This window comes from Streptomyces sp. CBMA29 (assembly GCF_014596445.1).
Classification (GTDB): Bacteria; Actinomycetota; Actinomycetes; order Streptomycetales; family Streptomycetaceae; genus Actinacidiphila.
The window spans coordinates 1-57,671 of sequence record NZ_MECL01000111.1; the positions used below are offsets into that span (position 1 = coordinate 1).

At 71.5% G+C, this 57,671-nt stretch carries 41 protein-coding genes and 2 tRNA genes (1 of these 43 running past the window's edge); 18 read left to right on the plus strand and 25 right to left on the minus strand.

From position 1 onward, the window contains the following. From BGM09_RS16105 to BGM09_RS16155, 11 genes are all read right to left on the minus strand, one after another. The coding region (locus BGM09_RS16105) for a serine/threonine protein kinase (protein ID WP_223187098.1) at positions 1-1,566 on the minus strand (1,566 nt) is incomplete at its 3' end. 157 nt (positions 1,567-1,723) lie between these two features. Next, a complete protein-coding gene (locus BGM09_RS16110; protein ID WP_188282286.1) occupies positions 1,724-3,019 on the minus strand; it encodes a hypothetical protein in 1,296 nt (431 codons plus the stop codon). A 56-nt stretch (positions 3,020-3,075) separates the two neighbouring features. After that, on the minus strand, positions 3,076-4,053 hold the full coding sequence (locus BGM09_RS16115; protein WP_188282335.1) for a glutamate ABC transporter substrate-binding protein: 978 nt from the start codon (positions 4,051-4,053) through the stop codon (positions 3,076-3,078). 107 nt (positions 4,054-4,160) lie between these two features. After that, positions 4,161-5,567, minus strand: coding sequence for a hypothetical protein (locus BGM09_RS16120; protein WP_411158316.1), 1,407 nt, complete (start codon positions 5,565-5,567; stop codon positions 4,161-4,163). A 199-nt stretch (positions 5,568-5,766) separates the two neighbouring features. Next, positions 5,767-6,789 carry an N-acetylglucosamine kinase gene (locus BGM09_RS16125; protein WP_188282287.1) on the minus strand — a complete coding sequence of 341 codons (1,023 nt, stop codon included), beginning with the start codon at positions 6,787-6,789 and terminating at the stop codon, positions 5,767-5,769. Beyond that, positions 6,786-8,048, minus strand: a complete 1,263-nt coding sequence (locus BGM09_RS16130; RefSeq protein WP_188282288.1) for a 6-phospho-beta-glucosidase — start codon at positions 8,046-8,048, stop codon at positions 6,786-6,788. The genes BGM09_RS16125 and BGM09_RS16130 overlap by 4 nt, the downstream gene beginning before the upstream one ends. Next, entirely contained in the window at positions 8,045-8,956 is a 912-nt protein-coding gene (locus BGM09_RS16135; protein ID WP_188282289.1) for a carbohydrate ABC transporter permease, read from the minus strand. The genes BGM09_RS16130 and BGM09_RS16135 overlap by 4 nt, the downstream gene beginning before the upstream one ends. Positions 8,957-8,959: 3 nt before the next feature. Continuing rightward, positions 8,960-9,910, minus strand: a complete 951-nt coding sequence (locus BGM09_RS16140; RefSeq protein WP_188282290.1) for a carbohydrate ABC transporter permease — start codon at positions 9,908-9,910, stop codon at positions 8,960-8,962. After that, a complete protein-coding gene (locus tag BGM09_RS16145; RefSeq protein ID WP_188282291.1) occupies positions 9,910-11,241 on the minus strand; it encodes an extracellular solute-binding protein in 1,332 nt (443 codons plus the stop codon). Before BGM09_RS16145 ends, BGM09_RS16140 begins: the two co-directional genes overlap by 1 nt. Positions 11,242-11,397: 156 nt before the next feature. Next, the gene (locus BGM09_RS16150; protein ID WP_188282292.1) at positions 11,398-12,633 is read right to left on the minus strand and encodes an ROK family transcriptional regulator; all 1,236 of its coding nucleotides are present in this window, start codon (positions 12,631-12,633) and stop codon (positions 11,398-11,400) included. Positions 12,634-12,805: 172 nt separating this feature from the next. After that, complete coding sequence (locus BGM09_RS16155; RefSeq protein ID WP_223187102.1) at positions 12,806-13,831, minus strand: mechanosensitive ion channel family protein; 1,026 nt, start codon at positions 13,829-13,831, stop codon at positions 12,806-12,808. Between the two features lie 271 nt (positions 13,832-14,102). Between BGM09_RS16155 and BGM09_RS16160 the strand changes: the two genes are divergently transcribed. After that, positions 14,103-14,639, plus strand: a complete 537-nt coding sequence (locus tag BGM09_RS16160; RefSeq protein WP_075016193.1) for an HNH endonuclease — start codon at positions 14,103-14,105, stop codon at positions 14,637-14,639. A gap of 120 nt (positions 14,640-14,759) precedes the next feature. Here BGM09_RS16160 and BGM09_RS16165 read toward each other — a convergent pair whose 3' ends face one another. Then, entirely contained in the window at positions 14,760-18,305 is a 3,546-nt protein-coding gene (locus tag BGM09_RS16165) for a beta-N-acetylglucosaminidase domain-containing protein (protein WP_188282294.1), read from the minus strand. A gap of 430 nt (positions 18,306-18,735) precedes the next feature. On the opposite strand from BGM09_RS16165, the gene malQ reads away from it, so the two are divergent. Together malQ and BGM09_RS16175 are read left to right on the plus strand one after the other, a co-directional pair. Then, on the plus strand, positions 18,736-20,841 hold the full coding sequence (gene malQ, locus BGM09_RS16170) for a 4-alpha-glucanotransferase (protein WP_188282295.1): 2,106 nt from the start codon (positions 18,736-18,738) through the stop codon (positions 20,839-20,841). Between the two features lie 48 nt (positions 20,842-20,889). Beyond that, positions 20,890-21,141: a hypothetical protein gene (locus BGM09_RS16175; RefSeq protein ID WP_188282296.1), complete on the plus strand. Its 252-nt coding sequence runs from the start codon at positions 20,890-20,892 to the stop codon at positions 21,139-21,141. Between the two features lie 17 nt (positions 21,142-21,158). On the opposite strand, the gene BGM09_RS16180 is transcribed toward BGM09_RS16175, so the two are convergent. The 6 genes from BGM09_RS16180 to BGM09_RS16205 all read right to left on the minus strand — a co-directional run bounded on the left by BGM09_RS16180 (position 21,159) and on the right by BGM09_RS16205 (position 28,775). Beyond that, a complete protein-coding gene (locus tag BGM09_RS16180; RefSeq protein ID WP_188282297.1) occupies positions 21,159-21,692 on the minus strand; it encodes a MarR family winged helix-turn-helix transcriptional regulator in 534 nt (177 codons plus the stop codon). A 246-nt stretch (positions 21,693-21,938) separates the two neighbouring features. Then, positions 21,939-23,204 carry an MFS transporter gene (locus tag BGM09_RS16185; protein ID WP_317452727.1) on the minus strand — a complete coding sequence of 422 codons (1,266 nt, stop codon included), beginning with the start codon at positions 23,202-23,204 and terminating at the stop codon, positions 21,939-21,941. Positions 23,205-23,311: 107 nt separating this feature from the next. After that, complete coding sequence (locus BGM09_RS16190) at positions 23,312-24,736, minus strand: alkaline phosphatase family protein (protein WP_188282298.1); 1,425 nt, start codon at positions 24,734-24,736, stop codon at positions 23,312-23,314. 181 nt (positions 24,737-24,917) lie between these two features. Beyond that, positions 24,918-25,469, minus strand: a complete 552-nt coding sequence (locus tag BGM09_RS16195; RefSeq protein WP_188282299.1) for a GNAT family N-acetyltransferase — start codon at positions 25,467-25,469, stop codon at positions 24,918-24,920. A 141-nt stretch (positions 25,470-25,610) separates the two neighbouring features. Beyond that, on the minus strand, positions 25,611-28,190 hold the full coding sequence (pepN, locus tag BGM09_RS16200; RefSeq protein WP_188282300.1) for an aminopeptidase N: 2,580 nt from the start codon (positions 28,188-28,190) through the stop codon (positions 25,611-25,613). Between the two features lie 306 nt (positions 28,191-28,496). Then, on the minus strand, positions 28,497-28,775 hold the full coding sequence (locus tag BGM09_RS16205) for a hypothetical protein (protein WP_188282301.1): 279 nt from the start codon (positions 28,773-28,775) through the stop codon (positions 28,497-28,499). A gap of 607 nt (positions 28,776-29,382) precedes the next feature. On the opposite strand from BGM09_RS16205, the gene BGM09_RS16210 reads away from it, so the two are divergent. Together BGM09_RS16210 and BGM09_RS16215 are read left to right on the plus strand one after the other, a co-directional pair. Next, positions 29,383-30,219: an ABC transporter ATP-binding protein gene (locus BGM09_RS16210; protein ID WP_188282302.1), complete on the plus strand. Its 837-nt coding sequence runs from the start codon at positions 29,383-29,385 to the stop codon at positions 30,217-30,219. Beyond that, on the plus strand, positions 30,216-32,822 hold the full coding sequence (locus tag BGM09_RS16215; protein WP_188282303.1) for an ABC transporter permease: 2,607 nt from the start codon (positions 30,216-30,218) through the stop codon (positions 32,820-32,822). The genes BGM09_RS16210 and BGM09_RS16215 overlap by 4 nt, the downstream gene beginning before the upstream one ends. Before the next feature lie 146 nt (positions 32,823-32,968). Here BGM09_RS16215 and BGM09_RS16220 read toward each other — a convergent pair whose 3' ends face one another. The 3 genes from BGM09_RS16220 to pepN (BGM09_RS16230) all read right to left on the minus strand — a co-directional run bounded on the left by BGM09_RS16220 (position 32,969) and on the right by pepN (BGM09_RS16230) (position 41,310). After that, positions 32,969-36,313, minus strand: a complete 3,345-nt coding sequence (locus BGM09_RS16220; protein WP_223187094.1) for a S8 family serine peptidase — start codon at positions 36,311-36,313, stop codon at positions 32,969-32,971. A gap of 202 nt (positions 36,314-36,515) precedes the next feature. Continuing rightward, positions 36,516-37,676: a hypothetical protein gene (locus tag BGM09_RS37740; RefSeq protein ID WP_223187095.1), complete on the minus strand. Its 1,161-nt coding sequence runs from the start codon at positions 37,674-37,676 to the stop codon at positions 36,516-36,518. A gap of 1,048 nt (positions 37,677-38,724) precedes the next feature. After that, positions 38,725-41,310 carry an aminopeptidase N gene (gene pepN, locus BGM09_RS16230; protein WP_188282305.1) on the minus strand — a complete coding sequence of 862 codons (2,586 nt, stop codon included), beginning with the start codon at positions 41,308-41,310 and terminating at the stop codon, positions 38,725-38,727. Between the two features lie 244 nt (positions 41,311-41,554). Here pepN (BGM09_RS16230) and BGM09_RS16235 point away from each other — a divergent pair, with 244 nt between their 5' ends. The 4 genes from BGM09_RS16235 to BGM09_RS16250 all read left to right on the plus strand — a co-directional run bounded on the left by BGM09_RS16235 (position 41,555) and on the right by BGM09_RS16250 (position 44,578). Continuing rightward, complete coding sequence (locus BGM09_RS16235; RefSeq protein WP_317452728.1) at positions 41,555-42,220, plus strand: DsbA family protein; 666 nt, start codon at positions 41,555-41,557, stop codon at positions 42,218-42,220. A gap of 409 nt (positions 42,221-42,629) precedes the next feature. Continuing rightward, positions 42,630-43,214: a biotin transporter BioY gene (locus tag BGM09_RS16240; protein ID WP_188282307.1), complete on the plus strand. Its 585-nt coding sequence runs from the start codon at positions 42,630-42,632 to the stop codon at positions 43,212-43,214. A gap of 42 nt (positions 43,215-43,256) precedes the next feature. Then, complete coding sequence (locus tag BGM09_RS16245; protein ID WP_188282308.1) at positions 43,257-43,745, plus strand: ribose-5-phosphate isomerase; 489 nt, start codon at positions 43,257-43,259, stop codon at positions 43,743-43,745. A gap of 8 nt (positions 43,746-43,753) precedes the next feature. After that, entirely contained in the window at positions 43,754-44,578 is an 825-nt protein-coding gene (locus BGM09_RS16250; RefSeq protein WP_188282309.1) for an Fpg/Nei family DNA glycosylase, read from the plus strand. Between the two features lie 15 nt (positions 44,579-44,593). Here BGM09_RS16250 and BGM09_RS16255 read toward each other — a convergent pair whose 3' ends face one another. Beyond that, positions 44,594-45,823, minus strand: coding sequence for a GNAT family N-acetyltransferase (locus tag BGM09_RS16255; RefSeq protein WP_188282310.1), 1,230 nt, complete (start codon positions 45,821-45,823; stop codon positions 44,594-44,596). 117 nt (positions 45,824-45,940) lie between these two features. Here BGM09_RS16255 and BGM09_RS16260 point away from each other — a divergent pair, with 117 nt between their 5' ends. Then, entirely contained in the window at positions 45,941-47,086 is a 1,146-nt protein-coding gene (locus BGM09_RS16260) for a PP2C family protein-serine/threonine phosphatase (RefSeq protein ID WP_188282311.1), read from the plus strand. A 135-nt stretch (positions 47,087-47,221) separates the two neighbouring features. Then, a complete protein-coding gene (locus BGM09_RS16265) occupies positions 47,222-47,416 on the plus strand; it encodes a hypothetical protein (protein ID WP_188282312.1) in 195 nt (64 codons plus the stop codon). Here the strand turns inward: BGM09_RS16265 and BGM09_RS16270 are convergent. Further along, positions 47,381-48,463: an asparaginase gene (locus tag BGM09_RS16270; protein ID WP_188282313.1), complete on the minus strand. Its 1,083-nt coding sequence runs from the start codon at positions 48,461-48,463 to the stop codon at positions 47,381-47,383. The two genes, BGM09_RS16265 and BGM09_RS16270, sit on opposite strands and share 36 nt — an antisense overlap. A gap of 193 nt (positions 48,464-48,656) precedes the next feature. On the opposite strand from BGM09_RS16270, the gene BGM09_RS16275 reads away from it, so the two are divergent. Further along, complete coding sequence (locus BGM09_RS16275; RefSeq protein ID WP_188282314.1) at positions 48,657-49,109, plus strand: Lrp/AsnC family transcriptional regulator; 453 nt, start codon at positions 48,657-48,659, stop codon at positions 49,107-49,109. Between the two features lie 76 nt (positions 49,110-49,185). Here BGM09_RS16275 and BGM09_RS16280 read toward each other — a convergent pair. Beyond that, a tRNA-Gly gene (locus tag BGM09_RS16280) sits at positions 49,186-49,259 on the minus strand. A gap of 120 nt (positions 49,260-49,379) precedes the next feature. Here BGM09_RS16280 and BGM09_RS16285 point away from each other — a divergent pair. The 5 genes from BGM09_RS16285 (at position 49,380) to clpX (ending at position 54,254) form a co-directional block, all read left to right on the plus strand. Beyond that, positions 49,380-49,456, plus strand: a tRNA-Pro gene (locus BGM09_RS16285). Between the two features lie 219 nt (positions 49,457-49,675). Continuing rightward, positions 49,676-51,061 (plus strand): trigger factor, encoded by a 1,386-nt coding sequence (gene tig, locus BGM09_RS16290; RefSeq protein WP_188282315.1) that lies wholly within the window; start codon positions 49,676-49,678, stop codon positions 51,059-51,061. 398 nt (positions 51,062-51,459) lie between these two features. Beyond that, the gene (locus tag BGM09_RS16295) at positions 51,460-52,062 is read left to right on the plus strand and encodes an ATP-dependent Clp protease proteolytic subunit (protein ID WP_188282338.1); all 603 of its coding nucleotides are present in this window, start codon (positions 51,460-51,462) and stop codon (positions 52,060-52,062) included. A 68-nt stretch (positions 52,063-52,130) separates the two neighbouring features. Next, positions 52,131-52,805, plus strand: coding sequence for an ATP-dependent Clp protease proteolytic subunit (locus BGM09_RS16300; protein ID WP_223187111.1), 675 nt, complete (start codon positions 52,131-52,133; stop codon positions 52,803-52,805). Between the two features lie 165 nt (positions 52,806-52,970). After that, entirely contained in the window at positions 52,971-54,254 is a 1,284-nt protein-coding gene (gene clpX, locus BGM09_RS16305) for an ATP-dependent Clp protease ATP-binding subunit ClpX (RefSeq protein WP_188282316.1), read from the plus strand. Between the two features lie 65 nt (positions 54,255-54,319). Here clpX and BGM09_RS16310 read toward each other — a convergent pair whose 3' ends face one another. Beyond that, entirely contained in the window at positions 54,320-55,309 is a 990-nt protein-coding gene (locus BGM09_RS16310) for a hypothetical protein (RefSeq protein ID WP_188282317.1), read from the minus strand. A 118-nt stretch (positions 55,310-55,427) separates the two neighbouring features. On the opposite strand from BGM09_RS16310, the gene BGM09_RS16315 reads away from it, so the two are divergent. Next, on the plus strand, positions 55,428-57,671 hold the 5' portion of the coding sequence (locus tag BGM09_RS16315) for a valine--tRNA ligase (protein ID WP_188282318.1). Its footprint extends 390 nt past the window's final position; the window shows 2,244 of its 2,634 coding nt (coding positions 1-2,244); the start codon lies at positions 55,428-55,430; the stop codon falls past the right edge of the window.

The following is a 57,671-nucleotide window of genomic DNA, read 5'->3' on the forward strand; positions in this document are numbered from 1 at the left end:
TCCGGCCGGCAGCGCGGGCGCCGACCCGTTGCCGCCGACGCGGTCGCGGCGCCGCGCGGCCTTCTCCAGCGCGCGGTCGGCGCCGAGCGTCGAGGTGTCCCCGGTCACCGGCCGTACCAACTCGGTGTCCACCACGCGCAGTTCGGGGCCGAAGAGAGTGGACAGCGCGGGCCGCGGGCGGCCGGTCTCCAGGGCGACGACCTCGCGCAGCACGCCCAGGAGCTGGTCGGACATCTCCTCGGCGGAGGAGAACCGCTTGTCGGGGTCGGGGTCGGTCGCGCGGACCAGCAGCCGGTAGAAGGATTCGTAGCGGGAGAAGACCTCGATGTTGCCGGGGTCGGGCAGGCTGTCCACGAAGACGTTCGTGTAGCCCTGGAAGTCGAAGGTCAGCACCGCGAGCGTGCGCGCCACCGTGTACAGGTCGGAGGCGACGGACGGCCCGACCTCGGCGACCTCGGGCGCCTGGTAGCCGATCGTGCCGTATATCGCCGACTCGGTGTCGTCCATCCGCCGGACGGCGCCCATGTCGATGAGTTCGAGCCGGTCCTCGGTCTGGATGGCGTTGTCGACCTTGAAGTCGCAGTAGAGCAGATTGCGGCTGTGCAGGTGCCCCAGCGCGTCCAGCGCCTCGATGGCGTACGCGATGGCCTGCGCGACCGGCAGCGGCTCGCGCCTGCCGTCCGGCGTACGCCGCTCGTTGGCGATCTCCTTCATCGACTTGCCGCCGACGTAGGCCATCACGATGTACCCGTCGAGGGTGCCGGTGCGCTGGTCGAGGTGCTCGACGAAGTTGTAGATCCGGACGATGTTGGGGTGCTCGATCTCGGCGAGGAAGCGCCGCTCGGAGACGGCCGCGGCCAGCGCGTCCTCGTCCCCGGTGTCGAGCAGGCCCTTGAGCACCACCCAGCGGTCGGACACCGCCCGGTCCACGGCCAGGTAGATCCAGCCGAGACCGCCGTGCGCCAGGCAGCCCGCCACGTCGTACTGGCCGTGCACGATGTCGCCGGGCCGCAGCTTGGGCGAGAACGAGTACGGGTGGCCGCACTTGCTGCAATAGCCCTCGGTACGGCCGGGGCGGTCGCCGCGGCTGCGGCCGACGGGCGCGCCGCAGTCGCCCTTGCTGCAGAAGCGCTTGCGCTCGGGCACCTCGGGGTTCTCCAGCACCGCGGCGGCCGGGTCGGGCCGCGGCACCGTCGGCACCGACACCAGGCCCGCGCCGAGCTTGCCGCGGGTGGAGCCGCTGCTGGAACCGCGGCTGCTGCGCACCGACACGGAACGGCCGGTGGCCGTGCCGCTCAGCGACCGCGACAACCGCCCGGAGACCGAACGGCGCGAGGCGCGGGAGGACGACTTGGAGGACCGCGAAGAGGAGTGCGACGAGGTCGGCGAGGACATCGAACGGCCGGAGCGGCCGGAGTCGGCGCCGCGCGCGCCGGGCACCGAGCCCGCCGCGCCCACGGAACCCGCGCCCACGGAACCCGCGCCCGCCGAACCCGCGCCGCCCTGCGCGGCCACCGGGAGCGGTGCGAGGCCGCAGGTGTCGCAGTACAGCTCGCCGCCGCCCATGTCCTCCAAGGTCCCGCCGCAACCGGGCCGTTGGCACTTGCTCACGGTGTTCCCCCTCAGCCTTTCCCCTGTCGCGCGTATGCCACGCGCGCCCTGTACGCAACGGTCCCGGTCCATGACGTCATTCCGGCGGTCCCGGCCTGAGCGGCGGTCCCGGTCATACCGGCCCCCTGCTGTCCTGCGGTCCCGACGTCCGCGGCGCGGTGCCCTCCGCGACCGCCTGCTGATAACGCTGCACGGTGCGCTCGGCCGCGGCCAGGTCGCACGGCGCGCTCCACAGCAGACGGCGCGCCTGGTCGTACCGCTCGATCAGCAGCGGGTCCTCGGCCATCCCCAGCCGCGCCACCTTCGCGCGGTACGCGTCCAGCCTGCCGCGCAGCTCCGCCCTGACCGCCAGTGGCGCGGTCACCGCGGTCAGCGAGTCGCGGGCCCGCAGCAACTCCTCGTCCGCGCGTTCCTCCAGGCCGTCCAGCAACGGGGACAGCCGGTGCCACTGCGAGCCGCGCCAGAACCCCTCGGCGGACGCGAGCTGTTCGTGCAGCGCCGCCGCCGGGCCGCTGACCGCGGGCACGTCGGACGCCAGGATCTTCGACAGCACCTCGACCCGGGCGCTGCGCGCCTCGGTCAGCGTGCGGTCGGCGCGCGAGAGCACGTCGCGCAGCCGCAGCAGCCGGTGCTCGGCGTCGTCCCGTACGTGCAGCACCGCCTCCACCTCGCGGCGGATCTGCTCCAGTTGGCGGCCCGCCTGCTCGTACCGCTCGGTGTCGGGGCGGCCGGGCGAGGGCGCGGCCCGCCAGAAGGCGAGCGGGTCGGAGACGGTACGGGCGCGCAGCACGCCCAGGTCGTCGATCAGACCGGCCAGTTCGTCGCCCGCCGGGTGCGTGCCCGGCCGTACGCCCACCGAGTCCGCCAGCGACTGGACCCGCCGGGTCTCGGCGGCCAGCAGGTCGATCCTGGCGGGCAGCGCCGACCACACGGAGTCGGCGGCGGCCACCGTCTCCATGGCCTGGTCGTACCAGCCGTTCATCCGCGCGAGCAACTGCTCCAGGCTGAACTGCTCGGTCAGCTTCGCCGGGCCGGTCAGCGACCTGGCGGCGTCCGGGGTGGCGGCCCCGGTGACGGTCACGCCCTCACCGCGCAGCAGCTCGGTCAGCCGGGCCAGTTCGGTCTGGGTCGGCCAGCGGCGCTTGGCCCGCAGGTCACGCGCGCTGTCCAACGCCTCGGTGTACGCCTCGAAATGCGCCCACAGCAGGGTGATCGCCGCGTCGGTCTCCGCCCAGCGCTCCTTGGTGACACCGGTCAGCTCGGCGCCCTCCAGCAGACGGCGGCCCGAGTGGTCCTGGAGCGCGAGCAGCGAGGACTCGATCGCCTCGTGCTCGGTGGCGAGCCGCTCCAGGGCACGGTCGACCTCCTCCCGTCCCATGACCGGCCCGGTGGGTCCAGCGACCGCCATCACACCCTCTTTCCGCTGTCCGTGTGCGCTGTTGGTGCCCCGACTGCGTCGCGCCTTTACTTGTAGTGGGCCTCCGGCGGGCCGGTGATCCCGGACAGGTGCTGGCCGAGCCAGCGCTGGTACTGCCGCATCCACTCGCTGTCGGCGCCGCCGCCGCTGTACGCCGCCAGCACCTGGTTGACCTGCCGGATCAGGTCGGTGTCCGCCAGGTTCATCGCCACACCGTACGGCTCGGTGGTGACCGGTTTGCCGACCAGCCGCATCGACGGGTCCTGCGCGGCCTGGCCGGCCGCGAGCGCGTTGTCGGTGAACACCGCGTCCGCGAGGCCGAGTTGCACCCGTACCAGACAGTCGAGCTGGTTCGGCACCAGCATGATCTTCGCGCCGTGCGGGTCCGCCTGGAGCTTGGTCTCACCGGTCGAACCGGACGCGGTGCAGACGTTCTTGCCGCTCAGCGAGTCGTCGAAGCCGGTGACGGGGGAGCCCTCGGGCGCCAGGAGCTGCTGGCCCGCCATGAAGTAGGCGCTGGAGAAGGCGATCTGCTTGTCCTTCTCGGTCAGCCGGGAACAGGTGATGCTCATCGTGCGCACCACCATGTCGACCTTGTGGGTCAGGATCATCGGGACGCGCTGGTCGGTCGGTATCGTCAGGTACTGCACCTGCGCGTCCGGGCCGAGGATGCTCTCCGCGATGGCCTTGACGATGGCGATGTCGAAGCCGGTGATCTGACCCGAGACCGGGTCGCGGTAGCCCCACAGGTAGCTGTTCTGGTCGACACCGACGATCAGCCGCTTGTTCCGCCTGATCCGCTCCACCGCCGCGCCGTCCCGCGTCCCGCCGCTGGGGTCGAGGCTGGTGACGGCGCCGGTGGCCGGGTCCAGGGTCGTCGCGGAATTCTCGCACGCGTCGTCCGCCGCGTACTGCGCGTGAGTCACCGGCGCCGGCGGGGCGGTCCTGCCCGCGTCGGCGGCGGGACCGGTGTCCGACGGCAGCAGCAGCGCGGCGCTCAGCGCCAGCGCGCACGCCGAGGCCATCCCCGCCACGCCGCCCCAGCCGCGCAGCCTGGCCCTGGCCCGCCCGCCGCGTCCTGACCGTATCGCTTCCACAGTCCGCCTCACCCCGGGTTCGTTCCGCACGCTCATCACCGGTACTCCGACAGGCGGCGCCCGATGCCGAACACCGCGCCCGCCGCCGCCAGCACCGCGAGCACCGCCGCGCCGTACGGCAGCAGCGACAGCGCGCCGTGGCCGTTCTTCGCGGCCTGCTGGAACTCGCGCTGCTCCTGCGCGACGGCCTTCTCCAGACTGGTGTCGACCACGTCGAAGCACTGCCCGGTGGTCTCCGTGACCGTCTTGCCCTTGCTGTCCTTGCCGCCGATCACCTCGGCGACCGCCGTGGCGTAGTCACCGTTGTTGTCGCTGGCCCTGGCCACATCGTGCCTGCCGCGCCACGCCTGCACACCCTTGACGGCGGAATCGACCGGGGTGCGGCCCGCCGTGTTGTCGGCCAGCTTCAGCGCCTTCGCCAGCTCACCGCCCACACCCTTGGGGTCCTTGCCCGCCAGGGTCTCCATGCCGCTCTGGAACGTCGCGTCGTAGGCGCTGCCGGAACCGCGGGCCACCAGCGTCAGATTCTCGTCGCCGCGGGCCTGGAGCACCGCGATCCGCGCGCTGTTGAGCACCTTCATCGACTCCGCGCCGTGCGCGTCGGAGTTGTCGAGCTGCGTACGCGCCACCGTGTGTCCCACCACCAGCCACAGCAGGACCACCGCGGACGCGGCGGACGCGGCGAGCATCCCGCGGTTGAACACCCGGTTGGTGCGCCGGTAGTGGCGGCGCTGCGCCCACACCAGGCCGCCGAGCGCCACGATGCCCAGCGCCCACGAGGCGTAGGGCAGCGCCTTGGCGCCGGAGTAGTCGTTGTCCAGCCGCGCCGACTCCGCCTCGTACAGCTTCTTGGAGGCGTCGAGCAGCCCGCCGGGCTTGCGCATCTGCTCGTTGGCGAACCGCAGGTAGGCGCCGCCCAGCGGCAGGCCCTGCCGGTTGTTGGCCTGTGCGGTGGCCACCAGCTTGGTGTACCGCGGGAGTTGCTGGTTGAGCGACGATATCTGCGCGCTCGCCTCAGCGGACCCCTGCGTGTTCGCGGCGGCGTGCGTGATCAGCTCGGCCGCGGTGTCGATGTCCTTGTCGTAGCGGTCGGTGACCGAGCGCGGCTCCTGGCCGCCGACGAGGAAACCGCCCGCCACCGTCGCGTCGGCGTCGGCGAGGCTGCGGTAGATCTCCGCCGCGTCCGCGCTCAGCGGCCCGCTGTGGTTGAGCACGCTGCCCGCGGCCGTCGTACGGTCGCTGACCTGCCAGGCCGTGACGGCGCCGAACGCCACGACCAGCAGGGCCAGTACGGCGCCGATGATCCGCAGCCGGCCCGGCTCCGTGGTGGCGGCGGCCTTGACCTGATCCGTACGTTCCGCCCAGGCCCGGCGGCGCTGCGCCGGCACCTCCGTCCGGTTCAGCCCGTTCGAACCCCCGCCCACCGTCGGCGTCTGCGTCACTCACCCTCCCCCGGGACCGACCACCGCGTCCGCGGAAGTCACGCTCTCAGCCAGCAGTATGGCCGCAGCCACCTGCATCCACCTAGCCAACCGGTGGATCTTGCCGCACGACCGCCCACTCGCTCCCCTAACCCCCCACACGAATAAACGCCCTGTTCGGTTCCCGGACGACCGGGAACCGAACAGGGCGTGGGGCCGGTCACGCGTAGTGGGCACGCAGTGCGCTGTGGGACGCGGGCGGCGCCGCGAGGTGGTCCAGGCCCAGCAGGGCCGCGCCGAGTACCGGCGGCGCCGTCACGACGTGCGGCCGGGCCTTGGGGGCGCGGGCGGTGAGCCGTTCGGTCAGGGCGTCCATGAGATACGGATTCCTGGCCGCCATGACCCCGCCGCCCAGCACCACGTCCGCCTCCTCGTCCAGCAGGCCGAGCCTGGCCAGCGCCACCGCGGCCAGGGCCACGATCTCGTCGGCCTGCTGGTCGAGTATCGAGCGGGCGACCGCGTCCCCCGCGTCGGAGGTGGCGAACAGCACGGGCGTCAGCTCGTACCTGCGGGCCGCCGGAATCGTTTCCAGGTGCAGCGCCTCGATCAGCGCGTACATCGTGGGCAGTCCGAAGTGCGCGGGCAGTGTGGCCGCCAGCGCCGTCGGTCCGCCCCGGCCGTCCTCGGCGCGGGCGGCGTGGAACAGGGCCTCCTCGGCGAGACCCGAACCGCCGCCCCAGTCCCCGGAGATCTTGCCGATCGCCGGGAAACGGGCCGTCCTGCCGTCCGGCAGCATGCCCACGCAGTTGATGCCCGCGCCGCACACCACCGCCACCCCGCGGGGCGCGTCCACGCCCGCCCGCAGGATCGCGAAGGTGTCGTTGGCGACGCGCGTCGACCTCGCCCAGCCGCGCCCGTGCACGGCCGCTTCGAGCTGCTGCTCCTCGACCGGCAGGTCCGCGTTGGCCAGACAGGCCGAGGTGTGCTCCACCAGGGGCGTCCCCGTATCGGCACGGTCGGAACCGTCCGCGTCGCGCCGCAGGCCCGCGTCGGCCGCCGCGCGCTCCACGATGCGCGCGAGGGCGTCGACGGCTGCCCCGACCCCGACGACCGGCGGCTGGAAGCCGCCGCCGCGGGCGGCGCCGAGCACCGTTCCGTCGGCGGCGACCAGCGCCACGTCGGTCTTGCTGTTGCCCGCGTCGATGGCGAGGACGCCACCGGGGACGAGCGGTTCCCGGCTCACGCCCACGCCAAGTGCTCCCGGTTGTGCGCGACGAGACGGTCGGTGAGCGCCTCGGCGTACTCGTACTGGCCGATCAGCGGGTGCGACAGCAGCGCCTTGAACACCCGGTCCCGCCCCCCGCGCAGCGCGGCCTCCAGCGCCAGGTCCTCGTACGCCGTGACATTGGCGATCAGGCCCGCGTACAGCGGGTCGAGCGGCTCGACCGGCAGCGGCTTCGTCCCGTTCCCGTCGACCACCGCGGGCACCTCGATGACGGCGTCGTCGGCGAGGAACGGCAGCGTGCCGTTGTTGTACGTGTTCACCACCTGGATGTCGCCGGTGTTCCGCAGCAGCGAGGACGCCAGCGCCACCGCGGCCTCCGAGTAGAAGGCGCCGCCGCGCTTGGCCAGCAGCTCCGGCTTCTCGTCCAGCGCCGGGTCGCCGTACATCTCCAGCAACTGCTTCTCCATCGCGGCCACTTGGGAGGCCCGCGACGGCGTGGTCCGCAGCTCGCGCACCACCTCGTCGTGCGCGTAGTAGTAGCGCAGGTAGTACGAGGGGACGACGCCGAGCCGGTCCACGATCTCGCGCGGCAGGTGCAGGTCGGCGGCGATCGTGTCGCCGTGCTCCGCGAGCAGCTTGGGCAGCATGTCCTCGCCCCGCGGCCCGCCCAGGCGCACCCCGCGCTCCCACGTCAGGTGGTTGAGCCCGACGTGGTCCAGGTGCACCTGTTCCGGCGAGACGTCCAGCAGCTTGGCGAATTTGCGCTGGAAGCCGATCGCCACATTGCACAGTCCGACGGCCTTGTGCCCGGCCTGGAGCAGCGCCCGGGTCACGATGCCGACCGGGTTGGTGAAGTCGATGATCCACGCCTGCGGCGCGACCCTGCGCACCCGCTCGGCGATGTCGAGGACCACCGGGACCGTACGCAGCGCCTTGGCGAGACCGCCCGCGCCGGTGGTCTCCTGGCCGACGCAGCCGCATTCGAGCGGCCACGTCTCGTCCTGGTTGCGCGCGGCCTGCCCGCCGATCCTGAGCTGGAGCAGCACGGCGTCCGCGCCGGCCACCCCCGACTCCAGGTCGGCGGTGGTGGTGATGGTGCCCGGATGGCCCTGCTTGGCGAAGATCCGCCGGGCGAGCCCGCCGACCAACTCCAGGCGGTCCGCGGCCGGGTCGACCAGCACCAGTTCCTCGATCGGCAGAGTGTCGCGCAACCGCGCGAATCCGTCGATGAGTTCGGGGGTGTACGTGGACCCGCCGCCCACGACTGCCAGTTTCATCCCTTGACTCCCGTCAGGGTCACGCCTTCGATGAAGGCCTTTTGCGCGAAGAAGAAGACCACGATCACCGGGGCCATCACGAGAACGGTGGCCGCCATGGTCAGATTCCAGTTGGTGTGGTGTGCGCCCTTGAAGGACTCCAGTCCGTAGCTGAGCGTCCAGGCCCCGGGGTTGGAGCTGGCGTAGATCTGCGGCCCGAAGTAGTCGTTCCAGCAGTAGAAGAACTGGAAGAGCGCCACCGCGGCCAGGGCCGGCCTGATCATCGGGACGATGACGGTGAGCAGCGTGCGCAGCTCACCGCAGCCGTCGACCTTGGCGGCCTCGGTGTACTCCTTGGGGATCGTCAGCAGGAACTGCCGCAGCAGGAAGATGGTGAACGCGTCACCGAACGCCATCGGGATGATCAGCGGCCACAGGCTGCCGTCCATCCCCAACTGCTTGGTCCAGAACAGGTACATCGGGATGATGACCACCTGCGGCGGCAGCATCATCGTCGAGATCACCAGGACCATGACCAGATTACGGCCGCGGAAGCGGAACTTGGCGAGCGCGTACGCCACCGGCAGGGACGACACCACGGTCAGCACGGTGCCGCCGACCGCGTACACCAGGGTGTTGCGCCACCAGGTCAGAAAGCCCGGGGTGTCCCACACCGTGCGGAAGTTGGACCACTGCCAGTGGTCGGGCCACAGGTCGCGGGTGAGCGCCTGGTTGTCGCTCATCACCGCGGTGAGGAAGACGAAGACGAAGGGCAGCACGAAGAAGGCCGCCGCCGCGATGCCGAGCGAGTGCACGGCGATCCAGTGCAGGGTCTCCTTGCGGCGTGCCGTGCGCCGGGCCCGCAGGTCGGGCCCGCGGTCGGCGGTGGAAGCCACCGCGCCGCCGGGGGTGAGTGTCGCTTGGGTCATGATTCAGTCCTCCGCCGACAGGAAGCCGTTGCGGCGGCGCAGCAGCAGCGCTGTGAACGCCATCGAGAGCACGAACAGCACGAGGGCGATGACGCACGCCGAGCCGTAGTCGAAGCGCTGGAAGCCGCGTTCGTAGACCAGTTGCGGCAGGGTGAGGGTCGACTTGTCGGGGTAGCCGGGCTCCACCTGCTGGCCGGAGTTGCCGATCACACCGCTCGCGACCTTCCCCGCGACCAGCGGCTGTGTGTAGTACTGCATGGTCTGGATGACGCCGGTGACCACCGCGAACATCACGATCGGCGAGATGTTCGGCAGCGTCACGAACCGGAAGCGGTGCCAGGGGCCCGCGCCGTCCAGTTCGGCGGCCTCGTACTGCTCCTTCGGCACGTCGAGCAGCGCGGCCATGAAGATCACCATCAGGTCGCCGATGCCCCACACGGCCAGCATGGTCAGCGCGGGCTTGGACCAGTGCGGGTCGGTGAACCAGCCGGGGGTGGGCAGACCGACGTCGCCCAGCAGGTGGTTGACCGGTCCCGTACCGGGGTTGAGCAGGAAGACGAACGCCATCGTCGCGGCAACCGGCGGGGCCAGGTACGGCAGGTAGAACGCCGTACGGAAGAAGCCCGCGCCCGTCTTGATCTTCGTGATGAGCAGGCCGATGCCGAGTCCGAACAGCACCCGCAGCGTGACCATCACCAGGACCAGCCACAGCGTGTTGCGCAGCGCGGGCCAGAAGAACGGGTAGTCCGAGAAGACGTACGACCAGTTCTTGCCGCCCACCCAGGTCGGCGCGTTGATGCCGTTGTACTTCATGAACGAGAAGTAGACGGTGGAGACCAGCGGGTACACGAAGAAGACGCTGAACCCGATGATCCAGGGGGACAGGAAGGCCGCGGTGCGCAGCGCCGACTTGCGGCGCTTGGCCTTCAGCAGGGGATGGACGGCGGCGGTCATCACTTGGCCTGCGCGATGTCCTTGTCGACCTGCGCGTCGACACCCTGGAGACCGGAGTTGAGGTCCTTGGACTTGCCGGACTCGTAGGCGTAGCCGAAGTCCTGGAGCGTGAGCTGGTACGCGCCGCCGTTGATGCTCGGCGGGGTGGTGGTGCTGTCCGGGTTCTGCGCGATGTCGAGGAAGGTCGTGAAGCCGGGGTCGGCGTCGAGCTTCGGCGACTTCAGCGCGGCCAGCGTGGAGGGCACGTTGTGGATCGCGTTGGCGAAGGAGACGACCGCGTCGGTGTCGGTGGTCATGAATTTCACCAGCTCCCAGGCCGCGTTCTTCTTCGTGCTGGTGTTGGCGATGCCGATGATCGTGCCGGACAGGTAGCCCTTGCCGTACGTGCTCGCCTGGTCGTCGGGGACCGGGAAGGGCGCCACACCGAGGTCGTTCATCCCGGCGTCCTTGGCCATGCCCAGCCGCCACTCGCCGTCCATGCCCATCGCGACCTGGCCGGTCAGCAGCGGGTTCTTCGCGCCGAATTCGTCACCGAAGGTGTTGCGGTACTTCTCCAGCTTGCCGAAGCCGCCCAGCGACTTCACCATGTCCTGCTGCCAGCCGAACATCGCCGCGAAGCCGGGGTCCTTGGCCACCTGGGACTTGCCGCTCGCGTCGAAGTACTTCACACCCCACTGCGCGGCCAGGTGCGTGGTGGTGGACTCGTAGCCGTGGAAGTTCGGCATGAAGCCGAGCTGGCTGTACGAGTCGCCCTTGGACTTCGTCAGCTTGACCGCGTCGGCCTTGAACTCGCTCATGGTCTTGGGCGGCGCGCTGATCCCGGCGGCGGCGAACGCCTTCTTGTTGTAGTAGAGGCCGTACGCGTCACCGAGCAGCGGCAGCGTGCAGCGGGTCCCGTTGAACTGGGTGTACTCCAGCATCGGCTTGGGGAAGGTGGCGGCCGGGTCGATCTTCGACTTCGTCAGGAACGGGCCGAGGTCGGCCATCGAGCCGGAGGAGCAGAACTGGCCGACGTTGTCGGTGGTGAAGGAGGAGACGACGTCGGGGGCCTTCGAACCGCCCGCGCGCAGCGCCTGGTTGATCTTGTCGTCGGTGATGTTGCCCTGCACCTTGACGTGGATGTTGGGGTGCGCCTTCTCGAACCGGGCGACGTTGTCGTTGATGGCCTTCAGCTCGTTGGGCGCGGTCCAGCCGTGCCAGAACGTGATGGAGACGTCCTTGCTGGCGTCGTCGTCGGCCGAGCCGGAACTCTGGCCGGTACATGCGCTCGCGAGCAGCGATATCGCGGCGGTGGCCGCTACGGCGGCGGCTGCCTTCGTCAGACGGGACACTGCGCTTCCTCCGGGGGTCTTCGGGCCTTGCGGGCCTTTCAAGTACTGCTTTCTAGGACTGGCTGAGGGTGTGCGGGACCACCGGAGCGGCGGGGTGTGCCGGTCCGCTGGATCTGCGGGGCTTGCGGGTTCTGTGCGGGTCAGGGGGCTTCGGGGTCAGCGCGAGGTGTCGAACACCTCGTCGCGGGTGGTGGCGAGCGCGCTCTCCAGCGCCCCGCTCAGTACGGGGTGGTCCTGGACCGTGCCGAGCACCAGATGCGGCCGGGGTACGGCCAGTTCGGCGAGTTCGGCCTGGACCAGGGCGCGCAGCGGTTCGCCGCCCGCGACGGTCACATCGCCCGACAGCACGATCATCGCCGGGTCGAGCACGGCGACCAGCGAGGCCAGACCGATGGCGGTGCCGGTGGCGAACCGGGCGAGCAGTTCGCCGTACGGGCCGCTGTCGGCGCCGGTCTCCTCACTCGCGGTGTGCCGCAGCGCGGCCTCGGCGAGCAGTGCGGCGGCGGCGTCCTGCTGGGTGCCGGTGGGGACGTCGACGCCGAGTTCCCTGGCCAGCCGCAGCACGGCGTTGCAGCCGGCGAGTTCCTGGAAGCCGCCGTTGTTGGCCTTGGTGACGTTGCGGACCAGCGGGGTGCCGGGCACCGGCAGGAAGCCGACCTCGCCCGCGCCGCCGGTCCAGCCGCGGTGCAGCCGGCCGCCGATGACGATGGCGGCGCCGATGCCCTCCTCGTTCCACAGCAGCACGAAGTCGTCGTGCTCGCGGGCGGCGCCGATCCGCTGTTCGGCGACGGCGGCGAGATTGACGTCGTTGTCGTACTCCAGCGGCATCGGCAGCGCGGCGGCCAGCTCCTCCAGCAGCGCGGGCGCGTGCCAGCCGGGCAGGTGGCTGGCGTAGCGCAGCCGTCCGGTGCTCGGGTCGAAGGCGCCCGGCGTGCCTATGACGATCCGGTGCAGGTCGGAGCGGTTCAGCCCGGCGGCCTTGGCCGCGCCGTCCACGGCCTGCACGACCTGCTCCACCGCGTTGCCCGCCGTGCGGCGGCGCGGGGTGAGCAGCTTGAAGGCGCCGACGGTACGGCCGGTGATGTCGGCGACCGCGGCCCTGATCCGGTCGGAGTTGACATCGAGTCCCGCCACGTACGCGGCGGCCGGATTGACCGAGTAGAGCTGCGCGTTGGGGCCGGGGCGGCCCGCCGTGGTGCCGGTGGCCTGGACCAGCCCCGCCGCCTCCAGGCGCGCCAGCAGCTGCGACGCGGTGGGCTTGGACAGCCCGGTCAGCTTGCCGATCCGGGTACGGGAGAGCGTGCCGTGCTCCAGCAGGAGGTCGAGCGCGGCGCGGTCGTTCATGGCGCGCAGTACGCGCGGCGTTCCAGGGGTGCCAGCCATGCGCGCCATCCTCCCTCAGTTCACTGTTAGGAAAGTTTCCTATTGGCAAAACGAAAGGTAGGCCCGCCATTGGCGGAGCGTCAAGGGGGGTCGACGGCAGGACGGCCAAGTCGTTATGAACGAAGCCCCCGGCACCAGCAGGGTGCCAGGGGCTTCGGAAAAGCGACAGGCGCCGCGGAGGTCAGTGCTCCCCGGAAGCGGGCGAGGGCACGGGCGACGCGGTGCGCGCGTCCTCGACGGCGGTCTGCCGCCGCATCTCGGCCACCTCGGCCGCGCCCTCGGGCACCGTCGCCTCGGTGACCTCCACCGTCGGCGTACCGCCGGAGATCACGATGCCCGCCTCGTCGAACGCCCGCTTGATCCGCCAGCGCAGCTCACGGGCGACATCGGTGGCCCGCCCCGGCATCGTCCTGGCGTGCGTCTGGATCACCACGAAGTCCGTGCCGACCGACTCCAGGCCGAGGACCCGTACGGGCTCCCAGAGCATCTCGTCCCAGGGGTCCTCCTTGCCCATGTCCTCGCCGGTGGCCGCGATCACCTGGCGCGCCCGCTCCAGGTCCTCGCCCGCGCCGACCTGCACGTCCACCACGGCCGTCGCCCAGCCCTGGCTCAGGTTGCCGATCCGCTTGACCTCGCCGTTGCGCACGTACCAGATCTCGCCGTTGTCACCGCGCAGCTTGGTCACCCGCAGGCCCACCTCGATGACGGTGCCGCTGGCCACCCCCGCGTCGATCACGTCGCCGACGCCGTACTGGTCCTCCAGGATCATGAAGACGCCGGACAGGAAGTCCGTCACCAGATTGCGCGCGCCGAAGCCGATCGCGACCCCGGCGACCCCGGCACTGGCCAGCAGCGGCGCCAGATTGATCTTGAGCACCGACAGCACGGTCAGCGCGGCCGTGCCCAGGATCAGGAAGGACGCCACACTGCGCAGCACCGAGCCGATCGCCTCGCTGCGCTGCTTGCGCCGCTCCGCGTTGACCAGCAGGCCGCCCAGCGCGGTGGAGGCCGCGGCCTCCGCGCCCCGGTTCATCCGGTCGATGAGCCTGCTGATGGTCCGCCGCACCACCGAGCGCAGCACGATCGCGATGGCCACGATCAGCAGAATGCGCAGCCCCGCGCTCAGCCAGTCCGCCCAGTTCTCCTGTATCCAGCCGCTGGCCCGGTAGACCGACGCATCACGGTCTCCGGCGGCGAGCGGGAACAGGCGGGACGGTACGGCGGCGGCGGACGTCGCGGTGGGCACTGCGGAACCTCCGGTGGGAAACGAGCCTCCACACTAACGGGACGACCGATGCCGTCTCGTTGCCGTGCGCGAGGAGCGGCAGGCCACGATCGTGGGGAGGAACACAGGTGTGCTGCAAAACACCCTCGGTCCGTTACCCGGGCATGGTGGCGCCATGGGCCGCCTTCCGGAGAGACTTAGGCCAGATCGTCCCGGCGCGAGCCACGTGCCGCCGGCGTTAAAGGAGGCATCCGTGCCGCATGTCCTGGTCCTGAACGCGTCGTACGAGCCGCTCGGCGTCGTACCGCTCCGCCGTGCGCTTGTCCTCGTGCTCAACAACAAGGCCGTCTGCCTCGAGGAATCCGGCGCCTATCTGCACAGCGAGACACAGGCGCTGCCCGCGCCCAGTGTCGTGAAGCTCACCAAATTCGTGCGAGTCCCCTTTCGGGGCACCGTGCCGCTGACCCGTAGGGCGCTGTTCGCCCGCGACGGCGGCAAGTGCGCGTACTGCGGAGCCGCCGCCACCAGCGTCGACCACGTCATTCCGCGCAGCCGGGGCGGCCAGCACGCCTGGGAGAACGTGGTGGCCGCGTGCAGACGCTGCAATCACGTGAAAGCCGACCGCCATGTGGCGGAACTGGGCTGGCGGCTGCGCCATCAACCCGCCCCGCCGTCCGGGCTCGCCTGGCGGATCATCGGGACCGGACATAGGGACCCGCGCTGGTTGCCATACCTGCAACCGTTCGGCGCGGACGACGCCCTGGCCCGGATCGACGGCATATCAGCCTGAGATCCGGGCTTTCGTGCGTCTCGGGCGCGGTACGGCGGCCGGGAGCACGTCGAGCACGGCGCGGCGGTCGGTGACCGGCCGGGGCGGGGTGACACGGGGTGACCACAGCGGTCGCCGCGGTCACCCCGCCACCGCGTACGCCTCGACGCCGAACAGCGAGTAGCCGAATCTGGTCGCACGGCGCTCGCCCTGCACCCGCACGTACCGGGTGCCGTCCCGCGCGTCCAGCCACACCGTCTCGGTCCCGCCGCCGCCGTCGGTCACCGTCGCCGCCGTGTGCCAGGTCACTCCATCGGCGGAGGTCCGCACCTGATATCCGGCCGCGTACGCGTCCTGCCAGTGCAGGACGACCTTGCCGACCCGGGCCGGGGCCGCAAGCTCCACCTGCACCCAGGCGTGGTCGTCCACCGGCGAGGACCAGCGGGTCTCCGGGTCGCCGTCGGCCACCGCGGAGGCCGGGAAGTCCGGGGTCTCGTCACCCGAGGACGTCGCCGCGCCGCCGCGCAGCAGATCGGGCCCCGCGGTCCGCACCCGCGCCCGTACGGTGATCCGCCGCTCCACGGTGCGGCCCGCCACGGTGATCCGCACCGGCAGGCTGTACGTGCCGGGCGCCGTACCCGCGGGCACCGACACGTTCAGCGGCACCGAGGCCGCCGCGCCGCGCCGCAGCGGGACCGACGCGGGCGCGGTCGCCGTCGCCCCGCCCTTCGGCGCGGCCACCGAGACCGCCGCCTTCTCGTCGCGCGGCAACCCCGAGGCCACCGACGCGGTGACCTTCACGGCGGAGCCGCCGATCTCGGCGTCCACCTCCGGCTGGTCGAACGTGACGCGCGGCGCCCCGGCGAACCACGGCACCACCTCGTGCACCCCGGCGCCGTCCGACAGCCGTACCGCGTCGGCGACGATCCCGGCGGGCAGCTCCGTCCAGTCCCCGGTCAGGCTTCCGATCCGCTGCCAGCCGCCGCCCGGGGTGTGCGCCTCCACCGCCGCGGGCGCCTTGGTCACCCGGCCGGTGGCCGTGCGCGTGGGCGGGCCCGTGTCCCGCACGGCGATCGGATGCGGGCCGAAGGGAGAACTTGCCATCGGCCCCGGCGCCGGATCGGCCGCGACGGCGGGGGCGCCCGATCCCGTACGCGTACCGGACGCGGCGATCGTCACGCTGTCCAGCAGCCGCGCGCCGCCGAAGTCCACCGTCAGCGGACCGGCGTCGGAATCCGCGGCGGTCGAGGTGGAGAGGTCGCCGTCCACCGCGGCCGACGCGTCGTCGGGACCGCTGGCTGTCGGGGCCACCTCGCCGCTCACCGACACGGTGAACTCCCGCACCGTCACCGCCCCCGACTGCCCGTCGGTCGCGCGCAGCCGCACCTGGCGGGCGCGGGTGCCCGCGGGGAGCGTCGCCGAGATCACCGCCTGGTCGTGGTACTCGCCGACCCGGTGCCAGCCGGTGCCGTCGTCCGCGGACAGTTCGAGGACCGCGTCGTGCAGGAAGTCGTCGGAGCCGCTGCCGTCGCCCATCGCGATCCGCACCGAGCCGACCTGCTTGGCCGTACCGAGATCGACCCCGAAGGAGTCGTCGGGCTGCGGGGGAGCGTTGCTCGACCAGGCCGTGGAATTCTTGCCGTCCACCATCGCCGACGGGTCGGAGCCCCGCCCCGAGGCGAGCGTGGCCGTCGCGGTCCTGCCGTCCGCGCGCAGCCCCGACCAGGCGTCGCCGTCGTCGACCGCCCGCGACAGGAAGCCGTCGAGCACGTCCTCGCCGACCTTCGCCGTGCCCTGCGTCAGCGCCGCCCGGCCGCGGTCCAGCGACTGCCGGGCCTTCCAGGCCGCCGCGCCGTCGCCCGACGCCTGCGCCACCAGCATGTCGACCGCGTGCCCGCCCGCCGTCCCGTACGCCGACAGCCGGTCCAGCCACGGCCGCACCTCGGCGCCGAAGGTGCCGTCGGCGAGCCCGTGCAGGGCGTGCGGGGCGCCGCTCATCACGGTGAAGGCCGACCGCAGCCGGGCCGCCGCCGCCGTCAGCCGGGCGCGGTCGGCGCCGGCGGAATCCTGCGCGGACAGCGCGGCCCAGAACTCCCTGGTCAGCGGGCGCAGATACGCCGACTCGTCGCCGCCGAGCGCCGACGACGCCTCGTTCCCCGCCAGCGCGCGCAGCGCCGCGCGGGCCGCCTGATCCGGCCCCGCCAGGTCGTCGATCGCCGCCTGCCAGGAGGCCGCCGGGTCGTAACCGCGCGGATTCCAGGCGAAGTCCGCCGCCGTGAACAGCGGGATACGGGACGCGGCGGGCTGCTGCATCGCGCTCGCCAGCACCCCCGCCGAGACCGTCGCCACCGCGGGCTGACGGCCGGTGTACGGGCCGAGGAAGAGCCTGCCCGGCGCGAAGTCGTTCACCGGGTAGTTGTCCACCGTCACCAACGGATGCTTCAACGCGGCTGCCGCGTCCGCCACTTGAGTGCCGGTGATCCGCGCGGGCAGCACCCCGACACCGGTCCAGGCGACCGTCACGTCCGGACTCAGCGCCTTCGCCAGCGCCGTGCGGTACGGGGTCGTGCCGTCCTGGTAGTACTCCGTGGGCAGCAGCGACAGATCGGCGCTGCCGTAGCGCCGCGCCAGATACCCGGCCACCACGTTGGCGACCTTCGCCTGGGCGCGCGCCGCCGCGTCGGGCCCCGAGCCGAACTCCCGCGCGTCCGCGCCGCAGTGCCACTCGCTGTAGCTCACGTCCTGGAACTGCAACTGGAACGCCCGCACGCCCAGCGCCCACATCGCGTCCAGCTTCCGCTCCAGCGCCCGCTGGTCGGACGTCGACGAGAAGCACATCGCCTGCCCCGGGGCCACCGCCCACGCCAGCGTCACATGGTCCCGCGTCGCACGCTCCGCCAGCGCCCTGAAGTCCGCGCGCCGGCCCGCCGGATAGGGATCGCGCCACTGCGCCTGCCGGTACGGGTCGTCGCCCGGCGCGTACAGATAGCGGTTCTGCTTGGTCCTGGCCAGGAAGTCCAGCTGCGACAACCGCTGGTACTGCGTCCACGGCACGCCGTAGTACCCCTCGGTCACCCCGCGCACCGACGCCGTCGGCCAGTCGCGTACGACCACGCCCGCGAAGCCGCGCTCGCCGCCGGTGTCGTTGATGTCGCCGGTGTCGCCGGTGTCGCTGGTGACGAGCTGACGCAGCGTCTGCGCCGCGTGGAACAGGCCGTCCTCGCCCACTCCGGCCAGCGCCACCGTGCCGCCGTCCACCGCGAGCCGGTAGCCGCCGGACGCCAAGTCGTCCTGCTCGGGGGCCTTGAGCGCGGTCAGCCGGGCCTGCGCCGCGTCGCCCGCGTAGACGGTCAGCCCGGACCCCGGCGTGTCCGACCTGCGGATCTCCTGGGCGCCCGCGCCGCGCAGCGCGTCTTCGATCACATCGAGCGCGTACGGGTCGGCGTCCGTGCCCGCGACCAGCGTCACCGTCTTCGTCACGCGCGCGAACTGCCCCTGCGCGCGCAGGCTCTGGGGGCGCGGCCACACCGCCGGGGGCCGAGGGGAGGCCGCGGTGTCCGTCCTGGTCCCGGCGGGCGGTGTGCTCGGCGGCGCGGGAGCGGCGGTCGCGGCGGGCGACTGGGCCAGCCAGCCGCCGATGAACGTGGCCGCGATGGCTGCGGCGGAACTCCTCCGGAGGGCCTGCACGGTTCCTCCTTGCGGAGTGCTGCACCGACGACGGACGCCGAGCCCATCACTCCGCGCGGTGCGGTGTCAATGTGGCTGGAGTTTCCTCCGCTTTCCCGCCGGATTCCGTCCGCCTCCCGTACGCCTCGCCGCCGCCTTCCGCCGCAGGCAGGGGGCGGGAGGGCCACGGGCGGGCCTTCAGCGAGCCGCGAACGGGCCGCGGGCTGGCTTCCGGAACTCGCCAGGAACTCCCCCCGGAACTCGCCCGGAACTCGCCCGGAACTCGCCCGGAACTCGCCCCGGAACTCCCCCCGTACGAGCGGCGCGGCGCGCCTCCGGGTACAGCGCGCGGCGTCGGGGTAGGGGTCAGTGCGGCTCCCGGGACAAACCTGTGCGAGCGAGGACGCGTGACCGACCGATCAACTCATTGACTGACGAATGCGGAGGCCCGATGGACCGGGTGCGGCTTGCCGGGCTCTATGGCGTGGACGTGACGTACCGGCCGGCACCCGGGCGGGAGGTCCCGGTGCCGGAGGAGACGGTCGTCGCCGTGCTCGCGGCACTCGGCGTGGACGCCTCGACGCCCAGCGCGGTCAAGACCGCCCTCACGGCGTACGAGACGCGCCGGGCCAACCGGCTGCTCCCGCCGTGCACGGTGCTCAGATCGGGCCGCGGCACGCTCGCGCAGACGTTGCGCGCACTGCCCGAGGACACCCGGCTCACCGTCGAGACCGAGACGGGCGAGGCGCTGGACTCCGCCGTGACGCCCCCGCCGGGGCGGTACGCGCTGCGCGCGGCCACCGCCGACGGACGTACCTCCAGAGGCGACCTGATCGTGGCGCCCGAGCGGCTGGCGGGCCCGACGGGACGGGCCTTCGGCTTCATGGCGCAGCTCTACTCCACGCTCTCGCAGCGCTCCTGGGGCATGGGCGACCTCGGTGACCTCGCCGACCTCGCCGCCTGGTCGGGGCGGACGCTGGGCGCCGGATTCGTCCAGATCAACCCGCTGCACGCGGCCGTACCCGGGCCGCCCACCGACCCCTCCCCGTACCGCCCGTCCTCCCGCCGCTTCCCCGACCCGGTGTACCTGCGGATCGAGGAGGTGCCGGAATACGCGTACCTGTCCGGCGAGGCCAGGGAGAAGGCCGACGCGCTGTCCCGCAGGGCCGCCGCGCTGCGTGACACCGTGCTGCTCAAGGACGCGCTGATCGACCGGGACGCTGTCTGGGCGCTGAAGGCCGAGGCCCTGGAACTGCTGCGCGAGGTACCGCTGAGCCCCGGCCGCCGCGCCGCCTACGTCGACTTCCTCGCCGAGCAGGGCCAGGCCCTCGACGACCACGCCACCTGGTCCACCCTGGCCGAACTGCACGGCGCCGACTGGCACACGTGGCCCGCCGGGCTGCGCGACCCGCGCTCGCCGCAGGTCGCGCGGGCCCGCAGCGAGCACATGGACCGGGTCGACTTCCACTGCTGGCTGAGCTGGCTGACCGACGCCCAACTCGGCGCCGCGCAGCGGTCCGCGCGGGACGCGGGCATGACCATCGGCGTCGTGCACGACCTGGCCGTGGGCGTGCACCCCGCCGGTTCCGACGCCTGGTCCATGCAGCACGTCCTGGCCACGGGCATGTCGGTGGGCGCGCCGCCGGACGCCTTCAACTCCCGCGGCCAGGACTGGGGTCTGCCGCCCTGGCGCCCCGACGCGCTGGCCGCGACCGGCTACGCGCCGTACCGCGACCTCATCGCGCGGATGCTGCGGCACGCGGGCGGCCTGCGGATCGACCACGTCATGGGGCTGTTCAGGCTCTGGTGGGTGCCGGAGGGCCGCCCGCCGACCGAGGGCGCCTACGTCCGCTACGACGCGGAGGCGATGCTCGGCCTGCTGGCCCTGGAGGCGCACCGCGCGGGCGCGGTGGTGATCGGCGAGGACCTGGGCACCGTCGAGCCCGGCGTGCGCGAGGAGTTGGCGGGCCGCGGCATCCTCGGCACCTCGGTGATGTGGTTCGAACGCGATTACGAGGGGACCGGGCCCAAGGGCGGCGACGGCCGTCCGCTGCCGCCCGAGGCGTGGCGCGAGTCGTGCCTGGCGACCGTCACCACCCACGACCTGCCGAGCACCGCGGCCCGGCTCACCGGCGAACACGTCGAGCTGCGGCACCGGCTCGGCCTGCTGACCCGCCCGCTCGCGGAGGAGGAGGCGGCCGACGCCGCCGAGGTCGCGGAGTGGCTGGCGCTGCTCGGCCGGCTCGGGCTGCTGCCGGAGGGCGCGGTCGACGAGGAGGCGGTGGTGAAGGCCGTTCACCGCTTCCTGGCGCGTACGCCCGCGAGCATGGTCGGCATCTGGCTGCCCGACACGGTCGGCGACCGCCGCCCGCAGAATCTGCCCGGCACCTGGGACCAGTACCCGAACTGGCGGCTGCCCGTCGCCGACGCCGACGGCACCCCGCTCACCCTGGACCGGATCGCCGTCTCGCCGCGGCTGTACGCGCTCGTGGACGACGTACGGCAGGCGATGGCGGAGGCGGCGGGGGAAGGCCCGGACGGCGGCGGACACCCGTAAGGACACCCCGGGCGCGCGGCCCGTGAGGGTCTTCACTACATTGAGGGCGTGGACAAGAAGCTCACCAAGAAGGCCGTGCGCGCCGGAGTCATCACCGCCGGTACGACGCTCATGCTGCTCATGTCGACCCCGGCGTTCGCGCTCGCCCGCGACGACGGCGACGACCCGGGTTCCGGCCTGAGCGTCATCGAGACGCTCAGCCTGTTCGTGCTCGCCCCGCTCGTCCTGTTCGGGGTCATCGCGGGTCTGGTCATGGTGACCGACAAGACCCGCAAGGAGCAGGAGCACCCGAAGCAGTAGCTTTTTCCGCCGCGAGACTAGCGACCGGTGTCCGGCGCCGCCGCGGCGGCCAGCAGCACCCGCAGCAGATCCGCGAGCTCTTGCGCCCGCGCCGGTTCGAGGCCGTCCAGCGCCGCCTTCTGGAGGGCCAGACCGGCGCCGACCGCCCGGTCGACCGTCTTCAGCCCCTGCCCGGTGAGCGAGACCCGCAGTCCCCGCCGGTCGTGCGGATCGGGCGCCCGATCCAGCAGCCCGGCCCGCTCCAGCTTGTCCAGCCTGCCCGTCATCCCCCCGGTGGTGAGCATCAACGCCGCCGAGAGCTGGCGCGGCGACAGCGTGTACGGCTCGCCCGCGCGGCGCAGCGTCGCGAGCACGTCGAATTCGCCCCTACCGATGCCGTACCGCTGATACTCCTTCTCCATCCGGTCGCCCATCAGCCGCGAAATCCGGTGTATCCGGCCGAAAACGGCCATCGGCAGCGTCTCCAGGTCCGGACGCTCGGACCTCCACTCGCCGGTGATGGCATCGACGGCGTCGACTGCGCCGATGGCGTCGACGGGTTCCTGGGTCATGGGGCCCAGTATCGGGGCCGGGGTCGCTGGCCAGCAAGTATTCGCTCGACGCTAGCCATTTCGCCTTCCCTCCGCCCCCGCGGGGGCGCGGGCAAGGCGCGCTGTCCGTACGGCGGGAGGTGCCCCGAAGGGGCGCTGGGGGCGCCTCCCAGCGCTCCTACGGGGCGCAAGCTCTCCCGCAGAGAGACCGCGTGCGGGGGCCGGGCCCCGAAAGACGGGGCGAACCGCACACCCGCAGGGTGAACGTCAGGGTTGGGGCAGGGGCTCTTCGCTCGGGGGTGGAGCCGTAGTGGTGAGGGAGCCGTCGGCGGGACTGAGGTTGCGGGCGAAGGGGCGCCAGGCGATGGCGGTGAGGAGGGCCATCGCGGCGGCGGCGAACCAGAAGGGCGCGGTGACGCCGCGCCAGCGGGCCAGCGGGCCGCCGATCAGCGCCCCGGCGGCGTTGCCGCCGATCGCCAGCATCATGAAGACACTCTGGACGCGCCCGCGCAATTCCTCCGGCACGCGCCGCTGCCTGATCGTCGTCTCGACGCCCGCGAGCACGGAGCTGTGCACGCCGAAGGCGACGAGGACGGCGGCGGACAGCCAGGCCGCGGTCGACAGGGCGAGCCCCACATGCGTGAGCGTCTCGATCACGAGCCCCGCCCGCAGCAGCGTCGCGGCGCTGAGCCACCGCTGGAGCCCCGGCGCCCACATCGCCCCGACGACGCCCCCGACGGCGCTGGCGGACAGCAGCAGGCCGAAGCCGATCTCGCTCATGCCGAGCCGGTCGCGGGCGTAGAGCACCATGATCGAGAACCCGGCGGTGAGGGTGACGTTCATGAGGCAGAGGGCGACCGCCATCATGCGGATGGTCGGCTCGCGCCAGAGCCAGCGCACGCCGACCGCGATGTCCGCGCGCACGGACGCCCGCCGGGCGGGCTCGGCCGCCGCGCCCCCCTTGACGCCGCGCATCGCGGCGACCAGCAGCGCGGCGGCCACGAACGACATCGCGTCGACCCCGAAGGGCAGCGCCGTCGCCAGGACGAACAGGGCGGCGCCGAGCGGCCGTCCGGCGAATTTGTTGAGGACGAAGTACGAGCCGTGCAGCCGCGAGTTGGCGCTCGGCAGGTCGTCGGGGGCGACCACGGCGGGCACCATCGTGGCCGCCGCGTTCTCGGCGAGCGTCTCACCCGTACCGAGCAGGAAGGCGAGGGCGTAGATCACCGGGATCGAGGCGTCGCCCGCCCAGACGGTGACGGCCAGAACGGCGGTCAGCGCGCCGCGCAGCAGGTCGACCACGACGATCAGCCGCTGCTTGTCGAGCCGGTCGATCAGCACGCCGCTGACCAACGAGAAGAGCAGCCACGGGACTTGCTGTACGAAGACGGCCAGCCCGACGAGGACCGGGTCGTCCGACACCGCCGCGACGAGCAGCGGCGCCGCCGCCGCGACCACCCCGTCCCCGAGGGTCGACACCGAATTCGCCGCCCAGAGCAACCTGAAATTCCGGCCGAGCCCCCGTACCGCCACGCCCCGCACCTCCCCGCAGGCCAAAGACGCCGACGCTACCGGCGCGGGAGGCACGGGCTCCACCGGTTTTTCGGGCGCCGCCGTACGGGGAGGAGCGGGAGGGGAGGTTACGTGTGCGGTCGGTTCCCGCGCTCCTGCTGCGGGAAGTGCTGGTCGGCGCCCGGCAGCGTCGGCTTGGGCAGCGTGGCCACCTCCTCCTTCGCCTCGGCCAACTGCTTGGCCGTGTCGTTCGGCAGCCGCGGCGGCCTGTGCTCGTCGCGGAAGCGGAAGGCGGAGGTAAGGTCGCCGAAGGTCCGGCGGCGCCACTGGCTGATGTTGGGCTCCTCGACGCCGGTGAAGCGTTCCAGGAACTGGAGCACCGAGGTGTGGTCGAAGGTCTCGCCCGCGACCCAGCCGCCCACCGTCCAGGGCGAGATGACGATGGCGGGCACGCGGAAGCCGCCGCCGATCGGCAGATTCTGGATGAATTCGTCGGGCGTGCCCGGCTTCGGCGTCGGCGGCACGACGTGGTCGAAGAGACCGTCGTTCTCGTCGTAGTTGAGGATGAAGGCGGTCTTCGCCCACACCTTCGGGTTGGACGCGATGGCCTCGATCTTGGACGCCACGAAGTCCGCGCCCGCTGCGGGCAGATAGTTGGGGTGCTCGGACTGGTAGCTGGTCGGCAGAATCCAGGAGACGGCGGGCAGCCGGTCGTTGCGCGCGTCGTCCTCGAAGACGCCCTCCGGCTGGAAGACCATGCCGCGGTCGTACAGCGGGTCACCCGGCTGCGCGTCCCGGAAGCTCTGGAACTGCGAGAGCATGTTGGTGCCGTAGTTGTCGGTCTGCTGGTAGACCCGCCAGTCGACACCGGCCGCCTGGAGCCGTTCCGCGTAGGTGGTCCAGGTGTACGGCTTCGGCGCCGAGTTGGAGATGACCGGGCCGCCCTTGGTGCCGCCAGGATCGACCGTACCGGTCATCCAGTACAGCCGGTTGGGCCAGGTCGGGCCCATGATCGAGCAGAAGTAGTTGTCGCAGATGGTGAACGCCTCGGCCAGCGCGAACTGGAACGGGATGTCCTCACGGGTGTAATAGCCCATCACATACGGGCCGTTGACGCCGTCCGCCGCCCGGTGCGCGGGCAGCCACCGGTCCATCTCGCCGTTGTTCCACGCCTGGTGCTGCACGGTGTAGGCGTGGCTGGTGGACGGGATCGCCTGGGCGCTGGTGCTGTGGGTGTCCAGATGGAACGGCAGCAGGTAGCCGTCGGGGTTGACCTCGTCGGGCTGGTAGAAGACCGAGCGGCCGGTCGACAGCTTCCGCGCGTGCGGGTCGTCGAAGCCGCGGACGCCGGAGAGCGTGCCGAAGTAGTGGTCGAAGGACCTGTTCTCCTGCATCAGCATCACGACGTGCTCGATGTCACGGAGCGAAGCGTGTCGCGGCGGTCCCGCCGCGACGGCCTTCTGCACGCTGGGCGGCAGCAGGCTCAGCGCCGCGGCGCCGCCCACCACCCCCGCGGCCGAACCTAGGAGTCTGCGTCGCGTCAACTCGGGCATGAACGTCCCTCCTTGAGGAGCTTCGGAGCGGGTCCTGTCACGGACCCTTCGAAACTCTTGTGGGCATACGGCGTGGGGCGAAGGGTGAAGCCGGTGAACAAGTGAGCAACGAGCAGTAAGGGGTTGGCCAAGCCGTGACTCTCTTTACCTCGCCATTACCGCCTGTTTATGCCCTGGAGTTTCACCACACGTCCCCGTCCCGCCAGTCGCAGGTCAGCGTCCTCGCCGTGTCCAACGGCACCGCGGGGACTGGGAACACGTAGATCCAGGTGTCCACGTCGGGTGTCGCGATGACTCCCTCGCGCGGGGTCAGCGCCGACGTCGGGCCCTGCCACTGCCGCCAACCGCGCGCCGTGTAGAAGCCGGTCGCGTCCTCCGCGGCGCCCAGCGCGCCCAGTTCGTACGCGCCCCTGACGAACCGTTCGACCGCGCCCATCACGGCCGCGCCGTACCCCCGCCCCCGCCGGTCCGCGCGTACCGCGACGGCCTCCACGTATCCCGTCCGCAACGCCCGCCCGCCGTGCAGCAGCCTGCGCTGCACCACCGCGGCGTGCGCGACCAGCTCGCCGCCCTCCCAGACCATGGCGTGCGTGCCGCCCAGCGTGTGGTCCCAGTCCCCGTCGGTGAAGGCACCGTCCGGGTGGTCCATGAAGGCGTCGTCCAACAGGGCACGGATCGCGGTCAGTTCGGCCGCCGACAGCTCGGCGGTGTGCGCGGTACGTACATCGGTCATGCCGGGCGTCCTGACTGTCCGGGGCCGCCGGTACGCGACGGGCCGCCGGTACGCGACGGGCCGAGGGATGTGACGGGCCGAGGGATGTGACGGGCCCCGGACCGCGCTCGCGGTCCGGGGCCCTTGGCGCGGGGTGTCGGGTCAGCTCGTGGTGGCCGCCGCCGCGTCCGCGGCCTGGGCGCGCAGTGAACGCTCCACGCTGGAGCGGGACTCCACGACCAGCCGGCGCAGGGCGGGGGCCGGGTCGGCCGACGCCAGCCAGGCGTCGGTGGCGTCCAGGGTGGCCTGCGAGACCTGGAGGGCCGGGTAGAGGCCCACCACGATCTGCTGCGCCATCTCGTGGCTGCGCGAGTCCCAGACGTCCTTCACCGTCGCGAAGTACCGCTCGGTGTACGGGGTCAGCAGCTCGCGCTGGTCGGTCTGCACGAAGCCGCCGATCACCGCCTCCTGCACGGCGTTCGGCAGCTTGTCGTCCTCCACGACCGACGCCCAGACCGCCGCCTTGACGTCGGCGCTCGGCCGCGCCGCCCGTACCGCCGCCGCGTGCTGCTCGCCCGCCGAGGTCGGGTCGAGCGCCAGCTCCGCGTCGATCGCCTTCTCGTCCGCGCGGCCGGTCGCCGCGAGCCGGCACAGCAGCGCCCAGCGCAGATCCGTGTCGACGGCCAGCCCCTCGTACGTCACTGTGCCGTCCAACAGTCCGGCCAGGACGTCCAGTTGGGCGTCGGTACGGGCCGCGAGGGTGAACGCGCGTGCCCAGGCGAGCTGGTGGTCGCTGCCCGGCGCCGCCGTCCGCAGGTGCTCCAGCGCCGCCTCGGTCCACCGGGCCAGGCCGGTGTCGCGCCACACCGGGTCGGCGTACAGGTCGAGCGCCAGCTTCACCTGGCGGTGCAGCGACTGCACCACACCGATGTCGGTCTCCTTGCCGATGCCGTGCAGCACCAGCTCCAGGTAGTCACGGGCGGCCAGTTCGCCGTCCCGCGTCATGTCCCAGGCCGCCGCCCACACCAGCGCGCGCGGCAGCGATTCCGTGAAGTCCCCGACGTGGTCGCGGACCACGGCCAGCGACTGCTCGTCCAGCCGTACCTTCGCGTATGACAGGTCGTCGTCGTTGAGCAGGATGACGGCCGGGCGCGGCGTCCCCGCGGGGAACGGCACCTGCGTCGACTCGCCCTCGATGTCGAGTTCGACGCGCTGGGTCCTTACCAGCTTGCCGTCCACCAGGTCGTACGCGCCGACCGCGATCCGGTGCGGGCGCAGCAGGGCCTCGCCCTTCGCGCCGGCGGGCAGCGCCGGGGCCTCCTGCCGTACCGCGAGCGAGGTGACCGTGCCGTCCTCGGCCACCGTCACCTCCGGCCGCAGCACATTGATGCCCGCCGTCTCCAGCCACGCCTTCGACCAGGTCTTCAGGTCGCGCCCGGAGGTCTCCTCCAGCGCGCCCAGCAGATCCGCCAGCCGCGTGTTGCCCCACGCGTGCCGCTTGAAGTACGCCTGCACGCCCGCGAAGAACTCGTCCTCGCCCACGTACGCGACGAGCTGCTTCAGCACCGAGGCGCCCTTGGCGTACGTGATGCCGTCGAAGTTGACCAGCACGTCGTCCAGGTCGTTGATCTCCGCCATGATCGGGTGCGTGGACGGCAGTTGGTCCTGCCGGTACGCCCACGTCTTCATCGAGTTGGCGAAACTCGTCCACGAGTGCGGCCACTTCGAGCCCGGTGCGTACGCCTGGCAGGCGATCGAGGTGTACGTGGCGAACGACTCGTTCAGCCACAGGTCGTTCCACCACTCCATGGTGACCAGGTCGCCGAACCACATGTGCGCCAGTTCGTGCAGGATCGTCTCGGCCCGCGTCTCGTACGCGGCGTCCGTGACCTTCGACCGGAACACGTACTGGTCGCGGATCGTCACCGCGCCCGCGTTCTCCATCGCGCCCGCGTTGAACTCCGGCACGAAGAGCTGGTCGTACTTCGGGAAGGGGTACGCGTACGCGAACTTCTCCTCGAACCAGTCGAAGCCCTGCCGGGTGACCTCGAAGATCGCCTCGGCGTCCAGGTACTCCGCCAGCGAGGGACGGCAGTAGACGCCCAGCGGCACGCTGCGGCCGTTCCCCTCCCAACTGCTGTGCACCGACGCGTACGGGCCGACGATCAGGGCCGTGATGTACGACGAGATGCGCGGGGTCGGCGCGAACACCCACACGCCGTCCGCCGGGGGCTCGGGGGTCGGGGAGTTCGAGATCACCGTCCAGCCGGCCGGGGCCTGGACCGTGAAGGCGAAGCTCGCCTTCAGATCCGGCTGCTCGAAGCTGGCGAAAACGCGGCGGGCGTCCGGTACTTCGAACTGCGTGTACAAATATGCTTGCTTGTCGACCGGGTCGACGAACCGGTGCAGGCCCTCGCCGGTGTTGGTGTACGCGCAGTCCGCGACGACCCGCAGCTCGTTCTCGCCGGAGCGCAGGCCAGGCAGCGCGATCCGCGAGTCCTTGAACGAGGCTGCCGCGTCCAGGGGCTCGCCGTTGAGCACCACCTCGTGCACGAGGGGCGCGACCAGGTCGATGAACGTTTCCGCCCCCGCCTCGGCGGCCTCGAACCGTACGGTGGTCACCGACCGGAAGGTGCCGCCCTCCTGGGCGCCGCGCAGGTCCAGCTCGATGTCATAAGCGTCCACGGTGAGCAGGCGCGCACGCTCCTGCGCCTCCTCACGCGTGAGGTTCGTACCAGGCACGGTGGCCCACTCCTTCTCGTCAGATGAGACGCCCATCCTCGCACGGGCGCGATTCCGTCCTACGGTTCGCCGTTCTGGGCCTGTCTTTTCCCGCCCGCCCACCCGTGCGGGTGCTTTCTCCGTCTGCGGGTGCCGCCTGTGCCTGGTCGGTGCCGGGCCGGGGTACCTCCTCGAAATCCGTAACACCTGGCCCCTCGTATCCGGTGACGTTCCTGTCAACGTATTTCTGCGGGGGCACCCCGCCCCGTCCCCTCCTCGCCCGTCGGCGTCCGCCTGTCCGGTGGGGGTGGCCGGGAGGGGGGCGGGCTACTGGACGGTCGTGTCGGCTACGAGTTCGGCGAGCTCGAAGCGGTACTCGAATTGCTTCATGTAGCCCTCGACGCGGAGAACGTACGTCCGGTCGGAGCACTTGAACACCTGCCTGCGCCGGGGTTTGCGCACGTCGCGGTCGAAGGTGTTCACCAGGTTGAGGAAGACGACCGGCGCCTCCTCGTGGCTGGCCTCGAACTCAGTGAGGGCGTCCACCCGATAGGGCCCGTGAGGCGAACCGCCGACCGGGCTTATCAGGACCATCCATCGGGCCACGCCAGCTCCTCGCCCATCGCATGAGAGTGATCAACACCCCCCATTCCACCCGACCCGGCCAACGACCACCAACATCCCCATCCCCTGCGCCCCAGCAGCCCACCAGCAGCGCAGCCCCCCACAACCGTGCACCCCCCGACCTGCCCCAACCCCACCCGCCCCCCACCATCCGCCATGCACCCGCCGCCGTACCCAAACCCACCCACCCCCCACCGGACCGTCGGACGCCGCCGTACCCGAGCCCCACCCACCCCCCTCCCCGGCAACCCCTACCGGCAGGCGGACGCCGATGGACCCGGAGGGGACGGGGCGGGGTGCCCCCGCAGAAATACGTTGACAAGAAGGTCACCGGATACGCGGGGCCAGGTGATACGGATTTCGAGGAGGTACCCCGGGCCGGGACCGACCAGGCACAAGCGGCACCCGCAGACGAGCAAAACACCCGCACGGGTGGGCGGGCGGGAAAAGACAAACCCACGGCGGCAGCCGTCACGCCGGGGCGGGGGTTGTCCCCACCATGGGGAGGCCGGGGGACGTCATGGTTCGGGGGAGCGCGGCTCCGTAGCGTCGGGAGGGTCGGGAAACGGGCTGAGCTGAGGGGAAAGAGATGGCGTCGCGGCGCGAGCGGAAGCGGGCACAGAAGGCGGCGGACGCCGAAACGACGGGCGCGCCGGCCGCGGCGTACGCGGTGGAGCTGAGAGGCGTGCGGCGGACGTACGGGCGGGGAGACGCGGCGGTGCACGCGCTGCGCGGCATCGATCTGGGGCTGCCCCGCGGCAGCTTCACGGCGGTGATGGGCCCCTCGGGGTCGGGGAAGAGCACGTTCCTACAGTGCGCGGCCGGACTGGACCGGCCGAGCGCCGGGCACGTGCTGCTGGGCGGGGTGGAGATCACCGCGCTGAGCGAGAAGCGGCTGACGGAGCTGCGGCGCAGCCGCATCGGGTTCGTGTTCCAGTCGTTCAATCTGCTGCCGTCGCTGACCGTGCAGCAGAACGTCCAGCTTCCGCGGCGCCTGGCGGGCGAGCGCCCCGACCGGCGCCGGGTGGCGGAACTGCTGGCCCAGGTGGGCCTGGAAGGCCACGGAAGGCGCCGCCCCGGCCAGCTCTCCGGCGGGCAGCAGCAGCGCGTGGCCATCGCGCGGGCGCTGGTCACGGAGCCGGACGTGATCTTCGCGGACGAGCCGACGGGGGCGCTGGACACGGGTACGGCCCGCGAGGTGCTGGGGCTGCTGCGGGACGCGGTGAACGGGCTCGGCGCGACGGTGGTGATGGTGACGCACGACCCGGTGGCGGCGTCGTACGCGGACCGCGTGCTGTTCCTGGCGGACGGCTCCTTCGCGGACGAGCTGCGGCACCCCGAGCCGACGGCGGTCGCGGACCGGATGGTGGCGCTGACCCAGCGCGAGGCCGGGCGCGGCGCGGGACGGGTGGGGGCGGCGGCATGAACGGCCTGGCCCGCGCCTCCGTGCGCTTCAGGCCCGCGTCCTTCGTGGGCACCTTCGTCGCGCTGCTGTTCGCGTCCGCCGTCATCACGGCGTGCGGCAGCATGCTCCAGACCGGGATCACGGCGCATGTGAAGCCGGTGCGGTACGCGGCCACGCCCGTCGTGGTGGCGGCCGACCCGTCGGCGCGGATCACCACGGGGCACGGCGACGACGCCGACAGCGACGCGGCGTCGCTGCCGGACCAGCCCCGCGTGGACACGGCGCTCGCCGACCGCATCGCCCGCGCGCCGGGCGTGTCGGCGGCCGTGCCCGACACGGCCTTCCCGGTGCAGTCGAAGACGCTCCCGCCGCTGACCGGCCGCGACTGGTCGGCCCACGCGATCGACGCGAGCACGGTGGTGCGGGGCAGCGCGCCCGGTAGGGGTGAGGTCGCCCTGTCGGCGGCCACCGCACGGGCGGCGCACGTCGGCGTCGGCGACACCCTCACGCTGACCGCCCCGACGGGCGCGGCCACGTACAAGGTCTCGGGCCTGACCGACACGAAGGACGGGACCAAGGCCAGCGCCAGGGCAAGTGTCACAGCCGGCGCCGGCGCCTCGGCCTACTTCGCCGACCCCGTCGCCGACCGCCTGTCCGGACACCCGGGCCGCACCGACGCCATCGCCGTACTGCCCAAGAGCGGTGTGGACACGGACGAGCTGGCCCGGCAGGTGACGGCCGCGCTCAAGGGCGCCTCCGGCGGAAAGGACGCCCCCGGCGGAAAGGGCGCCCCCGGCGACACGGCGAAGGTGCGTACCGGCGACGGCCGCGGTCTCGCCGAGCACCCGGAGCTGGCCGAGGGCAAGGAGATGCTGACGGCGATCGGCGCCTCGTTCGGCGGGATCGCCACGGCGACGGCCGTGTTCGTGGTGATGGGCACCGTCGCGCTGGCGATCGGCCAGCGCGGCCGGGAGATCGCGCTGCTGCGCGCCGTCGGCGCGACCCCGCGGCAGATCCGCCGCACCGTGGCGACCGAGGCGATGCTGGTGGCGCCGATCGCGGGCGCCGCGGGCATCCTGCCCGGCGTCGCGCTGGCCCGCTGGTGGGTGAGGCAGCTCGTCCACCGCGACGCCGTCCCGGCCGGGGTGACGCTCAGCACCGGCTGGATCCCGATGGTGAGCGCGGTCGGCGCGGGCCTGCTCGCGGCACTGGCCGCCGGATACCTGGCCGCCCGCCGCCCGTCGAAGGCGCGGCCGAGCCAGGCGCTCGGCGAGGCCGCGGTGGAGCGCCGCAGGCCCGGCGTCATCAGGACCGTGCTCGGCGCCGCGGCCGTCGCGGGCGGCTGCGTCCTGGCCGCCGTCGCCGCGCACACCACGGGCGAGGACGCCGCGAACGTCGCCCTCGGCATCGTCTTCTGCTTCATGGTCGGCGTGGCCTTCCTCGGGCCCGTCGTGGCCTGGGCCGCCGCCGCCCTCCTCGGCCTGCCGCTGCGCGCGGGCGGCGCCGCCTCGCAGCTCGCCGCCGCCAACAGCCGGGCCAACGCCCGCAGGCTGGCCTCCGCGATCACCCCGATCGTGCTGGTCACCGCCTTCTGCGGCACGCTCCTGTGCATGCAGGGCTCGCTCAGGCACGAGGCGGCCCGCCAGATCAAGGACGGCGTCGTCGCCGACCAGGTGCTCGGCTCGTCCGGCGCCGGAGTGGCCGCCGACACCGCGCGGCGCGCCGCGAAGGTGCCCGGCGTGGACGGCACGGTCGGCGTCCTGCGCACCGGCGCGCTCTACCGGGCGTCCGGCTCGCTCAACTCCGCGTCCCTGCTGGGCGTTTCAGGCGATCCGGGCAAGCTGCCCGACGTCCTCCAACTGGGCCTCAAGACCGGTTCGTTGAGCGCGCTGACCGGTGACGGCCGGACCGTGGCCGTGGATTCGCTGCTCGCCGGTACGGCGAAGGTGAAGGTCGGCGACCGGATCCCGCTGTGGCTCGGCGACGGCACCCAGGTGCGGCCCACGGTCGTGGCGACGTACGAACGCGGCCTGGGCATCGGCCAGTTGCTGATGCCGCGCGCGGCCGTCGCCGACCACGCGCGGACGGCGTACGACACGCAGGTGCTGGTGCACGACGCGCCCGGCGCGGACCGTACGGCCGTCGAGCGGGACCTGTCGCGGCTGGGCGTCGCCGGGCTCACGGTCACCGACCGTGCCGGGTACCGCCAGCAGGCAGACAAGGAGCTGGAGTTGAACGCCTGGGCCAACAGCGTCATGGCCGCCGTCCTCGGCGGATTCGCCGCGGTCGCCGCCGCGAACACGCTGGTGATGACGGTGCTCGACCGGCGCCGCGAGGTCGCGCTGCTGCGGCTGGCGGGCACCACACGCCGCCAGGTGCTCGGCATGGTCCGCCTGGAGGCGCTGCTGGTCGCCGCGGCCGGGCTGCTGATCGGCGGCGCCATCGCGTGGATCACCCTCGTCCCGATCGCCCGCGGTCTGACCGGCGCGAGCCCGTACATCCCGCCGGGCACGGCTCTCGGCCTCGCGGGCGCCGCGACGGTCCTCGGCCTGCTGTCCACCGCCCTTCCGGCCCGCGCGCTGCTGCGCGCCAACCCGGCGGCGGCGGGCGCGGCCCGCGAATAGGCCCTCCGGGCAGGGGAGTCGAGCCGCACTCCCCGTGCCCCGTACGCCGAGTGGGGCGGCCGTCACGAAGACGGCCGCCCCACTCGGCGTACGACACACGGGGGGTGCGGAGCCGAAAGCCCCGCACCCCCCAAAAGACAACTCCGTTACGGCGTCGTCTTCGTGATGATCACGCTGCCCTTGCCCGCCACCGAACCGCGCGCGTTGAGCAGTTGCACCTCACCGAAGAACTTGCGTCCCTCGGGCGCCGCGGCCGAGGCCAGGAGCGAGGCCGAGACCTTGGCGGAGGCGCCGTGCGGCAGGTTGACGGTGGTGGTGTCGTCCACCGTGACCGTACCGAGGGCGTCGGAGAAGTAGACGTCCTCGTAGTCGTAGGTGGTCGTCCCAGCCGGTACGGCGTACGCGTCCACCTCGAAGGTGTACGTGCCCGCGGGCGGGTTGGCCAGGCTGACCCGCTCGTCGGAGCCGCCGCTGGCGGATTGCGCGACGAGCACCCCGTCCCGGTAGACGTACAGGTCGAGGTCGGCGGCCGTGTCGGACGTCGCGCCGATCGACACGTCGAGCCGGGAGACGCCGGGGCCGAGCGTCAAGGTGGTGGTCTGCGTGTCACCGTCGGCGATCGTCGGCTTGGCGGTGAACGCCGAGCCGAGCGGGCCGCCCTTGAGCTTGCCCTGGATCGGGGCGAAGCCGTTGGTGACCGTCCAGTCGACCGGGGTCGGCGTGCCGACCTTGGCCTCGGGAACCGTCTTGACCGCCGGGTCGAAGGCCACGCCGAGCAGCGTCACCGACAGGTTGTACGGGTTGTCGAGCTGCGGCGAGGTGCGGCGCGCCTCGACCGCGATCTCCCACACGCCCGGCATCGGGTTGGCGTAGGAACGCACGTCCGGGCGGCACTTGTTGTTGGGGTTGTCGTAGTTCGGGTAGCAGTCGATGGTCTGGGTCGAGTCGAGCGGCACACCGTACGGGTGCATCGTCAGGAACCGGGTCTGGCTGCCGGTCTTGAGCCCGTCCATGGCGACCTCCAGCGAGGTCGCGCCCGCCGGGACCGTCACGAAGTACGACCGCGTGGTGTCGCGTTCGATGCTGCCGGAGCGGGTCAGCGTGTACGACGGGCTCGCGACCGGAGCGGAGACGAGCACGGCGGCCGACATCTGCGAGTCGATGCCGCGGGTCAGCGGGTCGTCGATGTTCAGCAACGCGCTGTGCGCGCCCGCCGACTTCGGCTTCGCGGTGACCTTCACGGTGACCGGCTTGTTCAGCGGCAGCAGCACCAGCGGGCTGGCCACCTTGAACGTGCCGTCGTTGTGCGCCCAGGTGAGCGTGTGCAGTTGGGCCCAGACGGGACCGCTGGTACGGGTCACGGTGACGTTGTACGTACGCGACTGCCCGGCCTGGAGGCCGCCTTCACGGTCGTACACGCCCGTGCCGAAGCCCGGGGTGACGAGGTAGTCCTTCAGCACCGTGTTGACCGGTGCCTTGACCGTGTACGTGTTGGTCTTGCCGCCCTGCCTGAGCAGGTTCCAGGCCGGACCGACGGCGATGAGACCGGCGCCCTGCTCGATGGTCTGCGTGCCGGGGATCGACTTGGCGGTGCTGGTCAGCGCGGTACGGAGCTGCGCGGGGCTGACCGTCAGGTGCTTGGCCTTGGCCGCGGACAGCAGCAGCGCGGAGGCTCCGGCGGCCTGCGGGGACGCCATTGAGGTGCCCTGGAGCATCGCGTAGCCGGGCGGCAGGGTGTAGCCCGCCTCCTTCACCGGCCCGCCCGGCTCCCAGGTCGGGATGGTGTTGATGGACGCGCCGGGCGCGCTGATGACCGGGGCGAGGCCGCCGTCCTCACGCGGACCGCGCGAGGAGAAGGGCATCATCGAGTACGGAACGGTCATCTGCGAGCCGTAGTTGGCCGCCCAGGTCTCCTTGGAGATGGACGCGCCGACGCTGAGCACGTGGTCCGCGAGGCCGGGGTCGCCGATGGTGTTGACGCCGGGGCCGTCGTTGCCCGCGGAGATCACGAGCTGTATGCCGTAGGTGTCGATCAGCTCCTTGTAGAGCTGGTCGCGGGCGCTGGCACCGTCGTTGAGGGCGCCGAGACCGCCGATGGACATGTTGACCACGTCCACGTGCCGGTTGACCACCAGGTCGATCATGCCCTCGGTGAGCGCGATGCTGGTGCAGCCGCCGCTCCAGGTGCAGGCGCGCGAGGAGACGATCTTCGCGCCGGGCGCCGCGCCGTTCATCTTGCCGCCGAACAGGCTGTTGGCGGAGGTGATGCCCGCCACGTGCGTGCCGTGCTCGGACTCCACGACGCCGATGTTCACGAAGTCCGCGGTCTTGCCGACCCAGGTCCCGCCGTAGGGGTCCATGGGCACGTTCTTGCGGATCTCGATGGTGAACGGGATCGACTCGGAGATCGGCGTCGCCGGGTTGTCGGTGCCGAAGTGGCCGATCTGGAAACCGTCCTTGTACGGCTTCATCGCGGTGTCGTCCGTGAAGTCGCCGTTGTCGTTCAGGTCCACGCGGACCGTACCGGCGGCCGGGTCGTACAGCACGCCCCACTTGTCGGTGGTGTCGCCGTCGCGGTTCAGGTCGCCGTTCATGTCGCCGCCGATGGTGGCGGATTCGGCGAACGTGCTGAAGTAGTAGTTCCCCGCGGGCGCCTTCCAGGTGCGTCCCGAGGAGGTGAAGCTCGGGCCGGAGACCGCGGTCACCATCGGGCGCCAGGTGGCGTCGCCGTCGAGGATCGGGTCGGTCGCGGTGATCCAGTCGACGATCTTGCGCTCACCGGTGCTGGTCTTCTGGAGCGCCGGGTGGCCGATGTCCACACCCGAGTCCAGGATGCCGATGGTCACGCCCCGGCCGTCGTACTTCGGGTTGTCCTTGACGAAGTCGACCGCGCCGGTCTCGAACGCCGGCTGGTACGGGTTCTTGGCCGGGGTGTCCTTGCCGGGACCGGGGTACGTCGTCGCCGACGCCTTCCCGTTCCTGGCCGCCGCCGCGGTGGTGTCCGCCGCCGGGGTCGGGTCGTCGAGCTTGATCTCCTGCTTGAGGTCGATCGCGATGACCGAGGACAGCTTCTGCGCCGCCGCGATGGCCTGGTCCGCCTTGCCGGTCGGCACGGTGGCCCGCACATAGCCGATCTTGTCGTACCGCAGACCCACGCTGGCGCCCTGCGCGTCCAGCTTGTCGGCGACCTGGCCGGTGCTGCCGGGCTTGGTGGCGACCATGAAGGTGACGTTCTTGTCGCCGTCCGCCTTGGCCTTGGCCAGCAGCGAGGCGTCCGCGGACCCGAGCTTGTCCGCGCCTCCTGCCTTGTCGGCGGTGCCCTTGTCCGGCGAGCCGGGGCCGGGCGCGGGGGTGGAGGAGGGCGACGAGGGCGAGGCGGGCGCGTCCGCGACCGCGAGCGCGGGCCCGGCGGCCGACAGCGCGGCAACCAGACCCGCGGCCAGCGCGATACGGGCCGCGCGTCTCTTGCCGGGAATGTGAGCGAGTGGCATGGGCATCCCTGTTCGGACCGAGGTGGTCTGTTCGGAAAACGGAGCCGGTCGATCGCTCACATTGCTGGAATTGACTCCCCTTTGGGGAGTGTTGACCGTCCAATGGTCTGGGCATGACGTGTTTCCGCCAACCGCCATCAGGACGAATACGGTACGGGCCGGGGTAAATCGCCGGGACCCCGCTTCCTCGTGTGACGGGTGGTCATCTCGGGGTGACCACCACATACGCGGCGGGTGTCCGGTCTGCGGACGCCATCAGCGCGGTCCTGACGATCGCCGCCTGCTGCTCCGCGCAGTCCCTCAGCTTGGCCGGGGTGAGGTGGATGACGGTGATGCCCAGCGCCTCCAGACGCTCCCGCTCACGGGCGTAGCGCGACCACACGGCGTCGTCCTCGGCGTTCTCGAAACCGTGCTCGAAGGCCCGGTCGAAGAGCTGGTCGAAGGCGCCGCCGGGACCGTACGTGCCACCCGGTCCGTACGCGTCGCCGTCCCCGTACGCGTCCGTCGCGTACACGTCCCCATGACTGTCCTCGCCCGCCGCCTGGCCCGGCCGTACGGTGCGCGCGTCGATCTCCACCGCCACCGCGTGCTCCGGCCAGTACGCGTCGACCCCGCCCAGCGGCGGCCCGCCCGGCAGCCGCAGGTCGACGTTCCACACCGGGTCGGGCAGCGCGTGGCAGCGCACCATCGCGATCAGCCGGTCCTCGGCGACCGACCGGCCCTCGGCGAGCAGCGCGTCCACCGCCGCCGCCACCTGCGGCCGGTCCAGCAGCCGCGCGTGCTCCAACTCCTCCAGCACCGCGCCCGCGTCACAGTGCCCGCCGCGCACCGCCTCGGTCAGCAGCCGCCGCACCGTCCCGGCGTCGTCCAGTTCCGCGACGGCGTCGGCCAGGGCGCGCGGCACCGGCGCGCAGGGCAGTCCGGTGACCTCCTGCGGGCGGGGCAGCGCGTTCGTCCTGCGGATCGCCACGTCGCCCGCGTCGCGCAGCCTGCGCTGCCGCGGCACCAGGACGTCGATCCGGGGCAGCCCCGGCAGTGGCGGCACCGAGGAGAAGCGGTGCAGGGCGAGTGCGGCCAGTCCGGTCACCATCGCTTCCCGGCCGCCGCCGAGCGGGCCGTGCGCTCCCGGATCGCGGCCCGCGTACAGCAGCGCCGCCTCCAGTCGCTCCGCGCTGTTCGGCGGGCCGGAGTGCAGCAGGTACACCTGCGGCAGCACCTGTTGCCATGGCCCTCCCGGGCGGCACCGCTGCGCGATCACGCCTGGTGTCACGCCGCGCTCCCTGAGCTGACGGATCGTCAAGACGCTGTGGCCGGTGCGGAGGTGGTCGGCGGAGCGGTGTGTGTGGGGGTTCTCGATGCTCATGCCGTGGTCGTTCCCGCCGCCGGCCCCGTCACTAACCGCTGTTACACGCCCGTCGACAAACCCGGACAACCCCGGGCTAAAGTCCACGTGTTCGGATGCCGAGCTTACCTTTTCACCTATTCGGGTGACCCCCTCCGGGGGCTTGTCTTTTCCCGCCCGCCCACCCGTGCGGGTGCTTTCTCCGTCTGCGGGTGCCGCTTGTGCCTGGTCGGTCCCGGGCCGGGGTACCTCCTCGAAATCCGTATCACCTGGCCCTGCGTATCCGGTGCCGTTCTTGTCAACGTATTTCTGCGGGGGCACCCCGCCCCGTCCCCTCCCGGTACGTCGGCGTCCGCCTGCCGGTGGGGGTTGGCCGGGGAGGGGGTGGGTGGGCCAGGGTGCGGCGGCGGGTGTCGGTTCGCTGTGGCTGGGGGGTGGTCTCAAGGACCGGTGACGGCGCCGCGCAGCTGTTCGTCCACCGTGGGGATTGGCGGAGGCCGGCTGTCTTCTGGCGCCCGTCCGTCTGCGGACCGTCCGAGGGCGTCGCCCAGCGCCCTGGGCGGAGGACGCTCGGGGCGCCCTCGCGGTCTTTGACACCCCTGCCCGGCCCCCCTCCGCCACCCACGTGGACAGGCGGATGCCGACGTACCCGGGCCCACGCCCCCTCCCGCGCTGCCCGGCCGGACGGCCGGGTGGCGCAGGGCCCGGTCCCCACCCACCCCCCTCCCGGCAACCCCCACCGGACAGGCGGACGCCGATGTGTCCGAGCCCACCCACGCCCCTCCCGGCAACCCCCACCGGACAGGCACCCGCCGCCGTACCCGAGCCCACCCACCCCCGCCCCCCCTCAGCCACAGCGGACAGGCGGACGCCGACGGGCGAGGAGGGGACGGGGCGGGGTGCCCCCGCAGAAATACGTTGACAAGAAGGTCACCGGATACGAGGGGCCAGGTGTTACGGATTTCGAGGAGGTACCCCGGACCGGCACCGACCAGGCACAAGCGGCACCCGCAGACGAACAACACACCCGCACGGGCGGGCGGGCGGGAAAAGACAAGCCCGCGTCAGCTCACCGCAGGGACTGGGCACGCAGCGCGCGGGCGAGGTCGTCGCGGGACTCAACGACCAAGCGCCGCAAGGCGGGTGCCGCGTCGGCGCGGGACGAGAGCCACGCGTCGGCCGCGGCCAGCGCCTCCGACCCCTGGTGGTGCGGGAACAGACCCCGCACCACCGCCATACCGATCTCGATCGACCGCTCGCCCCAGACGCGCTCGACGCAAGCGAAGTACGGCTCGACGTACGGCGCGGTCAACCCCCGCTGCCCCGGCTGCGCGAAGCCCGCGATGGTGGCCTCGACCAGGGCGTTGGAGAGCCGGTCGGAGTCCACGACATCGGCCCAGGCCGCCGCCTTGACCTGCGCGGAGGGCCGGGCGGCCAGACAGCGCACCTCGTGCCGGTGACCGGAGGCGGTGTCGTCGCGGGAACGCTCGGCCGCGACCGCCGCCGCGTCCGCGTCGCCCTCGGCGGTGAGGGTCTCGAGGAACGTCCAGCGCAGTTCCTGGTCGACGTCGAGTCCGTCGATCTTCGCCGAGCCGTCCAACAACCCGCGCAGCAACTGGAGATCGGCCGCCGACGAGGCCACCGAGGAGAAGAACCGCGCCCACGCCAACTGGTGACCGCTGCCCGGCTCCGCCTGCCGCAGCTCCCGCAGCGCGCCCTCGGCGAGCGACCTGGCGGCCTCCTCGCGGTAGTCCGGCGCCACGTAGTGCGACAGCGCCGAGCGGGCCTGCTGGTGCAGCGACTGGAGCACCCCGATGTCGCTCTCGGAGCCCGCGAAGAGCAGCACGAGACCGAGGTAGTCACGGGCGGGCATGAGCCCGTCACGGGTCAGATTCCACACCGCCGACCACGCCAGCGCCCGCGCCAACGGGTCGGTGAGGTCGCCGAGATGGGCGCGCAGCGTGTCAAGCGACACCTCGTCGAAGCGGATCTTGCAGTACGTCAGGTCGTCGTCGTTGACCAGCACCAGCTCGGGCCGGTCCTGCCCGGCCAGGCCGTCCACCACGGTCACCGGGCCCGACACGTCGGTCTCGACCCGCGCGTACCGTTCGAGCGCGCCGCCCGGCACCCGCCGGTACAGGCCCACCGCGACGCGGTGCGGGCGCAGTTCGGGGTGCGACTCGGCAGCGGTCTGGAGCACCGACAGTTCGGTGATCTTCCCGTCGGCCCCGTAAACCACCTGCGGGGTCAGGGAGTTGACGCCCGCCGTCTCCAGCCACGCGCGCGACCACCGCGCCATGTCGCGGCCCGAGGTCTCGGCCAGCACCGCCAGCAGGTCGGCGAGCGTGGTGTTGCCGTACGCGTGCCGCTTGAAGTACCGGCGCGCCGCCTCCAGGAAGGCGTCGCGGCCCACGTACGCGACGAGCTGCTTGAGCACCGAGGCGCCCTTGGAGTACGTGATGCCGTCGAAGTTCAGCTTCGCGTCCTGGAGGTCGCGGATGTCGGCGACCACCGGGTGCGTGGAGGGGAGTTGGTCGGCGCGGTACGCCCACGCCTTGCGCCGGTTGGCGAAGGTGATCCACCCGGCGTCGTACTGCGTGGCCTCCACCATCGCGAAGGCGCCCATGAAGTCCGCGAAGGACTCCTTCAGCCACAGGTCGTCCCACCAGCGCATGGTGACCAGGTCGCCGAACCACATGTGCGCCATCTCGTGCAGGATCACATTGGCCCGGCCCTCGTACGACGCGCGGGTGACCTTGCCGCGGAAGACGAACTCCTCCCGGAAGGTGACACATCCGGGGTTCTCCATCGCGCCGATGTTGTACTCGGGCACGAACGCCTGGTCGTACTTCCCGAAGGGGTACGGGTAGTCGAAGTTGTCGTGGAAGAAGTCCAGGCCCTGCTTGGTGACCGTGAAGATCTCGTCCGCGTCGAAGTGCCGGGCCAGCGACCTGCGGCACAGCGCGCTCAACGGCACGTCGAGCACCGCCCGGTCCTCGAAGGTCCGCGAGTAGTGGTCGTGCTCGACGTGGTACGGGCCCGCGACGACCGCCGTGATGTACGTCGAGATCGGCTGCGTCGGCAGGAAGCGCGACACCGCGCCGTCGCCGCCTTCGTACGGCACCGGCTCGCCCTCCGGCGCGCTGTTGCTCAGCACCGTCCAGCCCTCGGGCGCGGTCACCTGGAAGGTGAACGGCGCCTTCAGGTCGGGCTGTTCGAAGTTCGCGAAGACGCGGCGCGCGTCGGCGGGCTCGTACTGCGTGTACAGATAGACCTCGCCGTCCTCCGGGTCCTCGAAGCGGTGCAGCCCCTCACCGGTCCTGCTGTACGCGCAACGCGCGTCGACCACGAGGGTGTTGCGCTCCGCGAGGTCGTCCAGCGCGATCCGGGTGCCGTCGAAGACGGCCGCCGGGTCCAGCTCCCGGCCGTTGAGCCGGACGGAGGTGACGGCCGGGGCGAGCAGGTCCGCGAAGGACGAGGCGCCGGGCCGCGAGCACCGGAAGTCGATCACGGTCGTCGACCGGAAGGTGCGGTCCCCGTCCGCGTCGGCCGGGTCCACCGCCGACCGTACGTCGAGGGCCACGTCGTAGCGCTCGACGGACAGGATCGAGGCCCGCTCACGGGCCTCCTCGCGGCTGAGGTTCTCGCCGGGCACGGGCGACTCCTTTGTCTGTTCTCACAGGCCCCGCGGGTCTGTGGGCTCATGGGCGGCCCCGGGGGTCTCCCGGGTGGTCACAGCGTTCCGCATCCTCCCACGGGGGGTGTACGGGGGAGGGGTACGGGGAATGCCGTCGCGCCGGTCGCGCGTTGTGCGTCACACAGGACTCATGTCCCCGTGAGCCCGCATGCCCGGCGTGCCGATCGGCACGCCCCGGCACGATCCGTTCGAGGAGTACGCAGTGACCGCGACAGCCCCCGAGACCGACAACCGGCCAGGCAACGACAAGACCCCGGCCGACTTCTGGTTCGACCCGCTGTGCCCCTGGGCGTGGATGACCTCCCGCTGGATGCTGGAGGTCGAGAAGGTCCGCCCGGTCGAGGTGCGCTGGCACGCCATGAGCCTGGCCGTGCTCAACGAGGACAAGCTCGACACGCTGCCCGAGGAGTACGCCACCTTCCTGCGCGACGCGTGGGGCCCGATCCGGGTCGTCGTCGCCGCCCAGCAGAAGTACGGCGAGGAGTACGTGGGCCGGCTCTACACCGCTCTGGGCACCCGCTTCCACAACCAGGGCCTGCCCAAGACCCGCGAGACCGTCGTCGCCGCGCTCGAAGAGGTCGGCCTGCCCGCCGACCTCGCCGACTACGCGGACTCCGACGAGTACGACACCGAGCTGCGCGCCTCCCACAAGGAAGGCATCGACAAGGTCGGCCAGGAGGTCGGCACCCCCGTCATCGCCGTCCCCGGCGCCGACGGCGAGCAGGTCGCCTTCTTCGGCCCCGTCGTCACCCCGACGCCTCGTGGCGAGGACGCCGCCAAGCTCTGGGACGGCACCCTGCTGGTCGCCTCGATCCCCGGCTTCTACGAGATCAAGCGCACCCGCACCAAGGGCCCGAGCTTCGAGTGACGCTCGGCCCCCTTCGCTTTCAAGGGCGCGGCCCGGGTACCCGCCTTCACCCTCAAGCTCGCTGAGGGGGTTCGCCTTGCGTCAGGGCTCCACCGGCCCGGTGGTCGGGTGACAACCCGACTGCCCCGCCGGTGCCGGTGGTGCCCTGCGCGGGGATAGGCGAACCCCACAAGCGGGGTGACCTCGCGGGGGAGCGGCGTCATCAGGGTCGTGGACGTGAGATGTCTCACGAGAGACCGCGGCGACCTGCTGAAACGCGCGGGCGGCGGAAGTCGTTCGGGTGCCCGTGCGGAGCACCGAAGTCTCCAACCGGTCGCTCGCGGCTTTGTTCCCTTCTCACGATGATCACGCTCGGCCGCCTGCGTTAGCGTCACGGTGTCCCCGACCGTCCTCACCCCGCGGAGTACCGATGACCACCGCCGAATCCGTCGCCGTCTCCCGAGCACCCGGAGCGGTCCTGGCCGACCTGCTGCCCGCCTCGCGCGTCCGCGACACCGCCCTGGTCGTCGGCGGCGCCGTGCTCACCGGCCTGGCCGCGCAGCTCTCGGTCCCGGTGCACGGCTCGCCCGTCCCGGTCACCGGCCAGACCTTCGCCGCGCTGCTGGTCGGCACCGCCCTCGGCGCCCGCCGCGGCTTCGCCGCCCTCGCCCTGTACGCCGGCGCCGGGGTCGCCGGGCTCCCCTGGTTCTCCGAGGGCGCCTCCGGCTGGTCCATGCCCAGCTTCGGCTACATCCTCGGCATGCTCCTGGCCTCCGGCGTGGTCGGCGCCCTCGCCCGCCGCGGCGGTGACCGCACCGTCGCGCGCACCGCGGGCGTCATGGTCCTCGGCTCCGCCGTGATCTACGCGGTCGGCGTCCCCTACCTCGCCTGGTCCGCCCACCTGTCCGCCTCGCAGGCCGTCTCCCTCGGCCTGACCCCGTATCTGCTGGGCGACGCGCTCAAGGCCGTCCTGGCGATGGGCCTGCTCCCCGCGGCCTGGCGGCTCACCCGGTAGGGCACCCCCGCTCCGGCCCCCAGGACATGCAAAACTCATCGCATGCGCGTTTACCTCGGGTCCGATCATGCCGGTTTTGAACTCAAGAACCACCTCGTGGAGTGGCTGACCCTCCACGGCCACGAGCCCGTGGACTGCGGGCCGCACATCTACGACGCGGTGGACGACTACCCGCCGTTCTGCCTGCGGGCGGCCGAGGGCGCGGCGGGGGAGCCGGGCAGCCTCGGCATCGTGATCGGCGGGTCGGGCAACGGCGAGCAGATCGCCGCGAACAAGGTCAAGGGCGTCCGCGCGGCCCTGGCGTGGAGCGAGCAGACCGCGTCGCTGGCGCGGGAGCACAACGACGCGAACGTGCTGAGCATCGGCGGCCGGATGCACACCGAGGCCGAGGCCGCGAAATTCGTGGAGATCTTCCTCACCACCCCGTACTCGCACGAGGAGCGCCACCAGCGCCGTATCGACATGCTGAGCGCGTACGAGGCCACCGGTGAGCTGCCGCCGGTCCCGGACCACCACCCCCGCCAGGGCTGACGCGGGCGATGCCGGAAGGCCACACGATCCACCGCCTGGCCGCCGACCACCGCGAGCGGTTCGGCGGCGGGGCGGTCCGGGCGAGCAGCCCGCAGGGCAAGTTCTCCGACAGCGCCGCGCTGGTCGACCGGCAGGTGCTGGAGAGCGCGGAGGCCCACGGCAAGCACCTGTTCCTGGGCTTCGGCGCGGCCGGCTGGGTGCACATCCACCTCGGCCTGATCGGCAAGGTCACCTTCGGCGACGGCAAGGCGCCGCCGCCGACCGACACCGTACGGCTGCGGCTGGCGAACCGCGCGCACTGGGCGGATCTGCGCGGCCCGGCCGCCTGCGAGCTGATCACCGAGCCGGAGAAGCGGGCGATACACGACCGCCTCGGCCCCGACCCGCTGCGGCCGGGCGACGACCCCGAGCGGGTGTGGCCGCGGCTGTCCCGCTCCCGGATCAGCGTCGCCGCGCTCCTGATGGACCAGAAGCTCATCGCGGGCGTCGGCAACGTCTACCGCGCCGAAGTGCTCTTCCGGCACGGCGTCGCCCCGTTCCTGCCGGGGCGCGAACTGCCGCGTCAGCACTGGGACGCGATGTGGTCCGATCTGGTGACGCTGATGCGCGAGGGCGTACGGACCAACCGCATCGACACCGTGCGCCCCGAGCACACCCCCGAGGCGATGGGCCGCCCGCCGCGCCACGACGACCACGGCGGCGAGGTGTACGTCTACCGGCGCACCGGACAGCCCTGCCTGGTCTGCGGCACCGAGATCCGCACCCGGCCGCTCGCGGCCCGCAATCTCTTCTGGTGCCCGGTCTGCCAGCCCGGGGACCCGACGACGCGCTGAAAGAGCCGACGGATCTCAGAAGCCGTGCGACAGCCACGGCTGGACGTCACCGCGGAACGCCCTGGACGCCTCCGCCAGCGCCCCCGGGCGCAGTTCGGTCACGAGCCCCGCGTCCGCCTGCCCGCGCAGCGTCGGCCCGCCGAGGTAGGCCGCGCCCAACTCCTTGACGGACAGCGCCAGATCGGCCGCGTCCGTGGTCCGCTCGCAGGTCGCGCCCTTCGCGTCGCCCGACAGCCGCCAACGCCCGGCGTTCCAGGGGCAGAAGCCGTCCTCCACCTCCAGCACCACATCCACCGGGGCGGTGTACGTCCGCGCCTCCAGCGCCTCGCCGAGATTCACCAGGCGCACGTGCAGGCTGTCGCGGACGGCCAGTTCACCGCGCCGCACGTCGGTCAGGAGGTGCAGCAGCGGGTCGTCGACCGGCCGGTTGTAGAACGCCACCCGCGAGGTCAGGTCGATGGAGGACAGATAGCGCCACAGCGCCGCGTAGACCACCGGGTCCAGCGCCTCGACGTCGCTCAGCTTCACGATGTTGTCGGGACCGAAGGAACTCCACGACAGCTTCACCGAGTAGCGCGCGTAACCGCGTACCTCACCGTCCACCTCGGCCACCACGCACAGCCGCTCGCCCGCGCCGTCCCGGCTCCCCGGGGCGTCGAGCAGCGGCACCCGCTCCCAGCCGGGCTGCCTGGCCAGCATGCCGGGCCGGGTCGGCGCCACCCGCGCGTAGACGGCCTCGCACGCCTCGCTCGCCGCCTCCAGCGGCACCAGCCGCATCCGTACGTCGTCCACGCCCGGCAGGGCCCTGACGGCGGTCCTGGTCGTGTCGACGTTGGCGCGGAGCTGCAACGTGCCCATGCCGTAGCCGAACCGGCCGTAGATCGCCGGTTCCGACGCGGTCAGCACGGCGACCGGTTCCGGTCCCTCGCGCACGTCGTCGAGCTGCCTGCGCATCATCGAGGTCAGCACACCGCGGCGGCGGTGCGTCGGCTGAACGCTCACCATGGTCACGCCCGCGGCGGGCAGCGACGCCCCGCCCGGCACCGTCATACGGAACGAGAAGGCGCCCGCGGTGCCGACGATCTCCCCGCCGTCCCACACCGCCAACGACCTTTCCAGCTCGGTCAGTTCACGCCACAGCGCCCGCTCCTCCGGCGGCTCGGCCGGCCCGCCGAACGCCCGCTCCAGGCGGCCGTAGAACTCTTCCCAGTCATCCTGCTCCAGCACCCGCAGTTCCGTCGTCATAGGCCCTGCCTACCAGCCGGACCGGCCGCGGGCGAACGTATTTCCGCCGTCTTCGTGACAGGTCGGGGGGTATCCGCCCTGCACGGCGGGGCGATGGGTCGATAGGGTCGCCAAGACATGGCAAAGGGCGTCGCGGGCGAGGGGTTCGGGCTGCGGTGGAGCAGATGGCTGCACCGGGCCCGGCTCGGTGTGCGCAGGGCCGGGGTCGACTACTTCCGCGGCGGCGCCTCCGACTGGGTCGGCCTCACCGTACTGATCCTCACCGTCCCCGCGCTGGCGTACACCACGGTGAGCGTGCCCGTCTGGTGCCCGCCCAGCTCCCTGGTGCTGCCGATCCTCACCGGCGGCCTGCTGCTGCGCCCCTCCAGCCTGCTGCTGCTCTACGCGGCCTCCGCCGCCGCGCTGGTCGCGGAATCCGCGGCGCTCGGCCCGTACCGCGAGGGCCCGGCCCGCGTCACGCCCGGCACCGTCCTGGTGGTCACCGCCGTGGCGCTCACCGGCCTGGTCATCGCCCAGTTCAGGGCGCGGGTCGGCGTGCCCTGGCGGGGCGGCCACACCATGCTCTTCGACCTCAGGGAGCGGATCAGGGTCCAGAGCAGACTGCCGCGGCTGCCCGCGGGCTGGCACGCCGAGATGGCGCTGCGCCCGGCGGGCGGCCAGTCCTTCTCCGGCGACTTCGTGGTGGCCACCCGCGGCTCGGTCGGCGGCCGGACGCTGGAGGCCGTGCTCACCGACGTCTCCGGCAAGGGCATGGACGCCGCCTCCCGCTCGCTGCTGCTGTCCGGCGCCTTCGGCGGACTGCTCGGCTCGCTGCCGCCGCACTCCTTCCTCACCGCGGCCAACGGCTATCTGCTCCGGCAGAACTGGGACGAGGGCTTCGCCACTTCCGTGCACCTGGTGCTCGACCTGGAGAGCGGCGACTACGAACTGCTGTCCGCCGGGCACCTCCCAGGGGTGCAACTGCACGCGGGCAGCGGCCGGTGGGAGGAGAAGGCCGCGGAGGGCCCGCTGCTCGGGGTCTACGACGGGGCCGAATTCCACGGTGTGAAGGGCACGTTGCGCTCCGGGGACGTCCTCATGCTGTTCACCGACGGCCTGGTGGAGACGCCGGACAAGGACATCTCGGAGGGCATCGACCGGCTGATCGGCGAGGCGGACCGCTTCGTGGCGACCGGATTCCGCGGCTCCGCCTGGCGGTTGATCGAAGCGGTCGCCAAGGATGTCAACGACGACCGTGCGCTGCTCGTGGTGTGCAGGGACTAACGCACGGGAATGGGACTATGGGCCTTCGGGTCCAACTGTCGTTCCCCAGTGGCACCATGGGACCGGGCGGGGCGGGGGCGCGGCTCCATGGCTCCCGGACCGGCGAGGCGTACCGTGAAGAGGAAGTGAACCGCTGTGGCCATCTCCCTGTCCGTAGTGCTGTTGTTGGCGATCATCCTGGTGGTCATGATCCGGGGGAAGAGCATCAAAGCGGGACCGGCGCTGGTCGCCGCCCTCTTCGGTTTCTTCCTCGCCTCCACCAACATGGCGCCGTCGGTCAACCGATTCCTGACCTCACTTGCCGACACCATCAACCAGATAAAGCTCTGACGCGGGCAGCGCCTGCGGGGCCGCCTCCAGAATCCGCCGCAACGCGGCGGTGGCGGTGCCCGTGCCGGGCCGTCCGTCCCGCTCCGAGGGCAGGCGGGGGAGGTCCGAGGACGGCGACGTGAGCGAGAGCAGCGTCGCCAGCACCGCGATACGTGTCTGGCCGGGACGCAGGGTGCCCGCCAGCAGCCCGCCCGCCGCCACCAGGTCGACCGCCCCGCCGCCGGTGTAGAGCGGCGCCACCGCGCCCGCCGCGACCCGCGTGCTGACCGCGACCAGGACACCGTCCGCCGTCGCCTTCCGCACCGCCTGCGCGACCTGCGGATTCGCGTTCCCCGCGCCCGTGCCGACCACGACGACGCCGCGCGCGCCCGCGCCCAGCGCCGCCTCGAAGAGCACGGCGTCGCCGTCGCTGTGGTGCATCAGGACGTCCACCCGCGGCGGTACGGCGCCGGGCGCGGGCAGCGGCAGCGGCTCCGGGCGCGGACGGCGGCGGCCCCACGTCACTCGGCCGAACTCGACGCGGCCCAGCGGCAGTCCGTCCGGCGCGCCGAAGGCGTGCGCGTCCACGGTGTGCTGCTTGACGGTGCCGCGGGCGGCCCAGACCTGGCCCGCGAAGACGATCACCGCGCCGATGTCGCGGCCGGTGGCCGCGGTCAGCAGCGCGTCGTACAGATTGCCCGCCGCGTCGCCGTCCTCCGCGTCCAGCGGCCTCTGCGCGCCGGTGAAGACCACCGGGCGGCGGTCGCCGTGGAAGAGGTCGAGGAAGAAGGCGGACTCTTCCAGGGTGTCGGTGCCGTGGGTGACCACCACACCGTCCACCGCCGGGTCGGCCAGCACCTCGTGCACGGCGTGCAGCAGCCGCAACTGGTGGTCGGTGGTCAGGCGCGAGCTGTTGACGGTGAAGAGGTCCACCACCCGGACCTCGACGCCCTCGGGCACCGCGCCGGCGGCGAGCACTTCCTGCCCTGCCGCCTCCGCCGCGTACCCGTCGCCCTGCCATCGGCTGGCGATGGTGCCCCCGGTGCTGATGACCACGACGTGTCGCACGATGCCTTCGCCTCCGTCTGATTGTGCGCGTCCGGTGCGTTCGCGCGGGGCTCTCCGGACGCCGCCGGATGTCCCCACTCCTCGGGGTGACACTTACCCACTCCGCACCCGGTGCAATGATATGCGCGTAGACCTGACATTTGATTGCTCATACCGACCGGTATTCGGCCATCGAGTGGTAGGTATTGCCACCATGGACGCCATCGACAGACGAATCTTGCGCGAGCTCCAGGCCGACGGCCGGCTGAGCAACCAGGAACTGGCCCAGCGGGTCGGCCTCACGCCCTCCCCGTGCCTGCGCCGGGTGCGGCAACTGGAGGACGACGGGGTGATCGAGACCTACCGCGCCGTCGTCGCCCCGGCCGCCGTCGGCCGCGGCTTCGAGGTCTTCGCCTCCGTCGAGGTCCGCCGCGACCGCGCCTCCGTCGCCGCCTTCGAGGCCGAGGTCCAGTCCACCCCCGACGTCGTCGAGGCGTACCGTCTCTACGGTGCCCCCGGCTGCCTCCTGCGCATCGCCGTCGCCGACTCCGACGCCTACGAGCGCTTCTGGACCGACCAGCTCATCGACCTCCCGGGCGTCAGCGACGTCAACTCCCAGATGATCATGAAGCGCATCAAGTCCCCCCGGGGCATCCCGGTCGACTAGGCGACCGGCTGGCCATGGCCGGGGAAACAGAAAGCCCCCGGTCACCGGTCGAGTGAAGCGACCGGGCCGGAGGCCGTGGAGCGGGCGACGGGAATCGAACCCGCGTAGCTAGTTTGGAAGACTAGTGCTCTACCATTGAGCTACGCCCGCGGGAGTGCGATGCGCCAGTGATTGTGGCACATCGGATAGTAGCCGGTCGAACCGGTGAACCGGCGGGGGAATACCGGCTGCCCACGCGTACGGGGGCATGTACTCTACGTGTCGCACCAGCGGGGTGTGGCGCAGCTTGGTAGCGCGTCCGCTTTGGGAGCGGAAGGCCGTCGGTTCGAATCCGGCCACCCCGACCAGCAGTTCTGTGATCCGGAGACGAATCCGGGGGGATCCCGGGGGCCGGGGCGCGAAGGCCCGGACCGTGCGCATTGTGGTACCGGTAGGATGGGCCGCTGGCGACCGAGCGCACGGCATGCCGTGTACTGCTCGCCGGACGAGATCACCGGACGATCCGGCGAGATCACCGGACGATCGGGCCGCCCCCATCAACGTAAAGCCCCCAAGGAGACCCCACCGTGAAGAGCGCCGTCGAGACTCTGAACCCGACTCGGGTTCGACTCACTGTCGAGGTGCCCTTCGAGGAGCTCAAGCCCAGCCTCGACGCGGCGTACAAGAAGATCAACCAGCAGGTCTCGGTGCCGGGCTTCCGCAAGGGCAAGATCCCTGCGCGCGTCATCGACCAGCGGTTCGGCCGTGGCGCGGTCCTCGAAGAGGCCATCAACGACGCGCTGCCGAAGTTCTACACGGAGGCGGTCAGCGAGGGTGAGCTGAACGTACTCGGCCAGCCCGACGTCGACATCACCGAGTTCAACGACGGTGACGAGCTGAAGTTCACCGCCGAGGTGGACATCCGCCCCACGATCGAGATCCCGGACTACTCCGGCATCGAGGTCGTCGTGGACGCCGTCGAGGTCACCGACGAGGACGTCGACACCTCGCTGGAGCAGCTCCGTGACCGCTTCGCCTCGACCACCACGGTCGAGCGCGCGGCGGCCGAGGGCGATGTCGTGATCGTCGACCTCGAAGCCTCCGTCGACGGCGAGGTGCTGGAGGACGGCGTCGCCAAGGGCGTCAGCTACACCATCGGCTCCGGCCAGCTCCTCGACGGCATCGACGAGGCCGTCACCGGCCTGGAGGCCGGTGGCTCCGCCACCTTCACCTCCGAGCTCAAGGGCGGCTCCGCCGCCGGCAGCGCCGCCGAGGTCAAGGTGGACGTCTCCGACGTACAGGCTCGCGAACTGCCCGCACTGGACGACGACTTCGCCCAGCTCGCGAGCGAGTTCGACACCCTTGAGGAGCTGCGCGCGGACAGCCGCAAGCGCCTGGAGCGGATGAAGCAGTACGACCAGGCGACCGCCGCTCAGGAGAAGGTCCTCGACGCGCTCATCGAGCTGTCCGAGGTGCCGATCCCGGAGAAGCTGCTCAAGGACGAGATCGAGACCAGGACCCACAACCTGGAGCACCACCAGTTCCCGCAGATGGGTCTGGACTGGGACACGTACCTGGAGCGCGAGGGCAAGACGCGCGAGGAGTACGACGCGGAGCTGGAGGCCCAGGCGGTCAAGGGCATCAAGACCCAGTTCCTGCTGGACGAGCTCGTCAACAAGGAGAAGCTCTCCGTCAACCAGGAGGAGCTGACCGAGCACCTCATGCGCCGTGCGGCGACCTCCGGGATGTCTCCCGACCAGTTCGCCCAGGCCGTCGTCGAGGGCGGCCAGGTGCCGATGCTCGTCGGCGAGGTCGCCCGCGGCAAGGCGCTCGCCGTCGTCGTGGAGTCCGTCAAGGTCACGGACACCAACGGCGAGGTCGTGGACCTCGAGGACGAAGAGGACGAGGACGGCGAGACGGTTGACGCCGTCGAGGCCGCCACCGAGGTGCCCGAGCCCGTCGAGCAGGCGTAAGCCCCTCCCGGCCGGAGGCCGGGGGAGAACTGCGCGATCAGCCACGACGATGGCTGCACGTCACCACCGGCCCCGGCGGGGCAGATCGGTTGTCTCCGGACCACCGGTCCGGTGGGGGCCGTTCGCGCAGTTCCCCGCGCCCCTGAAGGCACTCACCTCCACGAGGTGAAGGGGACGGCCCCGTGGACCGAGCCACGCACCCCCTGCGCCGGCGCAGCGTCTCCGCTGGCAGCGAACAGTTCCGCGTAGGGGATTGCTGGGCCCCACCTGCGCGTTAGGGTCCGTAAGTAGGAGGGCGGGGGCGCGGCACCAGAAGGGGTCGGCCCCGGCCCGGACGAAGACCCTGTGACGGCTTCACGGCCGTCCGACAACGAGCAGGTGGATACGTGACGACTCCGATGCCTTCCGCCGCCGGCGAGCCGACTCTCGGTGGCCTCGGCGACCAGGTCTACAACCGGCTGCTCGGCGAGCGAATCATCTTCCTCGGCCAGGCGGTCGACGATGACATCGCCAACAAGATCACCGCCCAGCTCCTTCTCCTGGCGGCCGAGCCGGACAAGGACATCTTCCTCTACATCAACAGCCCCGGCGGCTCCGTGACCGCCGGCATGGCCATCTACGACACGATGCAGTTCATCAAGAACGACGTCGTGACGATCGCCATGGGCATGGCCGCCTCGATGGGCCAGTTCCTGCTGACCGCGGGCACCCCCGGCAAGCGCTTCGCCCTGCCGAACACCCGCATCCTGATGCACCAGCCCTCCGCGGGTCTCGGCGGTTCCGCCACCGACATCAAGATCCAGGCCGAGCAGTTGCTGCACACCAAGCGCCGCATGGCCGAGCTGATCGCCCAGCACTCCGGGCAGAGCTTCGACCAGATCACCAAGGACTCCGACCGCGACCGCTGGTTCTCCGCCGAGGAGGCCAAGGAGTACGGCCTGCTGGACGGCGTCATGCTGTCCGCCGCGGAGGTCCCGGGCGGTGGCGGCACCGGCGCCTGATCCGTTCAGGAACCCAGCCGACAGCACCCAGCTTCCGCATCATCACCAGGACGGTGGACGTGAACAGCATGAACTTCCCCGGCAGCGGCCTGTACGAGCGCACCGAGGCCGAGCGGCCCGGTGTGTTCGGTGCCGAGGCCCGCTACATCATTCCGCGGTTCGTCGAGCGCACCTCGCAGGGTGTGCGCGAGTACGACCCGTACGCGAAGCTCTTCGAGGAGCGCGTGATCTTCCTCGGCGTGCAGATCGACGACGCGTCGGCCAACGACGTCATGGCGCAGCTCCTGTGCCTGGAGTCGATGGACCCCGACCGGGACATCTCGGTCTACATCAACAGCCCCGGCGGCTCCTTCACCGCGCTGACGGCGATCTACGACACGATGCAGTTCGTGAAGCCGGACATCCAGACGGTCTGCATGGGCCAGGCGGCGTCCGCCGCCGCGGTCCTGCTGGCCGCCGGCAGCCCCGGCAAGCGGATGGCGCTGCCGAACGCGCGGGTGCTGATCCACCAGCCCTACAGCGAGACCGGCCGCGGACAGGTCTCCGACCTGGAGATCGCCGCCAACGAGATCATCCGGATGCGGCAGCAGCTCGAAGAGATGCTGGCCAAGCACTCCACGACGCCGATCGAGCAGATCCGCGACGACATCGAGCGGGACAAGATCCTTACCGCCGAGGAGTCGCTGGCCTACGGGCTGGTCGACCAGATCGTCTCGACCCGCAAGACCTCTGTGACGGTCTGAACACAGTCGGACAACGGACCGGTCGCGCGGGTGGCCCTCCTTGGACTCCACTGAGTGAGTACGTCCAAGGGGGGCCCACACGGGGGTCGCGGCAAGGTACCGTCGATGAGAGAAGCACCAGGCTCCGTTGATCTCGGCGGATCCCAGGCGAAGGGGAAACACCTCGTGGCACGCATCGGTGACGGCGGCGACCTGCTGAAGTGCTCATTCTGCGGAAAGAGCCAGAAGCAGGTGAAGAAGCTCATCGCAGGCCCTGGTGTGTACATCTGCGACGAGTGCATCGATCTCTGCAACGAGATCATCGAGGAGGAGCTGGCCGAGTCCTCCGAGGTGCGCTGGGAGGACCTGCCCAAGCCGCGGGAGATCTACGAGTTCCTCGAGGGCTACGTGGTCGGGCAGACGCCCGCGAAGAAGGCCCTGTCGGTCGCGGTGTACAACCACTACAAGCGGGTCCAGGCGGGTGAGAACGCCGGCCGCGGGCACGACGACGCGATCGAGCTGGCGAAGTCCAACATCCTGCTGCTCGGCCCGACGGGCTCCGGCAAGACGCTGCTGGCCCAGACACTGGCCCGCATGCTCAACGTGCCGTTCGCCATCGCGGACGCGACCGCCCTCACCGAGGCCGGTTACGTGGGCGAGGACGTCGAGAACATCCTGCTGAAGCTGATCCAGGCGGCGGACTACGACGTCAAGAAGGCCGAGACCGGGATCATCTACATCGACGAGATCGACAAGGTCGCCCGCAAGAGCGAGAATCCGTCGATCACCCGCGATGTGTCCGGCGAGGGCGTGCAGCAGGCGCTGCTGAAGATCCTGGAGGGCACGACGGCCTCGGTGCCGCCGCAGGGCGGGCGCAAGCACCCGCACCAGGAGTTCATCCAGATCGACACCACGAACGTGCTGTTCATCGTGGGCGGTGCCTTCTCCGGTCTGGAGAAGATCATCGAGTCCCGCGCGGGCGCCAAGGGCATCGGCTTCGGTGCGACCATCCGCTCCAAGCGCGAGCTGGACATGGCCGACCAGTTCTCCGAGATCATGCCCGAGGACCTGGTCAAGTTCGGCATGATCCCCGAGTTCATCGGACGGCTGCCCGTCATCACCAGCGTGCACAACCTCGACCGCGAGGCGCTCCTCCAGATTCTGGTCGAGCCGCGCAACGCGCTGGTGAAGCAGTACCAAAAACTCTTCGAACTCGACGGTGTGGAGCTGGAGTTCGAGCACGGCGCGCTGGAGTCCATCGCGGACCAGGCGATCCTGCGGCAGACCGGCGCCCGCGGTCTGCGGGCCATCATGGAGGAAGTCCTCCAGTCGGTGATGTACGAGGTGCCGTCCCGCAAGGACGTCGCCCGGGTCGTCATCACGGCCGATGTCGTGCACTCCAACGTCAACCCGACGCTGGTGCCGCGTGAGCCGCGCATCGTCGGCAAGGGCGAGCAGAAGAGCGCGTAGCGCCGCGGTACGAGCACACGCGAAGGGGGCGCCCGGTAGATCCGGGCGCCCCCTTTCGTACGGCCTCAGTTGAGCGGGACGCGCACGTCCTTGCGGACCTTCGCGGTGAGCGCCGCCGCCTCGTCGATCGGCATGCCGCTGCCGACACCGGTGGTGGCCGTCGCCAGGTCGACCGGCAGGGTGTAGCCGACGGTGCTGTAGTCGGCCCACAGGCAGATCGGCGTGGTGAACGACTTGCTGCCCTGGGTGTACTTGGTGTTCTGGCACGACATGACGGCGTCGTCCATGCCCGCGGGCTGCACCTTCTGCGGGCTGCCGACCAGTTCGGTCTTGCCGCCGCTGGAGTCCTTGTCCTCGGCGGCCTGCTTCTTCAGGTCGGCGAACATACCGTCGACCACCTTCTGCGGGTCCGCGACCTTGCCGTAGACACCGCTGAACTCCAGCAGCTTGCCGGTGAGTTCGGACCCGTTGGTGTAGCCCGAGCTGACCTGCTGGGGGTCGGTGACGCCGAGCGTCTTGAGCAGCGTGACGTCCTTGGCGTCGAAACCGTCGCCGGTGCCCGCGTCCTTCGACTTCTTGTACGTCTCCGCGACGGTCTCGGGCGTGATGAGCTTGTACTGCTTGCCGTCGTTCTTGACGCTGCTCTTGCCGCCGCCGCCCTTGCCGCCGTTGGCGCTGTTGTCGTCGTCACCGCCCTTGGTGAGGAAGAAGACCCCGGCGCCGATCGCGACCAGCGCCACCACGGCGCCGATGATGATCCCGGTGCGCTTCCCGCCGCCACCGCCCTGCGGCGGCACGGGCGGCTGGCCGCCGTAGCCGTACCCCGGCTGCTGCTGCGGCTGCCCGTACGGCGCCTGCTGCGGCGGGCCCTGCTGGGGGTAGCCGTAACCGGGCTGCCCCTGGGGCTGGCCGTACGGCTGCTGCGGCGGCTGGCCGTAACCACCTTGCGGCGGCTGCTGGGGCTGCTGCCCGTAGCCACCTTGCTGCGGCTGCCCGTAACCGCCCTGCTGGGGCTGCTGCCCGTACGGGTTCGGCGGCGGCTGGTTGTGACTCATGTCAGGTGGTCCCCTCGTCTACGACCGTCGGACCATCCTCGCCGATCCTTTATCGGGTTCTTACAGCGGGGGCGAAACGGATTCGTAACGGGATGGTCCGCCACCGTAGAATCGTGGCGTGACCGACAACTCTCAGCAGAGCCCCGACCGCGGGCCGCACAGCACCCCCGAACTGCCGACGACCTACACGCCGGCCGAGGTAGAGGGGGCGCTGTACGAGCGCTGGGTAGAACGCGGCTACTTCGAGGCGGACGCGAAGAGCGACAAGCCCGCGTACACCATCGTCATCCCGCCGCCGAACGTCACGGGCACGCTCCACCTGGGTCACGCCTTCCAGCACACGCTGATGGACGCCCTCACCCGCCGCAAGCGGATGCAGGGTTACGAGTCGCTGTGGCTGCCCGGCATGGACCACGCGGGCATCGCCACCCAGAACAAGGTCGAGCAGCAGCTCGCCGACGAGGGCAAGTCCCGGCACGACATCGGCCGGGAGGCGTTCGTCGACCGCGTCTGGCAGTGGAAAGAGGAGTACGGCGGCCGCATCCTCGGCCAGATGCGCCGCCTCGGCGACGGCGTGGACTGGTCCCGCGAGCGCTTCACCATGGACGAGGGCCTGTCCAAGGCCGTCCAGACCATCTTCAAGAAGCTCTACGACGACGACCTGATCTACCGCGCCGAGCGGATCATCAACTGGTGTCCGCGCTGCATGACGGCCATCTCGGACATCGAGGTCGACTACCAGGACGACGACGGCGAGTTGGTCTCGCTGAAGTACGGCGAGGGCGACGAGACGGTCGTCGTGGCGACCACCCGCGTCGAGACGATGCTCGGCGACACCGCCGTGGCCGTCCACCCGGACGACGAGCGGTACCGGCACCTGGTCGGCAAGCGGATCAAGCTGCCGCTCACCGACCGGACGATCCCGGTCGTCGCGGACACGCACGTCGACCCGGAGTTCGGCACCGGCGCCGTCAAGGTGACGCCCGCGCACGACCCGAACGACTTCGCGATCGGCCAGCGGCACGGTCTGGAGTCGCTGACCGTCATGGACGAGCGCGCGGTCATCACCGCGCCGGGCCCCTTCCAGGGGCTGGACCGCTACGAGGCGCGGTCCGCGATCGTCGAGGCGCTGCGCGAACAGGGCCGGATCGTCGCGGAGAAGCGGCCCTACGTCCACTCGGTCGGCCACTGCTCGCGCTGCAAGACCACCATCGAGCCGCGGCTGTCCCTCCAGTGGTGGGTCAAGGTCGAGCCGTTGGCGAAGGCGTCCGGCGACGCGGTCCGCGACGGCCGGGTCACGATCCACCCGCCGGAGCTGAAGAAGCGGTACTTCGACTGGGTCGACAACATGCACGACTGGTGCATCTCGCGCCAGTTGTGGTGGGGCCACCGCATCCCCGTCTGGTATGGGCCGAACGGCCAGCAGATCTGTGTCGGACCGGACGACGAGTTGCCGTCCGGCGAGGGCTGGACGCAGGACGCCGACGTTCTGGACACCTGGTTCTCGTCCGGCCTGTGGCCGTTCTCCACGCTGGGCTGGCCCGAACAGACGCCGGATCTGGAGAAGTTCTATCCGACCGACGTCCTGCTCACCGGGCACGACATCATCTTCTTCTGGGTCGCCCGGATGATGATGTTCGGCCTCTACGCGATGGACGGCACGCCGCCGTTCCACACCATCGCGCTGACCGGCCTGGTCCGCGACGAGTTCGGCAAGAAGATGTCCAAGTCCAACCCCAACTCGGTGGACCCGCTGGACTGGATGGACAGGTACGGCTCGGACGCCGTCCGCTTCACCCTGGCCCGCGGCGCCAACCCCGGCGCGGACGTCCCGATCGGCGAGGACTGGGTCCAGGCGTCCCGCAACTTCGCCAACAAGGTCTGGAACGCCACGCGTTTCGCGCTGATGAACGGCGCCACGGTCGAAGGACCGCTGCCCGCGCCCGAGGAGCTGTCGGCCACCGACCGGTGGATCCTGTCCCGGCTGAACACGGTCGTCGCCGAGGTCAACGGCCTGTACGACGACTACCAGTTCGCGAAGCTCAGCGACAGCCTCTACCACTTCGCGTGGGACGAGGTCTTCGACTGGTACGTGGAGCTGTCCAAGACCGTCTTCTTCGCGGGCGGCGACGGCGCCCGGGTCTCCGGGCGGGTCCTGGGCGAGGTCCTGGACGTGATGCTGCGGCTGCTGCACCCGGTCGTCCCCTTCGTCACCGAGACGCTGTGGACGACGCTGACCGGCGGCGAGTCGCTGGTCGTCGCGGACTGGCCGAGCGACAGCGGTTTCCGTGACGCGGCGGCCGAGGCGGAGATCGCCGAGGTCCAGCGGGTGGTCACCGAGGTCCGCCGCTTCCGCTCCGAC

Bases quoted from the DNA above. Each gene is read 5' to 3' on its own strand.
- BGM09_RS16260 (WP_188282311.1), top strand. From the start codon at position 45,941: ATGGCAAAGGGCGTCGCGGGCGAGGGGTTCGGGCTGCGGTGGAGCAGA.
- BGM09_RS16215 (WP_188282303.1), top strand. From the start codon at position 30,216: ATGAACGGCCTGGCCCGCGCCTCCGTGCGCTTCAGGCCCGCGTCCTTC.
- BGM09_RS16115 (WP_188282335.1), bottom strand. From the start codon at position 4,053: ATGGCCTCGGCGTGCGCGCTGGCGCTGAGCGCCGCGCTGCTGCTGCCG.
- BGM09_RS16110 (WP_188282286.1), bottom strand. From the start codon at position 3,019: ATGGCGGTCGCTGGACCCACCGGGCCGGTCATGGGACGGGAGGAGGTC.
- BGM09_RS16240 (WP_188282307.1), top strand. From the start codon at position 42,630: ATGACCACCGCCGAATCCGTCGCCGTCTCCCGAGCACCCGGAGCGGTC.
- BGM09_RS16250 (WP_188282309.1), top strand. From the start codon at position 43,754: ATGCCGGAAGGCCACACGATCCACCGCCTGGCCGCCGACCACCGCGAG.
- BGM09_RS16150 (WP_188282292.1), bottom strand. From the start codon at position 12,633: ATGGCGCGCATGGCTGGCACCCCTGGAACGCCGCGCGTACTGCGCGCC.
- BGM09_RS16275 (WP_188282314.1), top strand. From the start codon at position 48,657: ATGGACGCCATCGACAGACGAATCTTGCGCGAGCTCCAGGCCGACGGC.
- BGM09_RS16210 (WP_188282302.1), top strand. From the start codon at position 29,383: ATGGCGTCGCGGCGCGAGCGGAAGCGGGCACAGAAGGCGGCGGACGCC.
- BGM09_RS16130 (WP_188282288.1), bottom strand. From the start codon at position 8,048: ATGAAACTGGCAGTCGTGGGCGGCGGGTCCACGTACACCCCCGAACTC.
- BGM09_RS16140 (WP_188282290.1), bottom strand. From the start codon at position 9,910: ATGACCGCCGCCGTCCATCCCCTGCTGAAGGCCAAGCGCCGCAAGTCG.
- BGM09_RS16180 (WP_188282297.1), bottom strand. From the start codon at position 21,692: ATGACCCAGGAACCCGTCGACGCCATCGGCGCAGTCGACGCCGTCGAT.
- BGM09_RS16135 (WP_188282289.1), bottom strand. From the start codon at position 8,956: ATGACCCAAGCGACACTCACCCCCGGCGGCGCGGTGGCTTCCACCGCC.
- malQ (WP_188282295.1), top strand. From the start codon at position 18,736: ATGGACCGGGTGCGGCTTGCCGGGCTCTATGGCGTGGACGTGACGTAC.
- BGM09_RS16255 (WP_188282310.1), bottom strand. From the start codon at position 45,823: ATGACGACGGAACTGCGGGTGCTGGAGCAGGATGACTGGGAAGAGTTC.
- BGM09_RS16190 (WP_188282298.1), bottom strand. From the start codon at position 24,736: ATGCCCGAGTTGACGCGACGCAGACTCCTAGGTTCGGCCGCGGGGGTG.
- BGM09_RS16245 (WP_188282308.1), top strand. From the start codon at position 43,257: ATGCGCGTTTACCTCGGGTCCGATCATGCCGGTTTTGAACTCAAGAAC.
- BGM09_RS16295 (WP_188282338.1), top strand. From the start codon at position 51,460: ATGCCTTCCGCCGCCGGCGAGCCGACTCTCGGTGGCCTCGGCGACCAG.
- BGM09_RS16310 (WP_188282317.1), bottom strand. From the start codon at position 55,309: ATGAGTCACAACCAGCCGCCGCCGAACCCGTACGGGCAGCAGCCCCAG.
- BGM09_RS37740 (WP_223187095.1), bottom strand. From the start codon at position 37,676: ATGAGCATCGAGAACCCCCACACACACCGCTCCGCCGACCACCTCCGC.
- BGM09_RS16195 (WP_188282299.1), bottom strand. From the start codon at position 25,469: ATGACCGATGTACGTACCGCGCACACCGCCGAGCTGTCGGCGGCCGAA.
- BGM09_RS16220 (WP_223187094.1), bottom strand. From the start codon at position 36,313: ATGCCACTCGCTCACATTCCCGGCAAGAGACGCGCGGCCCGTATCGCG.
- BGM09_RS16300 (WP_223187111.1), top strand. From the start codon at position 52,131: ATGAACTTCCCCGGCAGCGGCCTGTACGAGCGCACCGAGGCCGAGCGG.